This window comes from Thalassotalea crassostreae, from assembly GCF_001831495.1.
Lineage (GTDB): Bacteria > Pseudomonadota > Gammaproteobacteria > Enterobacterales > Alteromonadaceae > Thalassotalea_A > Thalassotalea_A crassostreae.
The window spans coordinates 2,018,504-2,076,174 of sequence record NZ_CP017689.1 but is presented as its reverse complement, the minus strand read 5'-3'; the positions used below and the strand labels follow the sequence as shown (position 1 = coordinate 2,076,174).

The 57,671-nt window shown below is 39.0% G+C and carries 46 protein-coding genes (2 of these 46 running past the window's edge); 25 read left to right on the top strand and 21 right to left on the bottom strand.

What is annotated here, in order from left to right:
* Nucleotides 1-132, bottom strand: the 5' portion of a protein-coding gene (locus tag LT090_RS08995; protein ID WP_068547654.1) for a sigma-54-dependent transcriptional regulator. The gene continues 1,242 nt to the left of window position 1, outside the view; 132 of the gene's 1,374 nt are visible here — the first part of the coding sequence; it begins with the start codon at nucleotides 130-132; the stop codon falls past the left edge of the window.
* Nucleotides 125-1,759 carry a sensor histidine kinase gene (locus LT090_RS08990; RefSeq protein WP_082897260.1) on the bottom strand — a complete coding sequence of 545 codons (1,635 nt, stop codon included), beginning with the start codon at nucleotides 1,757-1,759 and terminating at the stop codon, nucleotides 125-127. The genes LT090_RS08995 and LT090_RS08990 overlap by 8 nt, the downstream gene beginning before the upstream one ends.
* A 407-nt stretch (nucleotides 1,760-2,166) precedes the next feature.
* Here LT090_RS08990 and LT090_RS08985 point away from each other — a divergent pair, with 407 nt between their 5' ends.
* On the top strand, nucleotides 2,167-2,733 hold the full coding sequence (locus LT090_RS08985) for a hypothetical protein (RefSeq protein WP_068547656.1): 567 nt from the start codon (nucleotides 2,167-2,169) through the stop codon (nucleotides 2,731-2,733).
* Between the two features lie 170 nt (nucleotides 2,734-2,903).
* Here LT090_RS08985 and LT090_RS08980 read toward each other — a convergent pair whose 3' ends face one another.
* The 3 genes from LT090_RS08980 to queC form a co-directional block, all read right to left on the bottom strand.
* The gene (locus LT090_RS08980; RefSeq protein WP_068547657.1) at nucleotides 2,904-4,193 is read right to left on the bottom strand and encodes an ammonium transporter; all 1,290 of its coding nucleotides are present in this window, start codon (nucleotides 4,191-4,193) and stop codon (nucleotides 2,904-2,906) included.
* A 12-nt stretch (nucleotides 4,194-4,205) separates the two neighbouring features.
* The gene (locus LT090_RS08975; protein ID WP_068547658.1) at nucleotides 4,206-4,544 is read right to left on the bottom strand and encodes a P-II family nitrogen regulator; all 339 of its coding nucleotides are present in this window, start codon (nucleotides 4,542-4,544) and stop codon (nucleotides 4,206-4,208) included.
* A gap of 298 nt (nucleotides 4,545-4,842) precedes the next feature.
* Nucleotides 4,843-5,544 carry a 7-cyano-7-deazaguanine synthase QueC gene (gene queC / locus LT090_RS08970; protein ID WP_068547659.1) on the bottom strand — a complete coding sequence of 234 codons (702 nt, stop codon included), beginning with the start codon at nucleotides 5,542-5,544 and terminating at the stop codon, nucleotides 4,843-4,845.
* A 76-nt stretch (nucleotides 5,545-5,620) separates the two neighbouring features.
* On the opposite strand from queC, the gene queE reads away from it, so the two are divergent.
* A complete protein-coding gene (gene queE / locus LT090_RS08965; RefSeq protein WP_068547660.1) occupies nucleotides 5,621-6,292 on the top strand; it encodes a 7-carboxy-7-deazaguanine synthase QueE in 672 nt (223 codons plus the stop codon).
* Nucleotides 6,293-6,454: 162 nt separating this feature from the next.
* Here queE and dinG read toward each other — a convergent pair whose 3' ends face one another.
* Nucleotides 6,455-8,539, bottom strand: coding sequence for an ATP-dependent DNA helicase DinG (gene dinG, locus LT090_RS08960; RefSeq protein ID WP_068547661.1), 2,085 nt, complete (start codon nucleotides 8,537-8,539; stop codon nucleotides 6,455-6,457).
* An 80-nt stretch (nucleotides 8,540-8,619) separates the two neighbouring features.
* Between dinG and LT090_RS08955 the strand changes: the two genes are divergently transcribed.
* From LT090_RS08955 to nhaA, 3 genes are all read left to right on the top strand, one after another.
* Nucleotides 8,620-11,046, top strand: coding sequence for a DNA polymerase II (locus LT090_RS08955; protein WP_068547662.1), 2,427 nt, complete (start codon nucleotides 8,620-8,622; stop codon nucleotides 11,044-11,046).
* 154 nt (nucleotides 11,047-11,200) lie between these two features.
* On the top strand, nucleotides 11,201-12,379 hold the full coding sequence (locus LT090_RS08950) for a cystathionine beta-lyase (RefSeq protein ID WP_068547663.1): 1,179 nt from the start codon (nucleotides 11,201-11,203) through the stop codon (nucleotides 12,377-12,379).
* A 91-nt stretch (nucleotides 12,380-12,470) separates the two neighbouring features.
* The gene (gene nhaA / locus LT090_RS08945; RefSeq protein WP_068547664.1) at nucleotides 12,471-13,703 is read left to right on the top strand and encodes a Na+/H+ antiporter NhaA; all 1,233 of its coding nucleotides are present in this window, start codon (nucleotides 12,471-12,473) and stop codon (nucleotides 13,701-13,703) included.
* Nucleotides 13,704-13,835: 132 nt separating this feature from the next.
* On the opposite strand, the gene LT090_RS08940 is transcribed toward nhaA, so the two are convergent.
* The 6 genes from LT090_RS08940 to udk all read right to left on the bottom strand — a co-directional run bounded on the left by LT090_RS08940 (nucleotide 13,836) and on the right by udk (nucleotide 19,214).
* The gene (locus LT090_RS08940; RefSeq protein ID WP_068547665.1) at nucleotides 13,836-14,108 is read right to left on the bottom strand and encodes a CBU_0592 family membrane protein; all 273 of its coding nucleotides are present in this window, start codon (nucleotides 14,106-14,108) and stop codon (nucleotides 13,836-13,838) included.
* Nucleotides 14,109-14,319: 211 nt separating this feature from the next.
* Nucleotides 14,320-15,771 carry an alkaline phosphatase gene (locus tag LT090_RS08935; protein WP_193408700.1) on the bottom strand — a complete coding sequence of 484 codons (1,452 nt, stop codon included), beginning with the start codon at nucleotides 15,769-15,771 and terminating at the stop codon, nucleotides 14,320-14,322.
* An 84-nt stretch (nucleotides 15,772-15,855) separates the two neighbouring features.
* On the bottom strand, nucleotides 15,856-16,440 hold the full coding sequence (locus LT090_RS08930) for a thymidine kinase (RefSeq protein ID WP_068547666.1): 585 nt from the start codon (nucleotides 16,438-16,440) through the stop codon (nucleotides 15,856-15,858).
* A 14-nt stretch (nucleotides 16,441-16,454) separates the two neighbouring features.
* Complete coding sequence (deoC, locus tag LT090_RS08925; RefSeq protein ID WP_089153041.1) at nucleotides 16,455-17,216, bottom strand: deoxyribose-phosphate aldolase; 762 nt, start codon at nucleotides 17,214-17,216, stop codon at nucleotides 16,455-16,457.
* Between the two features lie 73 nt (nucleotides 17,217-17,289).
* The gene (locus LT090_RS08920) at nucleotides 17,290-18,540 is read right to left on the bottom strand and encodes a NupC/NupG family nucleoside CNT transporter (RefSeq protein WP_068547668.1); all 1,251 of its coding nucleotides are present in this window, start codon (nucleotides 18,538-18,540) and stop codon (nucleotides 17,290-17,292) included.
* Between the two features lie 41 nt (nucleotides 18,541-18,581).
* Entirely contained in the window at nucleotides 18,582-19,214 is a 633-nt protein-coding gene (gene udk, locus LT090_RS08915; RefSeq protein ID WP_068547695.1) for a uridine kinase, read from the bottom strand.
* A 184-nt stretch (nucleotides 19,215-19,398) separates the two neighbouring features.
* On the opposite strand from udk, the gene LT090_RS08910 reads away from it, so the two are divergent.
* Nucleotides 19,399-20,619 carry a phosphopentomutase gene (locus LT090_RS08910; RefSeq protein ID WP_068547669.1) on the top strand — a complete coding sequence of 407 codons (1,221 nt, stop codon included), beginning with the start codon at nucleotides 19,399-19,401 and terminating at the stop codon, nucleotides 20,617-20,619.
* 213 nt (nucleotides 20,620-20,832) lie between these two features.
* On the opposite strand, the gene deoD is transcribed toward LT090_RS08910, so the two are convergent.
* Together deoD and add are read right to left on the bottom strand one after the other, a co-directional pair.
* Nucleotides 20,833-21,537 carry a purine-nucleoside phosphorylase gene (deoD, locus tag LT090_RS08905; protein WP_068547670.1) on the bottom strand — a complete coding sequence of 235 codons (705 nt, stop codon included), beginning with the start codon at nucleotides 21,535-21,537 and terminating at the stop codon, nucleotides 20,833-20,835.
* Between the two features lie 54 nt (nucleotides 21,538-21,591).
* Entirely contained in the window at nucleotides 21,592-22,596 is a 1,005-nt protein-coding gene (add, locus tag LT090_RS08900) for an adenosine deaminase (protein WP_068547671.1), read from the bottom strand.
* A 215-nt stretch (nucleotides 22,597-22,811) separates the two neighbouring features.
* Between add and aroG the strand changes: the two genes are divergently transcribed.
* The 3 genes from aroG to LT090_RS08885 all read left to right on the top strand — a co-directional run bounded on the left by aroG (nucleotide 22,812) and on the right by LT090_RS08885 (nucleotide 25,233).
* Nucleotides 22,812-23,867 carry a 3-deoxy-7-phosphoheptulonate synthase AroG gene (gene aroG / locus LT090_RS08895; protein WP_068547672.1) on the top strand — a complete coding sequence of 352 codons (1,056 nt, stop codon included), beginning with the start codon at nucleotides 22,812-22,814 and terminating at the stop codon, nucleotides 23,865-23,867.
* A 9-nt stretch (nucleotides 23,868-23,876) separates the two neighbouring features.
* Nucleotides 23,877-24,263 (top strand): DUF2750 domain-containing protein, encoded by a 387-nt coding sequence (locus LT090_RS08890; protein ID WP_068547673.1) that lies wholly within the window; start codon nucleotides 23,877-23,879, stop codon nucleotides 24,261-24,263.
* A 169-nt stretch (nucleotides 24,264-24,432) separates the two neighbouring features.
* Nucleotides 24,433-25,233 carry an SDR family NAD(P)-dependent oxidoreductase gene (locus tag LT090_RS08885; RefSeq protein ID WP_157726658.1) on the top strand — a complete coding sequence of 267 codons (801 nt, stop codon included), beginning with the start codon at nucleotides 24,433-24,435 and terminating at the stop codon, nucleotides 25,231-25,233.
* Between the two features lie 18 nt (nucleotides 25,234-25,251).
* Here the strand turns inward: LT090_RS08885 and LT090_RS08880 are convergent, their stop codons facing one another.
* On the bottom strand, nucleotides 25,252-25,947 hold the full coding sequence (locus LT090_RS08880; protein ID WP_068547675.1) for an SOS response-associated peptidase family protein: 696 nt from the start codon (nucleotides 25,945-25,947) through the stop codon (nucleotides 25,252-25,254).
* A 148-nt stretch (nucleotides 25,948-26,095) separates the two neighbouring features.
* Between LT090_RS08880 and imuA the strand changes: the two genes are divergently transcribed.
* The 6 genes from imuA (at nucleotide 26,096) to LT090_RS08850 (ending at nucleotide 35,003) form a co-directional block, all read left to right on the top strand.
* On the top strand, nucleotides 26,096-26,785 hold the full coding sequence (gene imuA, locus LT090_RS08875; protein ID WP_068547676.1) for a translesion DNA synthesis-associated protein ImuA: 690 nt from the start codon (nucleotides 26,096-26,098) through the stop codon (nucleotides 26,783-26,785).
* Nucleotides 26,785-28,269, top strand: coding sequence for a Y-family DNA polymerase (locus LT090_RS08870; protein ID WP_068547677.1), 1,485 nt, complete (start codon nucleotides 26,785-26,787; stop codon nucleotides 28,267-28,269). The genes imuA and LT090_RS08870 overlap by 1 nt, the downstream gene beginning before the upstream one ends.
* Complete coding sequence (locus tag LT090_RS08865) at nucleotides 28,269-31,394, top strand: error-prone DNA polymerase (protein ID WP_068547678.1); 3,126 nt, start codon at nucleotides 28,269-28,271, stop codon at nucleotides 31,392-31,394. The genes LT090_RS08870 and LT090_RS08865 overlap by 1 nt, the downstream gene beginning before the upstream one ends.
* The gene (locus tag LT090_RS08860; RefSeq protein ID WP_068547679.1) at nucleotides 31,394-31,807 is read left to right on the top strand and encodes a hypothetical protein; all 414 of its coding nucleotides are present in this window, start codon (nucleotides 31,394-31,396) and stop codon (nucleotides 31,805-31,807) included. The genes LT090_RS08865 and LT090_RS08860 overlap by 1 nt, the downstream gene beginning before the upstream one ends.
* Nucleotides 31,808-31,877: 70 nt before the next feature.
* Nucleotides 31,878-32,702, top strand: coding sequence for a 23S rRNA (adenine(2030)-N(6))-methyltransferase RlmJ (locus tag LT090_RS08855; RefSeq protein WP_068547680.1), 825 nt, complete (start codon nucleotides 31,878-31,880; stop codon nucleotides 32,700-32,702).
* Between the two features lie 258 nt (nucleotides 32,703-32,960).
* A complete protein-coding gene (locus LT090_RS08850; protein ID WP_068547696.1) occupies nucleotides 32,961-35,003 on the top strand; it encodes an alpha/beta hydrolase family protein in 2,043 nt (680 codons plus the stop codon).
* A 138-nt stretch (nucleotides 35,004-35,141) separates the two neighbouring features.
* Here LT090_RS08850 and LT090_RS08845 read toward each other — a convergent pair whose 3' ends face one another.
* On the bottom strand, nucleotides 35,142-36,572 hold the full coding sequence (locus LT090_RS08845; RefSeq protein ID WP_068547681.1) for an aminotransferase-like domain-containing protein: 1,431 nt from the start codon (nucleotides 36,570-36,572) through the stop codon (nucleotides 35,142-35,144).
* 111 nt (nucleotides 36,573-36,683) lie between these two features.
* Between LT090_RS08845 and ccoG the strand changes: the two genes are divergently transcribed.
* Together ccoG and LT090_RS08835 are read left to right on the top strand one after the other, a co-directional pair.
* Entirely contained in the window at nucleotides 36,684-38,069 is a 1,386-nt protein-coding gene (gene ccoG, locus LT090_RS08840; RefSeq protein WP_082897261.1) for a cytochrome c oxidase accessory protein CcoG, read from the top strand.
* Nucleotides 38,070-38,241: 172 nt separating this feature from the next.
* Entirely contained in the window at nucleotides 38,242-38,472 is a 231-nt protein-coding gene (locus LT090_RS08835) for a hypothetical protein (RefSeq protein ID WP_068547682.1), read from the top strand.
* A 327-nt stretch (nucleotides 38,473-38,799) separates the two neighbouring features.
* Here the strand turns inward: LT090_RS08835 and LT090_RS08830 are convergent, their stop codons facing one another.
* From LT090_RS08830 to LT090_RS08820, 3 genes are all read right to left on the bottom strand, one after another.
* Nucleotides 38,800-39,825, bottom strand: coding sequence for a hypothetical protein (locus LT090_RS08830; protein ID WP_068547683.1), 1,026 nt, complete (start codon nucleotides 39,823-39,825; stop codon nucleotides 38,800-38,802).
* 11 nt (nucleotides 39,826-39,836) lie between these two features.
* Nucleotides 39,837-41,600: a coiled-coil domain-containing protein gene (locus tag LT090_RS08825; protein WP_068547684.1), complete on the bottom strand. Its 1,764-nt coding sequence runs from the start codon at nucleotides 41,598-41,600 to the stop codon at nucleotides 39,837-39,839.
* Nucleotides 41,601-41,871: 271 nt separating this feature from the next.
* A complete protein-coding gene (locus LT090_RS08820; RefSeq protein WP_157726659.1) occupies nucleotides 41,872-42,822 on the bottom strand; it encodes a hypothetical protein in 951 nt (316 codons plus the stop codon).
* A 268-nt stretch (nucleotides 42,823-43,090) separates the two neighbouring features.
* Between LT090_RS08820 and LT090_RS16840 the strand changes: the two genes are divergently transcribed.
* On the top strand, nucleotides 43,091-45,988 hold the full coding sequence (locus tag LT090_RS16840; RefSeq protein WP_082897262.1) for a bifunctional serine/threonine-protein kinase/formylglycine-generating enzyme family protein: 2,898 nt from the start codon (nucleotides 43,091-43,093) through the stop codon (nucleotides 45,986-45,988).
* A 375-nt stretch (nucleotides 45,989-46,363) separates the two neighbouring features.
* Here LT090_RS16840 and LT090_RS08810 read toward each other — a convergent pair whose 3' ends face one another.
* Together LT090_RS08810 and LT090_RS08805 are read right to left on the bottom strand one after the other, a co-directional pair.
* Nucleotides 46,364-46,714 (bottom strand): hypothetical protein, encoded by a 351-nt coding sequence (locus LT090_RS08810; protein WP_068547686.1) that lies wholly within the window; start codon nucleotides 46,712-46,714, stop codon nucleotides 46,364-46,366.
* A gap of 23 nt (nucleotides 46,715-46,737) precedes the next feature.
* Nucleotides 46,738-48,090: a hypothetical protein gene (locus tag LT090_RS08805; RefSeq protein WP_068547687.1), complete on the bottom strand. Its 1,353-nt coding sequence runs from the start codon at nucleotides 48,088-48,090 to the stop codon at nucleotides 46,738-46,740.
* A gap of 214 nt (nucleotides 48,091-48,304) precedes the next feature.
* Here LT090_RS08805 and LT090_RS08800 point away from each other — a divergent pair, with 214 nt between their 5' ends.
* The 7 genes from LT090_RS08800 to LT090_RS08770 all read left to right on the top strand — a co-directional run.
* The gene (locus LT090_RS08800) at nucleotides 48,305-49,153 is read left to right on the top strand and encodes a sigma-70 family RNA polymerase sigma factor (protein ID WP_068547688.1); all 849 of its coding nucleotides are present in this window, start codon (nucleotides 48,305-48,307) and stop codon (nucleotides 49,151-49,153) included.
* Nucleotides 49,154-49,173: 20 nt separating this feature from the next.
* Nucleotides 49,174-50,016, top strand: coding sequence for a hypothetical protein (locus LT090_RS08795; RefSeq protein ID WP_068547689.1), 843 nt, complete (start codon nucleotides 49,174-49,176; stop codon nucleotides 50,014-50,016).
* Between the two features lie 22 nt (nucleotides 50,017-50,038).
* Nucleotides 50,039-50,620 carry a hypothetical protein gene (locus LT090_RS08790; protein WP_068547690.1) on the top strand — a complete coding sequence of 194 codons (582 nt, stop codon included), beginning with the start codon at nucleotides 50,039-50,041 and terminating at the stop codon, nucleotides 50,618-50,620.
* Nucleotides 50,621-50,967: 347 nt separating this feature from the next.
* Nucleotides 50,968-52,821, top strand: a complete 1,854-nt coding sequence (locus LT090_RS08785) for a hypothetical protein (RefSeq protein ID WP_068547691.1) — start codon at nucleotides 50,968-50,970, stop codon at nucleotides 52,819-52,821.
* A 190-nt stretch (nucleotides 52,822-53,011) separates the two neighbouring features.
* Nucleotides 53,012-54,649 carry an ECF transporter S component gene (locus tag LT090_RS08780; RefSeq protein ID WP_068547692.1) on the top strand — a complete coding sequence of 546 codons (1,638 nt, stop codon included), beginning with the start codon at nucleotides 53,012-53,014 and terminating at the stop codon, nucleotides 54,647-54,649.
* A 45-nt stretch (nucleotides 54,650-54,694) separates the two neighbouring features.
* Nucleotides 54,695-55,732 (top strand): FHA domain-containing protein, encoded by a 1,038-nt coding sequence (locus tag LT090_RS08775; RefSeq protein WP_068547693.1) that lies wholly within the window; start codon nucleotides 54,695-54,697, stop codon nucleotides 55,730-55,732.
* A gap of 185 nt (nucleotides 55,733-55,917) precedes the next feature.
* A protein-coding gene (locus LT090_RS08770; protein WP_070795928.1) for a serine/threonine protein kinase crosses the window boundary here: on the top strand, nucleotides 55,918-57,671 show its 5' portion. It continues 1,060 nt past the right edge of the window; the window shows 1,754 of its 2,814 coding nt (coding positions 1-1,754); the start codon lies at nucleotides 55,918-55,920; the stop codon falls past the right edge of the window.

The window sequence follows — 57,671 nt, the reverse complement described above, 5'->3', positions numbered from 1 at the left end:
CAACAAAATTGCTTGTTCTACACAGTCAGCGGTTAATACTTTGAACTGTGATGCAGTTAATAAACTTTCGATTAAAACGCGTTGATCTTTATCGTCTTCAACAACAAGGACTAGAGTATCTTGGTTATTCATGTTCAGTGCTCTGCTGTTGTTTATTGCCTTGGTTACTGCTTAGGTTGTTGCTGCTTAATTGCGACTTAAACTGGGCAATAGCGATACAGCCATTAGCTTCATTGGATTTATTGTTGAGTTCGATGGTGCCGTTATAGTTTAGCGTGATCAACCTTTTTGCAATATAAAGCCCCATGCCAGCTCCTTCAGATTTATCGCTTACGTGAGGATTGAACAATTGTGTTGCGATTTCAGGGTTTAAACCATTACCGCTGTCTTCTACTAAAACCTTGAGGTTTGAATTATCAGGGTCAATGGTGATAATAATTTCATCGTTTGCGTTACTAGCTTCTACTGCATTGACTATCAATGTATGCAAAATAGAGCGTATTTCAGACTCATTACCAATGACTATCGCATCGCTAGGACCGTTGATAGCAAATTCTAACTGCTTGTCATTGCCAGCTTTACACTCTAAAACTACGTCCTGAACAACCGCCAAAATAGGCACTTTCTGGTCATGACTTAAACCGGTTTGAGTCAATTTCAATAGAGCGTCAATGGTTTTATTAATATGTGAAATTTTGGCACTAATGGTTTTAATAGCGGCACCTTTTTGTTGTCCAGTTAACGTTTGATCTTGCAGTTGTTCAACGTTTAGTCCAATCGTATGAATCGGATTTCTAAGAGCATGTGCCAAACCTTTTGATACCTCGCCAAGCTCAGCTAATTGTTGCAATTGTTGGTTTTTCTTTTCTGCAGCAGATAATTGCTCTAAGCGTTTAACCATTTGGTTAAACAAGCCGATGGTTGATTTAATTTCAGTGACGCCTTGTTCTTTAACTGGTTTAGAGTAATCGCCGGTCGCTAAGGTAGCGAAACCACCAGTTAGAGCATTTAACGGTTTACTAAACTTGTGAGATAACCAATAAGCGAGCACTAAAGCAATCAAAGAACAGATGACCAATAGCGCATAAATTTTGTCGATTAAAGCATTAATAGGGTGTTCAGTTGACAATATTCGAGTTACAGAGTTGCTATGTGCAGGTAAATGCTCGCCATTAACATTAGTGGTTTCGCGAACGAAACGAACATTTGAATCTTCAATCGCGTGATCATGCAGCTCACTAACAAGCTCACTAAACTCTTTGATAACTATCGCCTTAGTTTGATTTTGTTGCTCTACCCATTGCGCTTGTTGAGTCGAATCAGAAATACTGGTGTCAGAGTCCACTTGTTTGGAATTAATAACAATGGTATCAGAGTTTACTTCTTTGACGATCATTCGCTCCCTTGGATTAACAGGGATGACTTTTACTTGATGCTTGGCGTGACTACTGTTCGTATTGTTCTTATTTGTCGCGTCTAAATTCTCTATATTATCTATATTATCTAGTTGTGATGTCGTTATAATTTTCTGTTTGTGTCCAGTTCCGTCGTCAGTTTCGTATTCAATATGGATATTAATATCTTCGGACTCAAACTTTTCCGTTGCTAGCATTAAAACTTTTTCAGAGACTTGCAGTGCTTGTTGAGCAACTTCAGAACTAAAGTTAGTTTTCATCCAGTTTAATAACGTCAACTGAGAAATGGTCAACAGGACAATGAGGATCCCTATGAGAGAAAATAAATAGGATTTTAATGACATATAACCAGCCTAAGTATGCGTTATGTTGTAAATCTAATCGGAGTATTACTTGTTTCAATACACTATTAAAAATTGATTAAACTAACTATAACAACAATGATGCCAATCCTAAAATATTATAATATCCAATAAAAACAGCAAGATAGACAGCCGTTAAATTTTTAGAGATGGACGCTAACGTTTTATATTCCTGATATGGGGAAATTAGCTTCTTATATCAGAATTTAATTGTCAGAAATTTCTATATTTCGAGATTGTTATTTTAATGAATATAACGTGACCACCGTAATTTCATTGGCTTAATCGATGTGTTATAAACTTGGTACGATATTCGCAACATGATATTGCAACGGCGAGATTACTAATTAGTTGTAACCGTCATAACAAAAAATAAAACGGAGTAATTCATGAAATTTAAATTAAACACTTTAGCGAAATGCTTATTTGTATCAGCGGCAGTATTAACTAGTGCTTCAGCGTTGGCAGAAGACGTTAAGCAAGAAACTGAAATCATTATGATCAAACAAGAATCGGGTGATTCAATGGCTAATGTATCAATTGATACTAATGGTGAAGTGATCAAACTGGACGTTCCATTCGATGCGATTCATGACAAAGAAAAGCTTAAAGCAGCAATTGCTGATCTTCCACAAGAACAACAAGATTTAATTTTAATGGCAATGAATAAAACACCTCACGTTGAACACATGACAAGCGGTGGCCATAAAGTTATTCAAGTCGATATTGAATCTGATGGAGAGCATCATTGGGTTTCAGCAGATGGCGAAGTTGATCAAGATGTAAAAGTGATTAAAAAGGTGATCAGCCTTAATGGTGAAAGTGACGCTATGTTTATTCATGCAGACGGCGATGGTGACCATTTAGGTGATGCGGTTATTCACATGATTAAAAAGGGCAGCTTTACGCCGGAGCAATTAGACCAAATCCAAGCGGCTCTTGATTCTAAACGTTAGCCTTAGAATGAGTGTTTTAGAAAATGACAACTAAAACAGGAGTTTGATAAGCACTAAATCAGAGATAAAAATAAACCCTATCAATTGATAGGGTTTATTGTTTGCTAAAGACTTTTATTCTAAATCTAAACTATATCTAAAATTAAAATTAAGATTCAGTTTTTAAAGAATTAAAGATTATAACCTGACTCATCGTGTTCAATTAAGTCTAGACCTGTTGTCTCTTGTTCAAGAGATACACGTAAACCGCCAGTCATTAAACCTACAACTTTTAATATCAACCAAGTAACAGCAGCAGTGTAAACGATGCTTGCAACAATACCGATAAGTTGTACTTTTACTTGTCCAGCCATAGTTGCAATACCGTCAGCGAAGCCAAACCCACTGAATACGCCAAGTGACGTTGAAGCGAAAACACCAACGAGTAATGTACCTAAAATACCACCAACACCATGCACCGGGAATACATCTAACGAATCATCAATTTTTAATGTTTGTTTAATATAAACCGTCGCGTAGAAACATACGATACCAGCTAACAAACCGATTACTAATGCGCCACCAGGACCGACAAAACCAGAAGCTGGTGTAATGGTACCTAGACCGGCAACCATACCTGTAACTGCACCTAGTACACTAGCTTTACCGAATTTTTTCCATTCGATTGCAGCCCACGTTAGAGCGCCCATTGCTGCTGAAATGTGAGTAACAAGCATTGCCATAGAAGCGTCGCCATTTGCAGCTAATGCGCTACCACCATTAAAGCCGAACCAACCGACCCACAGTAAACCAGCACCAGTTACGGTCATTGTTAAGTTATGAGGCATCATTGGCGTTTTAGGGAAACCATGTCTAGGACCGATAACCAATGCGGCAACTAACGCTGCAACACCCGCTGTAATATGAACAACAATACCACCGGCAAAATCATAGATACCAAGCTTAGCTAACCAGCCGCCGCCCCATACCCAATGTGCGATTGGTGCATAAACAGCTAACAACCAAATACCACTGAACAATAATACCGCTTTAAATTTAATGCGCTCGGCGTAACCACCAATAATAAGAGCAGGGGTGATAATGGCAAAAGTCATTTGAAATAACATAAATAAACTTTCAGGAATATCGCCACTTAAGGTGTCTTTAGAAATTCCATTCATCATGACTTTACTAAAGTCACCAATCCAGTCATTACCTTCGCCAAATGCTAATGAATAACCAACCACTAGCCACAACACAGAAGAAATGCCGGCAATGGCAAAACACTGCATTAGTATTGATAAGATGTTTTTACGTCTAACTAAACCACCGTAGAATAATGCAAGTCCAGGTAGCGTCATTAATAGTACAAGCGCTGTCGATGTTAAGATCCACGCTGTATTAGAGCCGCTTAGCTCTGCTTCACTTGCCATTGCAGGAACGGATAAGAAACTTAAAACGATTAACAATAGTGCTTTCATAATTTCTCGCTCCTAAATTGCTGAGTTGTCAGTTTCGCCAGTACGAATACGGACGATTTGGTCAATGGAAGTAACGAAAATTTTACCGTCACCAATTTTGCCTGTGCGTGCACTTGTTGTGATCGCTTCAACAACTCGTTCAACGAACGACGTTTCTACTGCAATTTCTAGTTTCATTTTTGGTAGAAAGTCGACAGAGTATTCGGCGCCGCGATATAACTCTGTGTGGCCTTTTTGACGACCAAAACCTTTAACTTCAGTTAGTGTTAGACCGTCGACACCGATTTCACTTAGTGCTTCTCGAACATCATCTAGCTTAAATGGTTTTATTATTGCTGTTATCAACTTCATATTAGATCTCATCTTGCTTGTATTTAGTGCACACTTAATAGGTGCTGTTACATTGATTTATCGATTAATTAACTTCGCGCACTAACTATGCACAAATCGTGCACAGTTTTAGTTGTTGTTATTAATCAATGACTTGCAGATGTTGCGGTTGGCTTTTGGGGAATAACTGCACACAAACGGTGCGTTTTAGGGTGGGTATTTGCTTTTATTTGGTGCGAGTGCACTAAGTTTGAAATCGAGAGATTTTAAAAGTTAGTGCTTTGCTATAAAACAAATTTTCGCGTTTAAATAATAAAGACTATTCGTACGATAAAGGATCAGTAATACCATTTTCTTTAAATGCTTCTAGACGCTCTTGGCAGGCGCCACAAGCACCACACGCTTTTTCTCGGCCATTATAACAAGTCCAAGTTTTAGCGTAATCGAGCCCCATGCTAATGCCATCGGTTAGAATATCGATTTTGCTTTGTGTTAAATACGGGCTATAGATCTCGACTTCTTGATAGTTCGCTATTTTACAAACGTCATTCATTTTTTCGACAAATTCTGGTCTGCAATCTGGGTATATCGCATGATCGCCAGAATGAGCACCGTAATATACCTGGCTTGCCTCTACTGACACTGCGTAGCCCACAGCAAGCGATAAGAGGATCATATTACGATTAGGCACTACCGTAGACTTCATCGACTCTTCTTCATAATGGCCCTCTGGGATATCAATATCATCTGTTAGAGATGAGCCGGCTAGAAGCTGATTTATTGACGTAATATCAATAATTTTATGAGGAATGTTTAATTCCTTACATACATTAGCAGCGTATTCGAGCTCTTTGACATGCTTTTGTCCGTAATCAAAAGACAACGCATACAACTGCTTACCATCTTTAATCGCACGATTTAGTACCGTGAATGAATCCATTCCACCAGAATAGATCACCACAACCTTGTTATTTTTAGTCGCTGCAGGTGAAGTTGAATTTTCTACTAGATTTTCAGCCATTTATTCTTTCTCTTAGGGTATACTTAAACTTATCCGCAAAGTTTAATCGAAAAGATAGCAAGATACCTAATTTATTATGACGCACTATAAAATAAATGAATTATTTGAAACCATTCAAGGCGAAGGATCGTTTACCGGTCAACCGTCAGTTTTTCTTCGGCTACAAGGCTGTCCCGTTGCGTGCAGCTGGTGTGATACCAAGCACACTTGGGAAATAAATTTAGACAGTGAAGTTAGCAGTGATGTTGTTTTAAATAAATTAGCTGAAACTGATGAATGGGTAAACCTAGACGTTGAAGCAATCCTGCGAATCATTCAAGCAAAAGGTTTTAAAGCACGTCATATTGTTATTACTGGTGGTGAACCATGCATGGTTGATTTGACGCCATTATGTGAAATGTTTGAACAACATGGGTTTTCAACACAGATTGAAACCTCAGGTACTTTTGAAGTGTTAACGACAGATAAATGTTGGGTTACGGTATCACCGAAAGTAAATATGCGTGGCGGATATGAAATACTTTCCTCGGCGATGAAAAGAGCGGATGAGATAAAACATCCAGTTGCAACAGAGCAACATGTTGAAGATTTAAAAGCGCTTTTAGAGCAGCACAATATCACTGAAACACCGGTGTATTTGCAACCAATTAGTCAAAAAGAACGTGCGACTAAACTCGCGATTGATACCTGTATTGAAAATAATTGGCGATTGTCAATTCAAGTACATAAATACATCGGCATAGAGTAACGCGTAACTAATTAATTATGTTGAAAAAAGTGTTTGCTATCTTTGTTCTCATAATCAGCGTGAAGATGATATATTCGGTGCTATAAGCCGCTTTTAAAAAGCTAAGCATCCTTAACGTCTTGCTCTAAACGTATTTCTCTATACGTATTACTCAAAACCATGTTAGTACTGAATGTTTCTTTTGAATGGCGGCAATGAATCTATCAAATCTTTACCGTATCTTTTCGATACCAAGCGTCTATCTAATATAGTGATCATGCCAGTGTCCTTTTCATTTCGTAAAAGGCGGCCACAGGCTTGGATAAGCTTTTTTGACGCATCAGGAACCGACAACAACATAAATGGATTACCACCTTTTAACTTGATGTACTCAGCTTGTGCTTGATCGACCGGCGAGGTTGGTACTGAAAAAGGTAATTTAGTAATGATTAGGTTGGTTAGGTACTTGCCTGGTAAATCAAGTCCTTCAGAGAAACTTTGGCTACCAAACACAATACTGGTTTCATCGTTATTACAGCGTTTTTTATGGGTTTCGATAATTTGTTGACGAGACTTTTCACCTTGCACTAATATTGCTTTGTACTTATCTTGTTTTCTCAGAGCTTCTGCAACGGTTTCCATTTGCCAATAAGAAGAAAAGAGTACAAGGTTTGCTTGTTTCTCTCGCAACAGTGAAGGTAACTTTTTAATGAGCTCATCGGTAAACTTATCACTGACATTAGGCTCAAAGTCCATTTTAGGTATGTTTAATACCGCATTTTCTTGATAGTTAAATGGTGAATCAAGTTTTTGGTACTGAGTTCCGTCATTAGCGCCAAGTCCAGCTTGGTTCTTAAAGTGTTCAAAAGAGTTCAGGGCACAAAGGGTTGCTGAACATAGTACGGCTCCTTCACACTTGCTCCATAGATTATCTTCAAGAGTAAAACCAACTTCTATTGGTGAAGCGCAAACCATAAAGTCTTCTCGCTTACCTGAAGTTTTTTCGATCCAACGGGCAAGCGGGGCAGCTTTTTCTGAATCACTCTTAGCAAACATTGCATAAGTTTTTTCTAGGTTTTCTAAGCGCTGTAGTTCAAAGCCTGCCTCGGCTAGCAAAGGCTCTGCTTTTGCTATTTGGACGTCGCCATCTTTAACCGCTTCCATCAACAGATTATAAAGCTTATTGAGTTCACTCGATGCTTTTTTACTGGCACTAGCGATATCTTCCGCAAGATTTTTTAATTCTTTAGGTACGATACCGTTAGTAAATCGGTGTTGTTTCTCGTCAACGAAATAAACCTGCTGATTAGCACTAATATACTGAAAAACTTTTTGCATATCGGCAGTGATTTCTTGAGTGGTATCAGCAAGTTTTAATGCAGGTGAAATGGTTCTATCAGATGTGCAAATCTTACTGATTTTATCACTTGTGCCGGCGATTTTAGTTAACCAATCGCTTGCCCCTTTAACTGTTGCCATTGCTGATGAATGATCACGAGTTATTTGTGGTAAATGATGAGCTTCATCGATTATGTAGATACTATCTTCTGGATCAGACAGTATTTTACCGCCACCTAATTCAAGATCAGCAAGTAACAATGAGTGGTTAATCACTAGAACATCGGCGTTATCCATCGCTTCTCGTGAAAGATGAAATGGACAATTAGTATGTTCTGATAAATGTTTTAAACAACTATGTTTATCGCTTTGAATGTGTTGCCAAATATGATCAGGGATCGGTGTTGGCCATGAATCTCGGTCACCATGCCACTTTCCTGATTTCAAGTCTTCCTTTAACGAGTTAAGCAAGCGTATATCTTCAACGTTAGGTTTTTCGGTAAATAACGGTACTTGATTTGGATCTTCATCGGTACTGCATGCTAGATCTAAACGAATTTTACAGACATAGCGTTGTCTGCCTTTAACTAGACAATAATCAAAGTCTAAACCGGAATTTTTTAATAAGAAGGGTAAGTCTTTATCAAATAATTGTTCTTGTAAAGCAACGGTAGCTGTTGAGATCAGAACTTTCTTCTGACGAGATTTAGCAAGTGGTATTGCACCTAAACAGTAGGCCAGTGATTTGCCTGTACCTGTGCCAGCTTCGATAACGATATGTTTCTTTTCTTTTGAATATTCACCCGATAAGGTTTTAGCAATTTCTGCTATTAAAAACGCTTGTTGCTTGCGCGGAGTGAAATTTTCAAGGTTTTCACCTATCTGTTTATAAGCCTTACGAATAAGTTCCTTGGTTTTTTCACCTAACATGATTTTTCGGGTTCCATTAACGCGCTAGTTTACATATACTGCTGTATATATTAACAGGTTTTTCAGCGATTACGACTAAAATGTCTCAAACAGTGGCAAATCAATTACAACAAGGCTTTATATTAACCAGACAGGTCAGAGATACTGCGAAAGGTATCCAACTTTGCTATTGGTTAAAAAGTCCAGAAGGTCCTGTTAAGTTACTGATTGATAATGAATTAGCTGTGTTCTTCGTTGAAGAATATTTTGTCGAAAAAGCAAAAGCTTTGTTGATCGACAATCAATTATTTTTACAAAGTAAAAGTCTAACACTGACTAGCTTTATGGGTAAACCGGTCAGTGGATTTTATTTCAATAGCCTTACTAAGTTTTATCAAGCAAGAGATCTTTTAAAATCTAATTCAATTAAGTGTTATGAAGATGATATTCGACCCGATGATCGTTTTATTATGGAACGTTTTATCACTGGCTCGATGGAGTTCTTAGGCCACAGCAATCAAAAACAGGGTTATCGACAAGTTTATACAAACAAGGTCAGAAAAGTAAATTACACGCCAAAGTTAACCATGCTTTCCATCGATATTGAATGTTCGTTTGATGGTGAATTGTATTCCATAGGAGCTTATAGCGACGACGTGTCAAAGGTTTTTATGATTGGCGAGCCAGAAGCTCATTGTAAAGACTACATACAATGGGTTGAAGACGAATACGATTTGCTGCTTAATTTTATTAGTTGGTTAAACAAGAATGACCCCGATATCATTATTGGCTGGAATGTTATTAACTTTGATTTTAAATTGCTGCAAAAACGCTGTGATTTAAACAATATAAAATTTGCCATTGGTCGAGATGGAAGTGCGCCATATTGGCGCAAAAACAACCGCTCAGAGCAAAACTTTATTCATATCGCCGGCCGTGTCGTGCTGGACGGCATCGATTTATTAAGATCTGCAACGTATAGCTTTCCTAGTTTCTCTCTTGAATATGTTGCTCAAGCAATACTTGGGATCGGTAAAGACATTGAGGACGTTGATAATCGAGTCGCTGAGATCACCCGTAAGTTTTTATATGAGAAGCAAGCCTTAGCCGGTTATAACCTTGAAGATTGTCGATTGGTTTGGTTAGTGTTTGAAAAAACACTGTTGTTAGACTTTGCAATTTTGCGCTCACAATTAACTGGATTAGAGTTGGACCGAATAGGCGGTAGTGTCGCCGCATTTACCAATCTTTATTTGCCTAAATTGCATAGAGCAGGCTACGTAGCACCTAATATGGGCGATGGTGAGAGTGATTTAGTGTCTCCAGGTGGATACGTGATGGACTCTATACCTGGATTGTATAAAAATGTATTGGTACTGGATTTCAAAAGCCTGTATCCCAGTATTATTCGAAGTTTTAATATCGACCCAATGGGCTTGATAGAAGGGCTATTACAAGCAAATGAGCAAGGATTAGAACTTAACGAAAATGTCGTTACCTATAGCGCAACAAGCGATCAACCTATCCCTGGGTTTGATGGCGCGTGGTTCTCTCGTAGCAAACATTTCTTACCAGATATTATCGAGCAGCTTTGGCAAGAACGTGATAAAGCTAAAAAGCAGAAAAATAGCGCGTTGTCACAAGCAATTAAGATCATTATGAATTCTTTCTATGGCGTACTAGGTTCAACCGGTTGTCGATTTTTCGACCCTCGACTGTCAGGGTCGATTACTAAACGTTCTCATCAATTATTAAATCAAACCAAAGACTGGATTGAAGGCTTAGGTTATCGCGTTATCTATGGTGATACCGACTCGATATTTGTCAGTATTGGTGAAGATAAGTCTGACAGAGAAAGCCAAGAGATTGGTGTCGAGTTAATGAACTTTATCAACAACAAAATGGATAAAGAGTTAAATGAAAATTATGCCATCGACTCCGCTCTAGAGATCGAATTTGAAACTCACTTTCATCAATTTCTGATGCCAACAGTACGTGGACAGGATATTGGTACTAAGAAGCGCTATGCAGGTATTGTAGGTAGAGATAAACAAGAAAAACTTATTTTCAAAGGCTTAGAAAGTGTTCGAACAGATTGGACAATACTGGCCAAAGAGTTCCAACAAACGCTGTATTTGAAAGTGTTTAAAGGAGAGCCTGTTGATGATTATATACTTGATATTGTTAAAAAAACACTAAATGGCGAAATGGATGACAAGCTAGTTTATCGCAAACGTATACGACGTAAATTGAGTGATTATGAAAAGAATGTACCACCACATGTTAAAGCTGCAAGAGATGCAGACGCTATAAATGCACAACTTAATAAACCACTTCGATATCAAAATAGAGGTTGGATAGAATACATATTGACAGTAAATGGCCCACAAACAGTAGAGCATGTGCGAGATCATATTGATTATCCGATATATATTGAAAGACAACTGGGCGCTGTTGCAGATGGGATCTTGCCGTTTATTGGTAAGAGTTTTAGCGATATTACAGATGAACAAATGCAATTGTTCTAACAAACCTGTGCCTGATCACATGTAATATAAAACCAAAGGTTTAAATGTTACTCGTATTTGATATTAAAAAATGCTGTCTTTTCAAGGATTTCACGGTATAACTATTATTCTTAACGTAAATTAAACATGATTAAAATAACCATTAGAGCAAACCATGACTAAAGACACTAAATTTGTTAACGCAGGTAGAGACAAAAAATTTACTCAAGGAACTGTTAATCCTGTCTTACAACGAGCATCCACTGTGCTTTTTGATAATGTTGCAGAAATGAAAGATGCAACTCGAAAGCGCGGAGAAAAGCACTTATTTTATGGTCGCCGAGGCACAACAACTACGTTCGCATTTCAACAAGCGATGAATGAAATAGAAGGCGGTGCAGGGTGTTATGTCTATCCATGCGGCACAGCAGCAATTACTGCTTCGTTGTTAGCATTTTTAAAAACTGGCGATCACTTGTTGATGGTTGATTCTGTTTATGGCCCAACGCGAGACTTTTGTGACAAAGTCTTAGCTTCCTTTGGTGTCGAAGTAACTTACTACGACCCAATGATAGGCAAGGGTATTGCTAACTTGATTCAAGATAATACCAAAGTGATTTTTACCGAGTCACCTGGCTCTATTACGATGGAAGTGCAAGATATACCTGGAATTTGTGAGGTAGCGAAGGCTAGCAATTCAGATATTACTGTGATTTTAGATAATACCTGGGGTGCTGGAGTGTTGTTGCAACCGTTTGAACTTGGCGTTGATGTTTCGGTGCAAGCTGCTACAAAATATATTGGTGGCCATTCAGATGTAATGCTAGGTACAGCAACGGCCAATGAGAAGAGTTGGCCGATATTGCGAGAAAAATCTTATCTTTTGGGGCAATGCGCGTCAGCTGATGATATTAGTTTGGCGTTAAGAGGTATTCGAACCTTAGGAGTTAGATTAAAGCAACATCAAGAAAGTGCGATGACGGTTGCTAATTGGTTGAGTAATCGCAAAGAAGTGAAACAAATATTACATCCCGCGTTTGAATCTTGTGCAGGACACGAATATTTTGAACGTGATTTTAACGGCTCAAATGGACTGTTTTCATTTGTATTAAACAATAGTAACCCGTCAGCGTTAACGGCATTTTTAGATGGTATGCACCATTTTAAGATGGGTTTTTCTTGGGGCGGGTTTGAGTCATTAGTATTATCCTATGAAAATTTACACCGAGAGCGAAATTACGGGAACTGGCAGGCGGGCGATGTCGTCATACGCTTGCATATTGGCCTAGAAGACGTAAATGATTTGATAGAAGATCTTGAACAAGGTTTCGAACGTCTAAATTCAAAGTTATAATAGCAAAGATTTATTGTTAAAGTTTTATCGTCAAAGTATTGCAGAAATACTTTAATGGTAATGCTTTATTTTTTCCTAATTAGAGAGTGACATGCAAACACAGACACAAATAGAACAAGAAAGCTTTATTAGTAGTTTTTTTAAATTAGAAAGCGCTGGCGGAATTATTTTGATGCTAGCAGCAGTATTAGCATTAGTATTTGCCAATACCGGATTAAAACCAATTTACGACTTGATCCTCGATACTCCAGTAGAAGTTCGAGTGGGACCATTAGAAGTAGCAAAGCCACTATTATTGTGGATAAACGATGGCTTGATGGCGGTATTTTTCTTCCTAGTCGGCCTTGAATTAAAGCGTGAATTGGTTGAAGGTGAACTTGCCGATAAGCGTAATATCATTCTTCCTGGAGTTGGCGCAATTGGCGGCATGTTAGTACCTGCGTTAGTTTATGTTTATTTCAACTATGACAATCCAGATGCGATAAATGGTTGGGCTATCCCTGCGGCGACTGATATTGCATTTGCACTTGGTGTGTTGACACTGCTAGGTAGTCGAGTACCAACCTCATTGAAGATATTCTTAACGTCTCTAGCGATTTTTGATGATATCGGCGCAATATTGATCATAGCTGCGTTTTATACGGCAGAGATTTCAACGGTAGGGCTTTTTGTAGTAGCTGCCTGTGTACCAATTTTATTTTTGATGAACAAGTACAACGTCGAAGCCCGCAGTATGTATATGTTAGTTGGCATGATAATGTGGACTGCAATGCTAAAATCCGGTGTGCATGCGACATTGTCGGGCGTATTAGTGGCTCTGTTTATACCGTTAAAATCGGTGGTAAAACCAGGTTATTCTCCTTTAAAATCGTTAGAGCATGATCTCCATTCAGTGGTGGCGTTTTTTGTTCTTCCTGTATTCGCCTTTGCTAATGCTGGTATTAGCTTTGTTGGCATCGGTATCGAAGAGGTGTTACATCCTGTTCCGATTGGTATCGCAATGGGGTTATTAATCGGTAAGCAAATAGGGGTCTTTGGTTTTTGTTGGCTGGCGATTAAACTAAAATATACTGAGTTACCTAAAGGCATGAACTTCAAAATATTATATGGCGTTGCAGCGCTTTGTGGTATCGGTTTTACCATGAGTTTATTTATTGGTTCACTCACCTTTGAAGCATCAAGCGTTAATAAAATATTTGACGAACGTCTTGGTATTATCGTCGGTTCATTGTTATCCGGTATTATCGGTTATTTAGTATTGAATATGTACTTACCGAAAAAGCAGGCAGCGGATAAACAAGATGTAGAAGTAGCAAAAAGCTAGTTCCACGTAGCGTTGGAGTATAATCACTAAGGCCAGAATTAACTGGCCTTTTTTATACTTTAAATTTGAGTAACTAGTATTAGTAACGCGGTTCAATAGCAAAAGTAGTCATCAGAAATTTTGATTGAATTACTACAGCTTTGCTTGAGCTTGGGTCGGTTCTTTGTTTCTACTTTTTGAAAAATAGTTCCATAGCCCGACAATAGATGCCGCTATCCAGAATATCTCAATAACAAAACTTGCTAGGTTGAAATTGATACACAAGCTTATTAATAGCAAGATTGCACCAATCAAATTAATGATATTGTATTGCAAACCTTTAGGATCGAGCTTGTCCATTTGTATCATAAAAAAAGCGGCTACGACCATGATCGTGCCAAGCATACCGATAATATCAGCAATCATTATAACTCCTATTATTCTGCATCTGCAGACTTCTGTTGGTGCTCAGTTCCTTGGAGATATGTAATCCGTTATTTGGTTGTTTATAAATTAGTTGTTGTTAACAACTAGTAAACAAAAACGGTATTGTATACTTGCTCAATAAATAGGCAAGATAACAATTGTGTTGAATTGTAATTGCTATCTTTTACTGGTGCCGATATTAGTATCTGTACTAATCTTTGCCAAGCAAATGGAATACTTTATAGGCAATTTCAGTATTATCTGAAAAACCATAAAATGCTTCTTTACCTAAGCCAAAAGCGTAGACTGGAACATCGACGCCAGTATGACCCTTTGTTGTCCAACCTGAATGACTCTTGCTGTTGATAATATCTAGAATATGCTTATAAACCGCTTTGGTTAGCTCTTTTGTTTCCTGCTTAGCTGTATAGCTTTTAGATTTAGCGTTTTGTTTTTCCATCATCTTAATGGTATTAAAATGCTGTAATTCTGATTTTGACAGGATAAAACCAAGTTGCTGTTCGATTTGCGCTGCTGTGGTTTTACCGTTGGCATACAGAGATGCTAATTTTTCAGGTGATGTTTTTATATTGCGAATAAAATTTGGACGCCACTCGTATTTCCCCTCACTGCCAATACTAAAGCCTCCAGTGTTATGATCGGCGGTTAAGATCACTAACGTATCTGGGTTGGCATCGACGTAACTCTTAAGCATTGTCATGGTAGCGGCTAAGTCGTCCATTTCGCCCATCGCATAAGCAATATCGTTACTGTGAGCTCCCCAGTCCACTTGACTAGCCTCTAACAGAAGAAAGAATCCTTTGTCATTTTCAAGTTGCTTAATAGCCGCTGTAGTTAGTGTTTTAAGTCGGTTCGGCTGTTTACTATCTATTTGTGGAGTAAGCGCTACGTCAGCAAACAGGCCTAATACTGGTTTATCTTTATCAAGCGTTTCTAATTGTTCATAACGATCAATATATTGAAAACCAGACTGTTGAAATTCAGCCACTAAGTCTCTATCGTCACGTTTAAAGTACTTGTTACCGCCACCTAGCATGACATCAGCCTTAAATTGACCGTCAACTCGTAAATCGAAAAAGTCATCAGCAATAGCATTATAGTTACGACGGCTTTCATTCTTAGCTAAATAAGAAGCAGGGGTTGCATGTACAATTTGCGACGTAACCGCTAAACCGGTTTTCTTGCCTTTAATCTTTGCCCACTCAAGCACCGTCAAGTGAGCTTGTTGGTTACTATCAACGCCAATAGCGCCGTTATAAGTCTTGATGCCTGATGCTAATGCAGTTGCGCTAGCAGCTGAGTCGGTAACGAACAAAAGCGGTGTCTTGTCACCACCAGCAAGTGCGGCACCTGATGTTAATGAGTCTGAAATGTAACCTTTAGAGCTGGGATAAGTACTAGACGACCCAACGTAAATATCGTCAAAGATGGTATGTTCAACTGCAGGCGTCATTGGATCGTCGTGATAATATCGATAGGCGGTGGGAAATGCAGGTCCCATACCATCTGCAACTACCATGATGATATTTTTGGGTAATTCTGTTGATTTGTTTGCAGACGATAAATTGGTATTAGTAGAACAAGACGTTGTGATAACAGCTAATGTTAATACGGCCAAAATAGGTGAGATCAGTTTATTCATTTAATGGTGATATTGTCATTGATTAAAAATGCAGTGATACTACCACGGTGTTTTTATTTGGCAATAATGTTTAACTGAAAAAAACTATTTAGCGTCCCAAACTAGGGCTTTAAAATGCTTGCGGCAAACGGACTCATACATATCATTGCCGCCTATTTGAACTTGCGAGCCAGAATTTACTGCTTTACCGTTTTCATCAAAGCGGATAATAAAATTAGCTTTACGGCCGCAGTGACAAACGGTTTTAAGCTCTACCAGTTTATCAGCCCAAGCGAGAAGGGCCGCGCTGCCACTGAAAGTCTCGCCGAGAAAATCAGTACGAATGCCAAACGCCAATACCGGAATAGAGAGTTTATCGACTATATCGGTAAGTTGTAATACTTGTTGCTTACTTAGAAATTGAGATTCGTCAATTAACACGCAGTGTATTGGCGTCTTAACAATTTGTTCATTGACGATAGTGAATAGGTTAGTGTTTTCATCAAAAAGCTGAGCATCACTATCGATACCTATTCGAGAAGTAACTTTCCCTGTTTCAAATCGGTCATCGAGTTTTGCAGTAAAAATCAAGGTATTCATGCCTCGTTCTATATAGTTATAAGAAGACTGCAATAGTGATGTTGATTTACCCGCGTTCATCGATGAGTAATAGAAATAAAGTTGTGCCACGGTGTTCCTTAGCGTTAGTAGCCCGAGCTTTGTTTAATTTCGCCGTGACCTAATGTAGCGAGTAAATTGTTCAGTAAACCACTTGCGCCAAACCTAAATCGTTCAGGTGTTAGCCAATCATTACCAAGAATATCCCTAGCCATATCAAGATATATTTTAGCATCTTCTGTTGTTCGAACACCACCTGCTGGTTTAAAGCCAACATTGGTATTTAGATCGCGAATCGTTTCCAACATAATTTTAGCTGCGTCAGTAGTCGCATTTACTGCCACTTTACCGGTAGAAGTTTTAATAAAATCTGCGCCTGCGTTAATGCAAATTTCACTGGCTTTGCGGATCAGCGTAGCATCGTTTAACTCGCCGGTTTCAATAATCACCTTTAGCTGTACGTTGCTTGGGCAGGCCTGTTTGCAGGCTTTCACTAGCTCATAACCAACATCATTATTACCAGCGATAAACGCACGGTAAGGGAAAACGACATCCACTTCATCAGCGCCGTAGGCTACTGCCGCTTTAGTTTCAGCAAATGCAATATCTATATCATCATTGCCATGGGGGAAGTTTGTTACTGTGGCTATTTTAATTCCGCTACCTTGCAACAGTTTTTTGGCAGCGGGGATAAAACGAGGATAAATACAAATTGCAGCGGTATTTCCGCCAGGTGAAGTCGCTTTGGCACATAAACTGGCAACGATTTCATCGGTGTCATTATCATTTAGTGTGGTTAAATCCATACAACTTATCGCTTCTTTAGCAACGGATTGTAATTGCTGCACTGTTGCATTATTTGTCATATAAACCTCTATATAGCAAAAAGCCCGACAGGATCGGGCTTTTAATTACGTTTAATTATCCTGCTAGTGAAATAAATACACCAGCAATTGCGGCACTCATTAAGTTGGCAAGCGTAGCGGCAAAGACGGCTTTCATACCCATTTGCGCAATATCGGAGCGACGACTTGGTGCTAATGTTCCTAAACCGCCTAATAAAATTGCTATCGATGCTAAGTTAGCGAAACCACACAAGGCAAACGTAATGATCGCTTGCGTACCAGCACTTAAGCTATCTTTAAAGGTAATAAAATCAGCGTAAGCTACGAATTCGTTAACGATAACTTTTTGACCTAATAAGCTACCCGCTTGGAATGCTTCACCCCACGGAACACCTAACATATAGGCAATAGGTTGGAATAAATAGCCAAGAATAGTTTGTAGGGTTAAACCTTCATAGCCAAACCAGCCACCAATACCGCCAATCATGCCATTTAATAATGCAATTAGTGCAACAAATGCCATCAACATTGCGCCAACATTTAACGCAAGCATCATTCCTTTTGACGCGCCTTCGGCGGCAGCATCAATCACATTGGCAGGCTTTGCGTCATGCTCTTCTTCTGGAATATCATCAATATCATTTTTCGGTGTGTCAGTTTCAGGCATGATGAATTTTGCCATTAGTAAACCGCCAGGTGCTGCCATAAAGCTAGCCGCGATAAGATATTTAAGTTCAACACCCATACCGGCATAACCAACGAGCACGGCACCAGCAACTGAAGCTAGGCCACCAACCATTACCGCAAATAATTCTGAACGAGTCATTGAAGGTAAGAAAGGACGAACTACAAGGGGCGCTTCTGTCTGGCCAACAAAGATGTTTGCTGTTGCGGAAAGAGACTCAGGATCTGAAGTTTTTAATAGTTTAGCTAATCCGCCACCTAAGAATTTTACTATTTTATCCATGATCCCTAGGTAATATAGAACGGCTATCAGTGAGGAAAAGAATACGATCACTGGTAATACACGAATGGCAAAAACAAAACCTACGCCATTGGCAAACATGGCATCAGTGCCTAAACCGCCGAATAAAAAGCTAATACCTGCTGCAGAATAATCAATAACATTGCCAACTGCACTAGACATGCCTTCAAGCACCATACGTCCGGTATCACTATAGAGTACCAATGCTGCCAATAAAACTTGTATCGCAAATGCACCACCAACGGTACGCCAATTAATGCTCTTTTTATTCGAGCATGCTAAATATGCAACACCTAAGATAAGAAATATTCCAATAATGCCGCGTAATGTATTGAAGTCCATTAAGTCACCTATGGTTTTTGTTTTAGTCTGTTTAGTTTAGTTTATTGGTTCGCAAGTTCGCGAACTTTTGCTTTAATTAATTCTAGTGCCATTCGATTACGACCACCTTTTGTGATCACAATGTCAGCATGATTTCTTGACGGTTCGATGTACTGGTAGTACATAGGTCGTACCGTTTTTTGATATTGTTGCGTCACCGATTCGAGATCGCGACCACGCTCTTCTAAATCTCGTTTGATACGACGTATTAAGCAGATATCTAAAGGTGTATCCATAAATATATTGATATCAAATCGATTTCTAAGTTGTTTATCAGTAAGTAATAAAATGCCCTCAACAAGAACCACTTTCGACGGTCTTACAACTTCAACCTCACTTGAACGAGTGTGAGTAACATAATCGTATATAGGGACTTCGATGTCGTTACCTTCCGATAACTGGAATAAATGATGGGCTAATAATTCGTGTTCGAATGCTTTAGGGTGGTCGTAATTGGTTTTAACACGTTCTTCTAACGGTAAATGATCTTGGCAGCGGTAATAAGAATCTTCAGTAATAATAGTCATACTGTCAGCGCCTAATTCGTCTTTAAGTTCATTGTAAATGGTTTGAGCAAACAATGACTTACCAGAGGCGGACGCACCAACAATAGCAATGATAGTTAATTTATTTATCGACAAAATGGATCCCAAAAAAACGACTCTTGTAAATTAGTATTGCCTATTTTTCACTAAAAACTAGTTAATGTTAATAATTTCCTAAATTCAGTACAAATTAGTAAAAGAAACTATAATAAAGTTACATTTTTTTAAACTACAGTTATTACAACAACAATCAACATTATGGGAACGAGTAATCATGGCAAGAGCATTAATAATGGTCATCGATGGTTTTGGTTTAGGAGCAGCTCCTGATGCGGACAAATTTGGCGATATCGGTGCCAATACATTCGGTAATTTAGCTGAATCGTTTTATAAAGAAACCGGTCGCAAATTAGATCTGCCAAACTTTTCCAAACTTGGGCTTATTCAAGCAGCGAGTGCGGCTGGTAAAATGGTGCCAGCAGTGAATACTTGTGCACCAGAAAGTGGGGCATTTGGTTATGCCGCCGAAATAAGTAGTGGTAAAGACACGCCAAGTGGCCATTGGGAAATGATGAGCGTACCAGTGTTGTTCGAATGGGGTTACTTCCATGATAAAGAGAATTCTTTTTCAAAAGAGCTTTTACAACGAATTGAACAAGTTTCTGGGATAAAGGGCACATTAGGTAATTGTCATGGTTCAGGTACTACGATTTTAGCCGAACTCGGTGAAGAACATATGAAGACAGGAATCCCCATTTGTTATACATCTGCCGATAGTGTTTTTCAAATTGCCGCACATGAAGAAACCTTTGGTTTAGACAACCTATACAAGTATTGTCAGCAAGTGAGAGATCTTTTAACCGAGATGGATTTAAACATAGGTCGAGTCATTGCTAGACCGTTTGTCGGTGATAGTCCTGAGAACTTTACTCGAACCGGTAATCGAAAAGATTTATCAATTTTACCACCGGCACCTACGTTACTTGATAAGCTTTGTGACGCTGGTGGTAAAGTTGTGAGTATTGGCAAGATAGCCGATATTTTTGCCCATCAAGGTATCTCTGAAAAATACAAAGCAACAGGGCTTGAAGCGCTAATTGATACCAGTGTTGAGCAATTATTAAATCATCAACCAAATAGTTTGATATTTACCAACCTAGTTAATTTTGACCAGGATTATGGTCATCGACGTGATCCTGTTGGTTTTGGTAAAGCACTGGAGTATTTAGATTCTCGCTTACCTGATTTAGGCGCAAAATTGCAACCGGATGATATCGTCATATTTACCGCAGATCATGGCTGTGATCCGACCTGGCATGGTAGTGATCATACTCGAGAGTATGTGCCGGTGCTTGTTTACCAACAAGACATGAAGCCAATTGATTTAGGTGAGCTGTCTACGTTTGCTGATATTGGTCAAACGCTAGCAGATATCTTTGGATTAGAGCCAATGGATTACGGCACATCGTTTAAAGATAAATTGCAGCTAAAATAAAACGGCTAAATAAGTAGGGTCAGATCAAACTTTTACTCTAGGTTTTAGCTAGTTACTGACAAAAAAATATTCGGGCCGGTATAGACTGGTCCGAATATCAATTTATAAATAGTTAAGTTCTAAATAAACTAAGATCATATAAGCTACGTTCAATTAAGCCATGATCAAAAAACTATGATCTGACCCTAGTTATTTAGGTTCGAGATTCGAGGTTTAAACTACTGATTCCAAAGTTATTTCCATCATGTCTCTAAATGATGTTTGACGATCTGCTGCCGATAGACTTTCACCGCGGCGAATATGATCACTGACAGTTAATACACAACAGGCTTTCTTGCCCATTTCTGCAGCAACGCCATATAAGCCTGCAGCTTCCATTTCGACGCCTAAGACTCCAAGTTTTTCCATCAAATCAAATACATCAGGTTGTGGAGTGTAGAATAAATCGGCAGTAAAAATATTACCGACTTTAACCGTTTTGCCTAATCTATCGGCGGCATCGACAACATTTTTCAATAATCCAAAATCAGCAATTGCAGCAAAGTCATGGTTATTAAAGCGCATTCTATTACAGTTTGAATCGGTACTTGCACCCATACCCACGATAACATCCATTAGATTTACATCTTCACTGATAGCACCACAGCTACCAATTCTAATGATGTTTTCAACACCGTAATCTTTATATAGCTCTGTTGCATAGATAGAAATAGATGGAACGCCCATGCCAGAACCCATTACCGTAACGCGTTTGCCTTTATATGTGCCGGTAAAGCCAAACATGTTACGCACGGTATTAAAACACGTGGCATTCTCTAAAAAGGTTTCTGCGATGAATTTCGCACGCAACGGATCACCTGGCATTAGGACTGTTTCTGCGATGTCGCCAAGTTTTGCTTCGATATGAGGAGTTGCCATAACTATTTCCTGTATTTTATGTTTTCATTAATGTGTTAAAAATCACTGTACTAATTAAATGTTAGTCGATTTTTCAATGAGTAAAGCGCGCTTTTCTGATTCTGATAGAAAAGCTGCATCTAAACCGTTACGTTGAATTTGTCCTAGTTGTTCATTACTAAGACCAAGAACAGTTCGTGCAATATCGTATTCATGTCGCAGCTCAATGCCTTCAACTGCCGGGTCGTCAGTATTCAAGCAAACGCGTACGCCATGTTCTAAAAAGGTGTGAATTGGGTGTTCTTGAATGTCTGCAATCGTACCCGTTTGATAATTAGAGGTTAGGCAGCTTTCTATAGTGATGTTATTTTGCGCTAAGTACTCCATCAGTTTTGGGTCTTGATGACTAGCAACTCCATGGCCAATGCGTTGAGCATTAAGCAGTTGAATTGCTTTCCAAACACTTTCTGGGCCAGCTGCTTCACCTGCATGTATGGTGCTTTGTAAATCTGCTTGTTTAACTAAAGAGAAGTGATGTTCAAATAGTTCCGCACCTTGATTTAATTCATCACCGGCTAAATCGATGGCACAAAGATGGGTTTTATGATCAAGCAGGGCATTGAGCTCTTTTAGACATTGCTCAGGGCCAAAAGTACGAGACATAATGCCAATCAGATTAGTTTTAATTGAATAATCATGACTGCCTTGTCTGACGCCATCAATTACAGCGGCAACCACTTCGCTGGTATTTAGGTTATGTTTCATTGCCATGTAATAAGGAGAGAATCGCAGCTCTGCGTAATCAATGCCTGCGAGATGCAAATCTTCCACGTTTTCATAAGCTACGCGATATACATCATCAAGGGACTTAAGGACATTAACGCCCCAATCAAGTTTTGCTAAAAACTCCAATAAATCACTTGCTCTATCTTGAATTTGTACATGAGGAATAAACTCATCAAAGGTATCAACAGGTAAAGCAATATCATTTTGTTGAGCAAGCTGCCAAATAGTATCTGGGCGAATATTACCATCTAAGTGTCGATGTAAATCGACTAAAGGGATGTTGTCATGGACCATAAAGTTGGTGTTAACCTCTGCTTTAATTCAGGTTTTTAAACAAACGTTTAAGTTTCTGCCTTTAAATATAGGTCAATTTTGTCAAATAATGATGCGATTTTAAGTTATTTTTTAAATTTATTTGTTAATTAGTGCTTTTACTCATATTTGCTGTTGGCATCGACACAAAACACTGTTAAATTGATGTTAAAAGCCCACCAGTAAAAGAGATTTAGATGTTATACCAAACCGACGACGTTAGAATTAATCAATTAAAAGAATTATTACCACCAATTGCGTTATTAGAGCGCTATCGAAATACTGAAAAAATTTCTCGTACTGTGTTTGAGGGACGTCAGGCAATAAGTGATATTTTAAACGACAAAGACGATCGTCTTTTAGTTGTTATTGGTCCTTGTTCTATCCACGATCCAACAGCAGCCTTAGAATATGGTTCACGTTTAAATAAAATGCGTGAAAAGTATAAGGACAGCTTAGAAATTGTTATGCGTGTTTATTTTGAAAAACCACGTACAACGGTTGGTTGGAAAGGTCTGATTAACGATCCTCATTTAGATGGCAGTTTCCAAATTAATGAAGGCTTGCGTATTGGTCGTAAACTGTTATTAAACTTAAATGATATGGGATTACCAACCGCTGGTGAGTATTTAGATATGATCACTCCGCAGTATATGGCTGATTTAATGTGTTGGGGCGCAATTGGCGCGCGTACTACTGAGTCACAGGTTCACCGCGAATTAGCGTCTGGTTTATCTTGTCCAGTTGGTTTTAAAAATGGTACAGATGGCACCATTAAAGTAGCGGTAGATGCCATTGGCGCAGCCAGTGCACCACATCATTTCCTATCAGTTACAAAATTAGGCCACTCAGCCATTGTAGAGACTAAAGGTAACCCAGATTGCCACATTATTTTGCGTGGCGGTAAAGAACCAAACTATTCAAAAGAACATGTTGAACGTATTACTCAGCAGTTAAAAGATTCAAACCTTAACCAAAAAATTATGATTGATTTCTCTCATGCTAACTCAAACAAGAAGTTTGAAAACCAAATGTTAGTGTGTGACGATGTTTGCCAACAAATGGATAATGGTAATAAGTCAGTATTTGGTGTGATGGTAGAAAGCCATTTAGTGGAAGGAAACCAATCTTTAGTCGATAATAAAGCTCAAACATACGGACAAAGCATTACCGATGCCTGTATTGGTTGGCAAGATACTGAAGTTTTATTAGAAAAGCTTGCCACTGCTTCTAAGAAACGCATGAAAGGGTAACAAGCAGCTATGGTTAACATTGACAAAAATAGTATAAATTTATCAGACGAACAGCGCTATGAGCTGTTTATGCAAAACCTGATGAGCGAACGCAGTGCTTGGATCTTAACCGATGAACACGGCGCGGTAATGTTGACCGAAGATGAAGAAGATTTTGTACCGTTTTGGCCTACAGAGGAAACTGCTTCGTTGTGGGCAACGCAAGAGTGGGATCACTGTAAGCCTCTGCAAATTAGTTTTGATGACATTAAAACTAAATGGTTACCGGGTATGGAAGAAGATGAATTATGTTTGATCATTTTTCCTACTACAGAGCTGACAGGACAAGTTTTCTACCCGTGGGAGTTTAACCAAGTACTTGATAAGAAGTTGGCCAAACTTGCTCGTAAAAACTAGAGTAGCGCGAAAAAACTAGTAGCTCGTAAAAACTAGAGTTAATTAGAGTTGAATTAGTAAACAAAGACACAATACCTTGGTATTGTGTCTTTTATTTTGTAAAGCTATCGATAAACAATCATTGTAGAAAAATAATTAAAATTCATAACAATAAAAACAAGGAACAATATTGAGTAATTTCTTTAAAGACAAAACCGCATTAATCACAGGGGCTTCAATGGGATTAGGTGCAGATATTGCACGTTTGCTTGCTGCGAGTGGTTGTCACTTAATCTTAGTCGCAAGAAGCGAAGACAAGCTTATACAATTACAGCAGCAATTGTCTGAACAACACCAAGTATCAATTAATATTCTCGTGGTGGATTTAGCAGTAAAAGAAGCCGCAGAGGATGTTTTTCAGTTTGTGCAAGACAACGTATTAACTAAAGGAAAAGCATTAGATTTGTTAGTGAATAACGCAGGTCTTGGAAAAACAGGACCATTTGCTGATATGGATTGGCAGCAAGACGAGCAAATGTTGAACCTAAATATTCGTAGCTTAGTGCATCTTACTCGTTTGTTTTTACCGTCAATGCTTGAGCATAAGCAAGGTCGTATTTTAAATGTTGCTTCTATGGTTGGTTTTCAGCCAACGCCGAATTTTACAACCTATGCAGCGACAAAAGCATTTGTGTTAAATTTTAGCGAAGCATTAAATGTTGAACTTTCAGGCTCCGGGGTCAAAGTTTCAGCCTTGTGTCCTGGTACGATAGATACACCGTTTTGGCAAGTTGCATCTAAGAAAGATAATTGGTTTAGAAATCTATCGAAGATGGACAGTATGATCGTCGCAAAAGCAGCAGTGAAAGTACTTGAACAAGGCTCTTCTTCGAGAGTGGTTGGCCTTGCTAATAAAGTACTGGTACTAAGCTCTCGCATATTACCAAGAAAGCTTTATGCCATTGTGAGCGGTTTTTTATTAAAAGAATAGCGCTTTTTGATTAAGCGATTAATCTGCATTTATCACAATCGGTTGACTGATCGCATGATAAGTCGACGGTTTATCTATTTGGGTTGCGATAAGTGATTGCGGTAAATGCGGTTTAAGTAAATCATCAAAGACTTGGGTATTGGTAAGTGAGCTATCAAGCCACATATCTATGGTATTGTCATGTTGCGGCAAGATAAGTGGCATTGCTTTTGAGTGAATGTGCTTTAGTTTTTCATGTGGTGGCAAGGTGATCACCGAACAGCTCGATATACTTTGCTGTGTTTGTGGATGAAACCACTGGCGTACTAGACCTCCGAGCACCATTGCTTGGCCATCTTCTGTTGTAAAATCATAATAATGTAATGGTTTCTTATTGATAAATTCAGTTTCACCAAAACCTTTTACTGGGATCACGCAACGTGATTCCCGATAGGCTTTATAGCCGGCACTACGTGGTGTATTTAGCTTATCGTAGCGAGTATTAAATGAGGTGTATTTTGAAGGTTTAAAGCCATTCTCGGTTCTTTCTTGTAATAACCACCAATTTGCTTGTTCAAGCTGGCGTTTACCATCAAATTCTCTGACGACCGATAGGGTATCGGTTGCTCGTTTAAATCGTCCCCAATGAACGTTTTCTAAAGGACTTTCAACACCAAGCTCAATGAGCAGTGATCGAACAAATGGATCATCGATTATATTTAAACGGCCACACATAAATTCTTTCCTTTTAGTATCACTATTGCTCAGTTTTTACGACAATTTTGGCTGCAGTTCTCATAACTATTATTACAATAATTATCGCAACTGTTCTTGCAAGAATAGTTAATTATAATTATACTGTATAAATATACAGGTGTTTATTATGAGCAATTTAATTGAAATACTCAAGCATAAACAATGGCTTTGGCATGGTGTTGATGAAAAATCTAACATTCATGCACAAATTAAGTCTAGTTTTTTAGAGCTTGATCGACAACTCGATGGTGGTTTTCCTGAAAAAGGGGTGATAGAACTTCGCTCGCCAATTGGTATTGGCGAGTTACGTTTACTTATGCCAGTACTTGCTGCCGATCATCAGCAGGGGCAGCAATTGTGCGTGTTTATTAATCCACCAGGAAATATTAATGCGCAAATGTTGCAAAGCAGTGGTGTTGAAAGTGAAAAAGTGCTGGTGATTTATCCTAAGACCATTCATGACGGCTTATGGACTGCTGAGCAATGCTTAAAAAGCGGAAGCTGTAGCAGTGTTTTATTGTGGCAAGACTCTGCATTAGCAATTCATCAAGTAAAACGTTTACAACTTGCTTGCGATACAGGGCAAAGCCGTCAGTTTATTATGCGCCAAGAAAAATCTGAATCAATGTCTTTACCATTTGATTTGAGTATTACTCTTAACGCCCAAGAAACCGGACTTGTGGCAAAAATAAATAAACGTAAACAAGGTTGGCCAAGCGATGAATTTATTATCAATATGGCAAAATCTTGGCCGTTGCTTACCTGTTATGCGAGTAATCGTAATCTAATTCCTTTTCCGCAGAAAAAGGTGGGGTAATGAGCACGCTATGGCTCTATTTACACTTCCCAACACTGCAATTAAATGCTGGCTTTGTCCAGCAGCAGAAGCAGGAAGGTGATACTGTGCTGGATATGCCGGCATTGATTATTGTTGATAAGCGCAGTAATCGCGTTTGTCAGCTTGATCAGCAAGCAAAGCTTCAGGGCATTAAAGTCGGTATGGGGCTTGGTAGTGCTGCAGCGCTTTGTCAGCAACTACAAGTGAATGCCTATGATATCGAGATAGAAAAGAAAAAGCTGACTGAAATAGCTCAATGGCTGTACTTAGTGAGTGCCGATATATGCCCAATTGAGCCGAATGGTTTATTACTACGAGTCAGTAATATGCTTACCTTATATGGTGGTTTGGAAAATTACTGGCAAACCATTGAGCAGCATTTAAAGTCGATGACAGTCGATTATCAGTACGCCTGTGCTTATTCACCTTATGCTGCGACCTTACTGGCAAAAGATGGTCTAAATCAGGTCAGCGATGACGCCAACTGGCTCTTACTGCAAATCAATAAACGGCCATTAACGGTAAGTGAACTGCCTAATAAAACCATTGATAACTTAAAACGTATTGGGGTTAATCAGTTTCAGCAGCTGTTAAAGCTTCCTCTTACTGAAATCGCCAAGCGTTTTGATATCGATTTAGTTAACTACGTCGGCCGCTTGAGTGGGCAATTACAGCATACGGTTAATTTTTATCATCCTCCAGAGCAGTTTAATCAGCATTTAGATTTATTGTATGAGATCTCGAATTTAGATTGGCTGCAATCACCTTTAACTAAATTATTGATACGACTTGAACGCTTTCTTTATTTGCGTGACAAACGCGCAGGACAAATCGAGATACAACTACATTTTCGCGAACAGCCAATACAAACCTTAGCGATTGTATCGGCACAAATGGAGTACAGAGCACCAATATGGCTTGAACTATCGCAACTGACATTAGCATCATTAACATTAGCTGAACCTATTATTGCAATCAGCCTTGCGGCGAGCAAGGTGGTTGATAATGACTATGATAAAGCTGATTTATTTAGCGGAAAACGTGGTGCGGTATCGGCGAAACAACTTGTTTCAAGGCTACAAGCCAAGCTGGGTAGTGAGCAAGTTCGAGGCATAAATGTGGTTAATGATCACCGTCCTGAATATGCCAGTCATAATTGCCAACCATTTTCAATAAGCAAAGAGATAAGCGTTAACGCCAACACCAACAGCGTCAATAACAAGGTTGTTCAGCCAAATAGAGAAAACAATAATTTGCTACGACCTTCGTTAATGCTGCCAGAGCCGGAGCCTTTAGTAGAGTCTGTCAGTATTGAACACGGCCCAGAGCGTATTGTTAGTGGTTGGTGGGATAACAATTATATCTGTCGTGATTATTTTGTTGCCCGTAGTCAAAATGGCCGTTGGCTATGGATCTTCAAAACCCCTGAGCGCGAGTGGTTTCTGCATGGGGTATTTAGTTAATGTATTACGCTGAACTATTTTGTCAGAGCAATTTTTCATTTTTAGAAGGTGCTTCACAACCAGAAGAGTTGGTGCATCAAGCTAGGTTCTATGGCTATCACGCTATTGCCATTACCGATGAGTGCTCGGTTGCAGGAGTGGTAAGGGCCTATAGTGCAATCAAAAGTGCCAAACTTGATATTAAACTGATCATCGGCAGCATGTTTCATTTTAATGATGAGCTTCAGTTACTGCTAATCTCGCCGACACGGCAAGCTTATGCCGAGTTATGTCGAGTGATCACCAATGCTAGACGCCGTAGCAGTAAAGGCCAATATCAGCTATCTGAATGGGACTTAATGTCGATAAAGCATTGTTTCGTGCTTTGGCTACCAAAAGGAAATTCGACAGATTTACACTGGGGACAATGGTTAGCCAAACATCATTCGTCACGTTTGTATTTGGCACTACAAAGGCAATTAGTCGCCACGGATCATGATTATCAACATCATTGTCAGCGTCTTGCTGAGCAATTAGAACTTGATATTGTCGCCTGTGGTGGGGTTGTGATGCACTGTCCATCAAGGCTAAAGTTGCAACATACATTAACGGCAATTAAGCATAACACTCAAGTAAGTAAACTAGGGCGGGTATTGCTCTCTAATGCCGAGCGCTCATTAAGACCACTGGCTAAGTTAGATAAACTGTTTCACCCAACAGCAATACAAACAACGATGGCGATAGCCTCGAAATGTCAGTTTAAGTTGTCTGAATTACGCTATGAGTATCCACAAGAGTTGGTGCCCAATGGCTTGTCGGCAATAGAGCATTTAAAGCTGCTGGTTGATAAAGGCTGTAAATTCCGCTTCCCTGATGGTGTCCCAGATCACATTCAAGCAATTATTGATAAAGAGCTTTGTTTAATTGAAGAGCTGGATTATGCCTATTACTTCTTAACCATACATGATGTGGTTATGTTTGCTAAAACTGAGCAGATTTTATACCAAGGTCGAGGCTCTGCGGCTAATTCAGTGGTATGTTATTGCCTAGAGATCACTTCCGTTGATCCAAGGCAGATATCGGTACTATTTGAACGCTTTATCTCTAAAGAACGTAATGAGCCGCCAGACATTGATGTAGACTTTGAACACGAGCGTCGTGAAGAGGTGATTCAATACATTTATCAAAAATACGGGCGAGAGCGCACAGCAATTGCGGCAACCGTCATAAGTTATCGCTTAAAAAGCGCCATCCGTGATGTTGGTAAAGCGTTGGGTATTAACGTTACTCAGCTTGAATACTTCATTAAAAATATTAACCGTCGAGACCGTGGGCTAAACTGGCAAGCTCAGATTGTCGAACTAGGCTTATCGGCAGAATCATTGCAGGGACAAAACTTCATTACTTTGGTGAATGAAATTCTTGGATTTCCTCGTCATCTTTCTCAGCACGTAGGCGGTTTTATAATCTCTTCCGGGCCGTTATATGAGTTAGTGCCGGTAGAGAATGCGGCAATGGATAATCGAACAGTGATCCAGTGGGATAAGGACGACATCGAAACCCTTGGTTTATTGAAGGTCGATGTGCTCGCTTTAGGCATGTTAACCGCTATACGCAAGTGTTTTTCTTTACTCGATAAGCACTATCAAAAAAGACTAACCATTGCCGATATTACTCGTAAAAAGGACGATGTTCAGGTTTATCAAATGCTACAAAATGCCGATACGGTAGGGGTCTTTCAAATAGAGTCGAGAGCGCAAATGAGTATGCTACCGCGCTTAAGACCGACAACGTATTATGATTTAGTTATTCAAATTGCCATTGTTCGACCTGGTCCTATTCAAGGCGATATGGTGCACCCATTCTTAAAACGAAGAAACGGTGAAGAAGCGATAACCTATCCATCGGCGGAAGTAAAAGAAGTGCTTGAGCGGACGATGGGAGTGCCTATTTTTCAAGAGCAGGTGATTAAGTTAGCTATGGTAGCCGCTGGCTTTAGTGGTGGTGAGGCAGATCAATTACGCCGCGCTATGGCAAGCTGGAAAAAGAATGGTAAGTTACTGCAATTTAAAGAAAAGTTAATTAATGGCATGCTCAGTCGAGGTTATGAACAGAGTTTCGCTGAGCGTATCTTTGAGCAAATATGTGGTTTTGGTGAATACGGATTTCCAGAAAGTCATTCTGCATCGTTTGCGGTACTGGCCTATGTATCAGCTTGGTTGAAACATTATTATCCAGCGGCGTTTTATGCTTCGATACTAAATGCCCAACCGATGGGGTTTTATTCTTCTTCACAATTAGTGCAAGATGCGAAGCGTCATGGCATCACAGTGCTGCCAGTTTGTGTCAATCATTCTATGTCCGATCATATTTTAGTGTCCGATCACAACAATTATGGTAACGCGTTACAAAATAGTGAAGGATTTGCTATTCGTTTGGGCTTTCGCCTGGTAAAAGGAATGTCTAAAACGGCAATAGAAATGCTGATTAATAACCGCCCAGAGCAAGGTTATAGGGAAATAACTCAACTTAAGCGCCTCAACATTAATAATCGGGATTTGCAGTTGCTTGCCAGTAGTGATGCGTTAAAAGACTTACTTGGTAATCGCTATAACAGTCGCTGGGCTATAATGAATAGTAGCGATGATTTGCCACTTTTTGCCGCAGCGGTGTCTGACGATGTTTTAAGCAATGCTAGCAGTAACAAGACAAAACATATTTTTGAGCCTAGTGAAGTGGAAACCTTAAACGAAGATTACGCCGCCTTAGGATTAACCTTAAACAAGCATCCTATAACGTTGTTGGAACAAACAAAACAGTTAGGCCGTTTTACTAGAATGACAGAGCTTGCATCTAAAGAGCACAAGTCTGTGGTGAGCGTTGTGGGTGTTGTCACCGGTAAACAGTCACCTGGTACCGCTTCAGGAGTAACCTTTGTTACCTTAGAAGACGATACTGGCAATATCAACGTGATTGTTTGGTCTGCAACCGCAAGAGCTCAAAAACAAGCCTATTTAACTGGCAAAATCTTAAAGGTTACAGGAATTTTGGAACGTGAAGGGCAAGTCACTCATATTATTGCAGGAAAACTTACTGATTTAAGTGAGTTGTCGTCATTTAAACACAAGTCGAGAGATTTTCATTAATGAATTCACAACGTCAATCACAACATAGGTCTCGCCATAAAAACAGATCATATAAAATCTCTAAACGCAGTATTAAAGATGACTATATTGATAAACAAGTTTGGGTAATACATGCCGCAATCGTTGAAAAGTTGCTGTCTAATCCTGAGTTAATTGAACAAGTAAAGGAAACCCTAGAAAACAGGCGCGAAACAGCAAAGATAGGTTATGGTGAATACATTACTTGGTTATCAATTATTGAAGTGAGCGATCAGCCTGATTTATTTAAACGGGCGATATTGGAAAATAGTGGCAAGATGAAGCGCTATCGTCGTAAAACGCCTTTGGTAAATATCTTGACCGAAGAAGAGCGCGAAAAGGCTATAACAAACGGTGCACTTGGCACAATTGACGATATATCCGTGCTATTTTAACCACGACAATCAGTGTATTATTGACGTTTCTCAGGTAAACTTTACCGATAATATTCAAAGACCATAATCTATGCTTAGTTACCAACATCATTATCACGCAGGCAATCATGCCGACGTACTTAAACATTGGCTTTTAACCGAATGTGTTCACTATTATCAACGTAAAGACAAGCCATTCGATTATATTGATACTCATGCCGGCGCAGGGTATTACCAGCTTGATTCAATGGAAGCTAGAAAAACAGCAGAAAGCGATTCTGGCGTTATGAAGCTAGATTGGGCAAATTTACCGGGCTTAGAAAATTACCATCAATTAATCAAAGATGATTTGGCTAAGCGCGCCTATCCAGGCTCACCAATGTTTGTTAATCGCTTGCTGAGACGTGGCGATCACGCTTGGTTATTTGAAATGCACCCACAAACCGTGGTTGAACTTGAAAAATACTGTGCAATAAAGCGCATGACCTATGTGCAAAAAGAAGATGGATTTGCCGGTGTACAACGTTTATTACCCAATCAAAGCCGCAGAGCTATCGTGTTGATTGATCCGTCCTATGAAATAAAATCGGACTATCAAACCGTGGTAAAGGTGATGGCTAAGATATACAAAAAAATGCCACAAACAACAATATTATTATGGTATCCAGTCGTTGAACGCAGTCAAATTGATTTACTTGAGCAATCGATACAAAAAACAGCCATGCGCAACGTGCAGTTATTTGAAATTGGTGTCAATGATGACACAGTAAAGGGCATGCAATCATCGGGTATGATTGCAGTAAATCCGCCTTGGACATTAAAACAACAGTTTGCAGAGACAATGCCACAAGTAAGTAAGGCAATGTCTGTTGATAATCTTGACCGAAGCCGCTTTAGTCAAATTGTTGACGAATAATTAACATTTCCTAAATTTGGCATTAGCCAATTCACCTGACGTATAAATGGAAAATTGGATGAATTATGTACGGCTATTAACAAAAAAAATAGCCGTTATTAGCGTTTAAAAACTATTTAACATCTATTCCATGTCGTTTATCGCATTTTTTTAATTTTCATCTACTTAAGCCGTTGGTTTTTGCCTAAAAAAACTTTAAGCTTGCACGCCTCATGTAAGTTCGAAAATAGGAAACCTAAATACGTGAATAAAATTAAAATGATATTAACATTTGTTGTCACTTTTTGGAGTGCTACCAGTGTTGCTGCAAACGTTATTACCGCCGACGATTTAACCAACCTAGAACAAGTATCTCAAGTACAAGTAAGCCATGATGGCGATAAATTTGCTTTCACTCGTTCAGTACCAAGAGAAGTTTATGTCGAAAAAGACGGGTTAAATTGGACACAACTATTTTTACTTGATGATAAAGGTGTCGAGCGTCCTTACATTACCGGTCAAGTAAACATCAAAAACATTCAATGGTCTCACAATGATGAATATATCTATTTTCTAGCGAAAATGGCTGAAGAAAAATATAGCTCATTGTATCGAATCGCGTTTTTAGGTGGTTCAGAGCAAAAAGTTATCTCACTAAAAGATAGATCAATAAGCAGTTACAGCTTATCAAATGATGGCAAAACCGTTGCTATATTAGCAAAACCTGCCTCTGACAAGTCAGTTAAAAAACTGAAAGAACTTGGTTTCAAAGCCGAAGTTTTTGAAGAAGACCTAGTGAACCAAGAGCTTTACTTAGTTGATCTAAAAATCACTAAAAAAGCCATTAATCCAGAAGCCGCGCCAATTAACGATTACGTTTCAGCGGTTCATTTTTCACCAAACAATGATACTTTGTTAGTAAAAACCCAACCAAGTGCACTTATTGATGATAAATATACGCTTTCACAGTGGCATACCTTCAACATAGCGTCGAAAAAAATTACTAACTCATTTTCTACTGAAGGTAAGTTAGGCGACGCTAGCTTTTCTCATGATGGTCAATATGTGGCTATGATCGGCGCAGAAGATAAACATGATCCGTCTGCGGGTCGTTTATTTATCGCCAATACTAATGACTCAAAAGTAAACTATTGGCTAGAAAACTATCCTGGTCATATTGCTGATTTTGCATGGTCAAAGTCAGACAATGAATTGTACTTTATTGGCAACCAAGGCACACAAAGCATGCTTGGTAAACTAGAGTTGTCGAATCCAGAAATTGAAACTGTTATTTCATTAGGGCAGTTTATTCCATCCAATATCAGCATTTCGAACTCAGGCAAAACTATCGCCTTAAAAGCCAATACTGAAAAGCATGTCAATGAAGTATTCATGGTTCGCAACAATAAAGCGACTCGTTTAACTAACTCAAATGAGTGGTTAGCAGATAGACGTTTTGGTAAGCAACAAACTTTGTCTTTAAAAGCGAGAGACGGCGTGATCATTGATGGTATCTTGATTTACCCTGTTGATTATAAAGAAGGTCAAACGTACCCGTTAATTATGACGGTTCATGGCGGTCCAGAAAGTCATGATAAGGACGGTTGGGTTACCAATTACTCTCGTCCAGGTCAATTAGCCGCAGGACAAGGTTACGCAGTTTTCTATCCTAACTACCGTGGTAGCACAGGTAAGGGCGTTGATTACTCAAAATTAGGCCAAAACGATTATGCTGGTAAAGAGTTTGATGATTTAATCGATTTCAAAAATCACTTAGTTGACATGGGCTTAGTTGATGAGTCAAAAGTAGGGATTACAGGTGGTTCATACGGTGGTTATGCATCAGCATGGGGCGCAACTAAACTAACTGAGCATTTTGCTGCAAGTGTGATGTTTGTTGGTATATCAAATCAACTTTCAAAATTTGGTACTACAGATATTTCTTCAGAGATGCATAATGTTCATGCGCGCTCATATCCTTGGGATAAGTGGTCATGGTATTTAGAACGCAGTCCAATTTATTGGGCAGGGCAATCTAAAACCCCATTATTAATCATGCACGGTAAAGATGACCCGCGAGTTCATCCTGCTCAATCTATGGAGCTATATCGTTACTTTAAAGTGCAAAACAAGCCAGTTCGTTTAGTGTATTACCCAGGTGAAGGTCACGGTAATAAGCGAATGGCCGCAAAGTATGATTACAATCTACGTTTAATGCGCTGGATGGATAACTACTTAAAGCAAGGTAATAAAACCATGCCAAGCCACGAATTAGACCATAAAGATAAGCTAGAATTAAAAGACAAAGATACAGCCGAATAAGTTAATTTAGCATATTTTATAAGCTTTTATAAATCCTTAAAAAGCCCTATGTAACAGCATAGGGTTTTGTTTTTATGGGTATTTAAACGAAGTATTTAAACTTAGCTTTTCAACCTCATCATTAAACCGCAAAACTCTCTAGTTAAACTTTTTAATAAGCATTGCTAACTGTTTTAAAGCCGTTAGACGTTCATTAGTGATCGGGTGGTTATAACTTAAACGTAAGTGATGGTTATAAAACCCCTGACTACTAAACAAAAGCCCTGGAGTAAGATGAATATTTAACTTTCTAGCCTGTTGATACAATACGTCGGTATTAACATTATTGTTTAGCTCTAACCATAAACACAATCCACCTTTAGGAATACTATAGGCACAATCTTTAGGGAAGTACTGTTCAATGGCGTCGATTAGCTGAGCTTGTTGTTGTGCTAATTTTACCCTAAATTGATCTAAATGACGTCTATAATGACCATGCATCATAAACTGCGCGACTCCTTCTTGGTCGCTTTGGCTGTTCGCTAATTGACTAGCGAGTTTAAATCGAACCGCTTCTTTATGCCAACGACCAGCACTAATCCAACCTAGTCGTAAATCTCGTGATAAAGACTTTGAAAACGATCCACACAAAATAACCCTATCTTCTGTATCGAATGCTTTTATTGGTTTTATCGCGGATTGGTCAAAGCCGATATCGCCATAAATATCATCTTCAATAATGGCAAAATCATATTCGTTAGCGAGTAACACCATAGATTGTTTTTGCGTGTCGGTCATACAAGAGCCTGCAGGTGTGGCAAAACACGGGGTGACAATACACGCACTGATGTTCCACTTAGATAACGCATTGGTTAGTTCTTTGGTGTTAATGCCTGTTTCTATCGAAGAGGGGATTTCGATGATATTCAAATTAAGCTGTTCTAATAAACGAAGGACACCATAAAACGTTGGGGTTTCTACTGCAATATTGTCTCCAGGTTTACAACAACTTAATAGCGCAATAAACAGGGCATGTTGGCAGCCTGATGTTATACACAGCTGTTCTCGATTGAAATTACACTCTCGTTGTTGATAGCGAAGTGCGATCTGCTCTCTTAAATAGTCGTTCCCTAAAGGTTTATCATAGTAATTCGCATGAGCAGCAGATTTTTGTCTTAATGACTTGCCTATATAGCGATTGAGTTCACTGAGTTTATTATGGTCATGGAAGTTAGTAGGCGTCGCTAGAATGTCAAACGCAGCGCCTTTTTCCATAACATCATAAAATACATCGGGCATATTTACCGCTTGCACTGTTAAGGGTGAAATTAAAAGTTTTGGAATGCGTTTTGTTGTTGATTGATATGAAACAAAATAGCCTTTTTTAGGGGCTGCAACGACCAATTTTTTAGACTCTAATTGCTGTAGGGCACTGATCACAGTGTTTTTTGCAACACTATATTTTATCGCTAATTCTCTTATTGATGGCAATTTTGCGCCATGCAGTAATGTTTTCGATAAAATTTGGCTTTCTATCTGTCGAGCAATTTCGAAGTATTTAACTGGTTTCGCCATGGAACTAGTAGTCATATTGTAAATCTGTACCCATTATAATTAAGATATCTGTATCTGTAACCTTTTAAGGCTTTAAAATAAAATTTATTCATTAAGTATTACCATTAATTTCTATCGGTGAGCGCAATGAATAAAGAATCGAATACGTTAATTAACAAGCAACAAGTCATATTTCAAACTAACCAGATTGGCAACAGTTCAACAACTGATCAAAAAATATATGTTCGTGAACAAAAAGGCTTTTATCAACGAATAAGACGCAGCATATCTTTCGTTCTTATGTCGCTATTTATATTGATCCCATTTATTTCTCACCAAAATGAACAAGCGGTAATTTTTGATCTCGAAGCGCAAACATTAAAAGTGTTCGAATTCATATTTTTCCCTCATGATTTACTCTTGTTTGTGTTTATTTTTATCATTGCAGCATTCGCCTTATTTGTCGTTTCAACAAAATATGGTCGTGTCTGGTGTGGATTTACCTGTCCGCAAACAATATGGACGTTAATGTTTGTTTGGGTAGAGCACAGAGTTGAGGGTGCTCGCAGTAAGCGAATCGCGTTAGATAAAGCAAAGTGGTCAATCAATAAGCTAGTGAAAAAATCCCTAAAACACACAATCTGGTTAGTGTTTTCTATCCTTACTTCGCTTGTTTTTATGTCGTATTTTGTTCCAGCAAATGAACTTTATCTATCGTTTATTAACGGGCAGCTTTCTAACGTCGTTTTCTGGTGGGTAATATTTTTTGCAGTATGCACTTATACCAATGCGGGTTTTATTAGAGAAAAGATGTGTGAACATATGTGCCCGTATTCTCGCTTTCAATCGGTGATGTTTAACCCTAGCACTAGTGTCGTAATGTATGATGCTAATCGCGGCGAAAATAGAGGGCCTAGAAAGCTCAATAAAGAAAAGCCTGAACAACTTGGCGATTGTGTTGATTGTAATCTTTGCGTTCAAGTATGCCCAGTCGGTATCGATATTAGAAACGGGTTGCAATATCAGTGCATTAGCTGCGGTTTATGTATCGATGCTTGTGATCAGGTTATGGAAAAATTTGGCTACAAATCTAAATTAATCAAATTTGGCTATGAAATGACACATGCAAAATCTAAGCTTTCGATTTTTGCTTATACAATGATCATTATTTCTATGCTGGTATCACTTGGCTTATGGCTTGGTGCTCGGGACAGTTTCGAAGTGTCGGTTATTAAAGACAGAAATGTGCTCTATCGAACATTATATTCTGGCGAAACAGAGAATTCATTTACCTTAAAGTTACTCAATAAAACCAACCAAAAGGCTATATTTAACATTGCGACTAACTTAGGAGAACAGTTTACTATCATAGGTGCTACCGACGTATCATTAAAACCAAAAGAACATAAAGAAGTAACGATCACCATTAGAGCGCCTAGCTCGTATCATCAAGTATTTAGATCGTTCAAGTTCAATATAAGTAACGATTCAGAAGCAGTAAGTTATGAGTCGACTTTTCATGGACAGTCTTAAAGAGGCACTATTTAAATTTATACTAAAAAAAGTGCTCGACAAGAACCAAATTGATAAACGAACAGCTAGTAATATCTAAAGATTCAGCTTAGTTGGTTATTCAAATTTCGCTAGAGTCATGAGCACAAGCTAACGCACGCAAACAGGAGCAGCAAGTGGCACCGCCTATTATATGGCGCCCGAACAATTAAGAGGACGGTCCAATATTGATGGCAGAGCTGATCAATATGCGTTGGCTGTTCTTAGCTATGAATTGCTTAGTGGTGAAGTGCCTGCAGGTGCAATTGAACCGCTAAATACCTTGGTAAAAGGTATAAACAAAAAAGTCAGTAATGGTATTCAAAAAGCTTTATCTCCTAAACCAGAAAATCGATTTTTAAATCTATCGGAATTTTTAGACTAGCTTACCGGTAATAAACAGATGTCAATGACAATATCAAATATACCGTATAAAGGGCTTGGTATTGCTGCTACTAATGGTAGGTATGAAGACAGTTACTATTATAAGCATAATAAGGCCCAATATGACAAAGCAGTAAGAAATATCAGAAATGCAAGAAATTGTTATTAGTGTATTTAGTTGGTATTGACTGTTGGGTAATACGAAAAACTGAAAGGCAATTGGTTAAGAGCGTTGTGGTGACATTAACCTCTTGCTCATTTAGATGAAATACAAAGTAAATCAATAAGCCACTTTAACTGCAACAATTATAGTCTTTACTAATAGCTCTTAACGTATGGTTAATCTTAATCCTAACGCATTGTTTCTTTCGAAAAATTCTGACCATCCTTGATATAACCAAGGTGAGTTAGGTCTTGCCAACGGTGACTGGCTAATCACTAAAAGATAATCATCTATGCTGGTCTCTAAGTCAGCTTCAAGTTCTGCCGTAAATATACCTTGTTGCGGAGTGAGTAGTTTTTTAGTGTTGCGGTGAAATTCATTGGCGCGAATCTCTACAATTTTACCTCGTGTGTCAATGTAATAAATACTTAGATAAAAGCTTTTGGGTAAATTTCCAGAAACAGCAAAACGAAACTCCTGCTCATGAAATAGTGCGTGTTGTAACTCATTCCCGAATTCATTTTCAATATAAAATTGTAAATTATCATGTTGATTATTTGGTAATGAATACAGCAAACGCCATTCCTCATCACGCAACTTAAAACGATGTGCGCCAATCGCTAATACCCAGCCTTTGCTGTTTCGATTTACTTGAACGTTTAATTGCTGTGGATTGCTTCCAGGAGAGCTAAGTATGGTTTGTAAGCCAATTGAATTTAATAAATGTGTTTTACCCGATAGTTGCCAACCATGTTGACCATAATATTTTTTTAACTTTGACTGTATACGGGCAGGGAGTGAACGATCATCAAAGTGAATTAACACCTCTCCACTGACATAATCTTCGCAAACTACTTCGTAGTCATCAAACACAAATTCGCTCACAGCACTTATTCTTCGACTATAACTTTGCTGCGATAAACCGTCGCTTTTTTGTTGGCTTACCGTTGCTGAAGACCGAATGGCAACTTGTCGTTGGTTGGCAATATTGGCAAGCGCAAGTTTTAGCGACTCTTGTCTGTCGCCAGTTTGTACGATCGAAGTGTAGACACCTTCTTCAGATCCTTGTTGGGCAATTAATTGACATTGAGTAGGCGAGGTTTCAGTGTCAACTTTAGATATGTCAACAGGCTTACTGCTGCAAGCAGTTAAGCATATAAAACTGGTTGAATATAGTAATGTTCTTAACATACGCTTGCTTATTAAACGTTATAAGCTCTATCGGCTGCTCGCTCCGCTCTATCTGCACTATTTTCGGCGCTTCTAGCTGAACTATCTGCTGAACTCTCTGAGCTTTGTGTTTTTGCAAGGGCACTGCTGGCGTCACTATGAAAATTCATGATTTGTCCTAGGCCATTTTGTGCTTCACCATGGAAAGTGATCACTTCATCCTTTAAAGCAGAAATTTCGTCATGCATAACCGCTGATGAATTTCGATTAATAACAATTTCATCAACCATAGAAAGAGCAACATTGAGCTGTGTTCGCATATCATTCAACGTGGTTTCCATTTCAGCTGCGGCTTTCTGGCAAGCACTTTCAAGCTGTGAAAGACGCAACTCAGCTTGTTCTCTTGCCTTTTCGGCATCGTTTCTAGCTTGCTCTGCCGCCCTAAGTGCATCTACAGTTGCACTAGCACTGTCTTTTGCTTTGCCGGCGGAGCTTTGTGCATCAGATGAAGCCGTACTGGCGGAGTTAGCTGCATTTTCTGCGACACTTGCGGCGTTAACTGACTGGCTCGAAGCTGAACTTGCCTGTTGTGCTTCACTGGCGGCAGTACTCGCCGAGGAGCTAGCCTGTTGTGCCTCAGTACTTGCTTGTTGTGCGGAACTACCTGCTCGCTGCGACTCTGAGCTCGCTGATTCTGCTGATTGTGCGGCAGCAGCTTTTTGTTGTTCAGCTTCAGCCTGTGCCTGCTCTGCGTCTGCTTTAGCTTGTTCAGCTTCAGTTTTCGCTTGCTCACTTTGTTGCTGAGCTTGTTCTGCAGATTGCTTAGCTTTTTCTGATTCTTGTTGAGCATTAACCGTTTCTGTCTCTGCTTGCTTGGCAGCATCGCGAGATTGTTGCGATTCTTCTTGAGCCTGCTCCGCGGCTTGTTGTGCTTTTTCAGCTTCAGCAGCTGATTGAGTAGCTTCTTGTTCTTGTTGGCTAGCATTGGCAGCCGCTTCAGCAGCTGCATTTGCTTTTTCATTTGCACTTTGCGCAGAACTATTTGCATTATTTGCTTGCGCATCGGCATCTACAGCTGATGTTGTAGCTTGACTTGCTTGTTGATTGGCGTCTGATGCTGAGCCAGCGGCTTGTTCTGCTTGGGTATTCGCATCACTTGCTGAACTTGATGCGTTAGCCGCTTGGCTATTGGCTTCCGTTGCAGAACTTCCTGCTTGATTCGCTTGTTGGCTGGCTTCACCAGCGGAATTTGATGCGCTTGCCGCTTGTTGGGCCGATTCTTCTGCTGAAACACCTGCATTATTTGCTTTCATATCAGCGCTGCTTGCCGATGCATCAGCACGAGCTGAGCTTGCTGTTGCTGCAGTCGACGCAAAAAGAGCATCATCCATGGCGTTAGTAGCTTGGTCTGATGAACGAGTGGCATCTTGCATTTCATTTTCTGCGCGACTCGCTGCTCGTGCAGCGTCAGCTGCAGCTTGATTAGCTGCATTTGCTTGTTGTTGGCTGTCTTGTGAATACGATGAGGCAGTAGTTGATGATTGTCGAGATTCATCAGCTGCTGCGTTTGATTGTTGCATCGACGCTGTAGCAGTTTGTGCTTGTTGTTGTGCTAAATCTAATGCGTCTTGGCTATTTTGAGCTTGTTGCTGAGCAGTTTGCGCTTCTTGTTGCGCTTTATTTTTCTCTAGATCTGCATCTATGGCCGCCTGACGAGCTTTTTCGGCTTCAGCTCTGGCATTCGCTAACTGTTCTTGTAACTGACTGCGAGTGTTGTCATGTTCTTTGATAGCCATGGGGTCATCCTTTTTAATTTTTATAGCAATACTTAGTTATTTACTAAGACGGCCACGATCCTAAATTGCATCATAGCTTTAATAATTTTTTTTTACTTTACCGTATTTTTTAGCGATTATTAACCGCATTTATCAGCAAATTCTACTATTAGTATACAAAACATAGGCTTTTAATCGGCTTGTTTCAAGTTAAGTGTTTGTATAGCAAACCTTTCTTAAGTTTATAGAAATAGATATAAACCCAATATTTATACTAATTTTAATCAAGTAGCTACTGCCTTGCCCCACATTGATACTCACCTGAACCTTGGCAATGCCAAAATGTAACGCCCATGCGATTTATACTTTTGCATGAATGAGTCGAGAAAAATAGCAACTCATTAATTTTGTAATTTGATCCAAAAACCGAGCTGTACTTATAACCATCATCTTTGCATTGCTTCGATGCTTTGTTTATTAAAAACGTTTTAACGTCATTTTCAGCACGCTCTTTATCACCGGTTTCGATCATAAAAGCGCCACCTCGTTTTTTTATATCTTCTTTACTCCAGGTAACGGTTTTAACGCCACTAAAGTGATAGTTTTTATAACGTTCAGGTATAATGTTTTTTGAATTTTGGTTATTACCATTAGATGGGGAAGAATAACCTTTATTCGAATGGTTAGTATTTTGAGTAACTTGTGTAGAGCTTATCCCACTGCCTTTTTCAGATTCTTTAGTTTGTTTATCTCTAGATGGTAAATTAAGTTTTTTGGTTACAACAGGGACTTTTTCAGGATCCAATTCATAGTCTTTAGGTTTGCTATTTTTATAGCTATACGGCAAATCATGGGCTGTGTTTGATTGAATTGTTTGCATGTTGTCTGATTTAGGCGAATTATAAACAGGGGCATTTACTCTTTCACTTTTATCATACCCTGGTAAAAGCCCTTTAGAAGGTAAAACACAAATTCCTGAGTCTTTATGTAACTGACCGCCAGTTGTAATACAACTTTGTTCTAACTTTTCTAAGTTGTTTGTTTTGGTGCAAGTCTTAGTTTTGGTATTCCATAAATGCCCCAAACGCAAACAACCAGCTTCGGTAGTTGTATTTTTATATCGTTCAAAATCTTCATTGCTCATTCGTTGAAACTGTTCAAACTCTTTATTTAAATTTTCAGCCAAACTTACTGAACTATATAACGCACTGAAAAAAATAATGTAATAAATTAATTTGCTCATAAGTTTTGCACTCACGTTATTTGTTTTAGTATCTCGCTCGAATGTTAGTCGGACAAATTCGATAATTGAATACAGTGGCATTGTTTCTTATATTGCTAGAAACGTTAATAAAGCACAAGTAAGTACAAAACATCTATTAACTCGTCAATTAATTGCTCTGGAATTAAAGGTAAAAGCATTGCATAATCGACTGTATAGAATGTTATGACGCATACAGGTAAGTAGGCCGTCTAACATCATATAAAAATAAACATTAAAGGGTGATTTTATGCAGCAAGAAGCGGCATTAACAGCATTAGGATTGCAAGCTGAGGCTAACCAGCAAGATATTGAACAAGCATATCAACAAAAAAAAGCAGAGCTAGAAAATAAAATAGCCAATGCACAAACACCAGCACTTGCAGAAAAATTTGAAGTAGCATTGCAAAAACTAACGCTAGTTTACCAGTCGCTGCAAGAACAACCCCAAAAGTCGACCAATACGGCCAATTCTCCTCAAGATAATTCACCGTTGTCTCAAAACCCTTTATCACAAACAAAAATTGCCGACTTACCGGGTATGGCAGGGGTTGATACCACGCAAATTGAATTACAACCTGGGCATATCATTGCCAATCGTTATGAAATAAAAGAGCTTATAGGTCAAGGCGGAATGGGTGTGGTGTATCGCGCTTTTGATAAAAACCGCGACGCCGATATTGCCATCAAAATGTTATTACCTCAGCTGACGAAAAACGAATCGGCTAAACAGCGCTTTCTAGAAGAAGCACGATTATCAAGCCAGTTAAGTCACCCAAACATTGTAAATGTTTTTGATGTACAAATAGATAATGACCTGTGTTTCTTAACTATGGAGTTACTTGAAGGGCAAGAGCTTAGAGCGTATTTAACTAACTTAAACACCCTTAAACAAGACATGCCGATAGATGAAGCAAAACGCATTATAAGTGAATTGCTTACCGCCCTTGAACACGCCCATCAAACTACAGTTCACCGTGATATTAAACCTGAAAACATTTGGTTAATGCCAAATGGTCAAATCAAACTGATGGACTTTGGTATTGCACGATTAATGTCCACCACTCAGCGCACACAAACCGGCGCTGCCACGGGAACCGCGTATTATATGGCGCCAGAGCAATTACAAGGAAAAGACGTAGATGCAAGGGCCGATTTATATGCCGTTGGTGTGCTTTTGTATGAAATGCTTACCGGCCAAATCCCTATGGGACGCTTTGCTAGTGCTATAGAGCACCGTAAAGAAATCGGTAAAGGCTTAAGCAGTGTTATAGACCAAGTGCTTGAAGTAAACCCTGAACAACGTTTTGCCAGTGCAAGCTTGTTAAACCAAGCGATTGCACAGGGCAAGCAAGGTAAAGCAAAAAAGCGCCAAAAAGCTAATCATCAGCTAACACAGCAAGGTCCGAACAAAGGCGTAATAGCCGCAGTCATTCTATTGTTTGTAATCGGTCTTGGCTTTGCAGGTGTTAATGGCCATTTAGACTTTTTAAAGCCAATTGATAAAGAGTTAATCGCCCAACAAAAAGGTGAGATAGCGAAACTTCAAGGTGAGATAAAAACCTATAAAAAGCGTTTAGATAACGCTGAGCGCAATCTTAAATCTGAAGTGAAAGATGCGCAGCGCTCAGGCGCCTCAAACCTTAAACACTTAGAGCACTGGTACCGTATCACACAAGACTACTTATTTTTAAGCTCGCTCACCACTGAGCTTGAAGGAGAGCTAAGCCAAGCGGAGTTATTACTTCGAGAGGGTGCTGCTAATAGCTTAGCGCTAGCAAAAGACAGCTTTGTGAAGGTTAATGATGGTTATAAAAAAATGTGGAAAGAATTTTCTGCGGCAGAAGATACCTTATCAAGCAATGAAAAAAGTGAGCAAATAAAAAGTAACTGGTTAGCGACCAAAAAACGCCTACAAATTGCAAAGGCTAACGAAGCAACACAAGCAGAAAAACTGCTTAGTGATGCTAAATCATTAGAGCGTCAAGGTGAATTTGCTGATGCGTTAACGACTCATTCAGAAGGGCAGGCACTTTATTTAAAGGCGATAGACTTAGCAAGCAACTACGATGAGGCTAAAAACAACTCTACTAAGGCTAAATCTGCATGGCTGAAACACCAAAAAACCTACAAGTTAACTGCACCACAAGAAATAGCCGAGGCTAATGCGAGTGAGAAGAACGCACTAAATGAGGCGCAGGCTGGCAAGCTGTTAATAGCAAAACAAGAATGGATTAAAGCGCATGATTTATTTATAAAAGCGAAAGGGTGCTGTCAAGATCAAATAGCCTCGGTTAAAGCAAAATGGCAAAAAGCTGCAGATGAAAAGTCCGCTAGAGATAAAACAGCTCGAGAAAAAGCTACCAAAGAAAAGATAGCTCGAGAAAAAGCTACCAAAGAAAAGATAGCTCGAGAAAAAGCCGCTAGGGAAAAAGCCAGTATAGCTAAATTAAAGGCAAGCATTAAGGATCAATTAATCGCGATACCCGTAGGCAACTTTCAAATGGGCTCAAACAGTGGCAATAGATCTGAAAAGCCAGTCCATCGCGTATCGATTAATGCCTTCTATATGCAAGCGCACGAAGTTACCTGGAATCAATACCAACCGTGTATTGATGCAGGTGTGTGCGCTAATGTGAGTGACGCTGGCTGGGGTAAAGGCAACCGTCCAATGATTCATGTTAGCTGGAACGATATTCAAAATTACATAAACTGGTTAAATAAACAGGGCGTCGGCACTTTCCGTTTGCCAAGTGAAGCTGAATGGGAGTATGCGGCGCGCGCAGGAACAAGCACAAAATACAGTTGGGGTGATAGTGTAGGTAATAACCGCGCTAATTGTGGTGGCTGTGGTAGTCAATGGGATGATATTAAAACCGCCCCTGTAAAAAGCTTTAGTGCCAATGGTTTTGGCTTATACGACATGCATGGTAACGTTTGGGAGTGGGTGCAAGATTGTTATAACGATGGCTACCACGGCGCGCCGAGTAATGGCAGTGCCTGGCAAAGTGGCAGCTGTGACAGGCGTGTGGTGCGCGGCGGCTCTTGGCTCGACTTTCCACTCCACTTGCGTTCGGCCACTCGTCACAGGTTTACCGCAGACGGCCGCGGCAACATTCTCGGCTTTCGATTGGTTCAGGATTTGTAAATGGATTTACTTATGCAGCGTAGCACAGGATGTGTGAAAGCTGTCGCACATCCTGTGCCATTCGTTAGCATTAGCTAACGTTCCTTTGCACTATGGTGTTTAGCCCTTTGTGGCAAGCTCTGCTTGCTCTCTCCTCCTTTGGAGGGGCTGAGGGAGGGCTTTTGCTGTTGTAACCACCGCAGGTGGTTTGATTTTTTGCGGGTTATAAAGGTTTATTTGTTATGGCAGTAAAAATTCCACAAGCAGTGCAAGACTGTCATGACTGCATAAAGTGGATGATACTTCAGTTAGATAAATTTTTGCGTAACCGGCGCTTTACTTTAGAAAAAATAACGCGCTATTTGTTTAATTAGAATAGCGATTACTTTTTCCTTTCTATTTACTATTTTTAGCTTTGTAATTAGCTGCTTTTTCTGCTTTTTCTGCTTTTTCTGCTTTTTCTGCTTTTTCTGCTTTTTCTGCTTTTTCTGCTTTTTCTGCTTTTATGCGTACAGGGTCTTTAATATGACGATTTTTTACCTGCGCCTTACATTGCTTAAATTGTGATTCTGAGCGTTGCCAGCATTGAGCTTGCTCATTGCTCGAAGGTGATGTATCAGCTAAACACATCTCTAATAGCGCGACCGCAAGTTTATTGCATTTTATGTATTCGTTATTTGTGGGCGAGGCACTCGCGCTGTTTATCACTAACGCAAGTGCTAGCGTATGAAGTGTTTTGGCTTTCATTTTACTCTCTTACTTAAACGTGTTTAAAAGAAAAACTCTGGTTCATGGTTTTTATACGCCGGTTGGCGCATGCCAATGCTTGCCCCTTGGTAGGTTGGATCGGCTTCGAGCCATTGGTCATTTATTTTTATCGCTGCACTTAAATGCCCTGGATAATAAAGCGCGGCTAACTCTAAACCTAGCCACTGCTTATTTATCGCCGCCATCGCATAGACGCGGTCTTCACAGTCGTTATATGGAAAGTATAAAAGCTCGGTTAAAGTCAACGGTTTTTCATAGCCAAATTGAGTATCGTCAATTTGATAAGGTAATGTTTGTAATTCGCTTAATAGAGTCGTAAACCTATCCATGTTATTAGCTGCCATGTTTGTTATCCAAGGAGTTATTTGTTTCTTTATATAACCTGGAATGTTGTCATTTAAATAATCACTTATGTGCAATTGCGGCAGCTGATATAAAAAGGCAAGATGGTCACTGTCTATGGTTAATTGTTGTTTAAAGCGCATAACCTTAATAGTATTTTTAAGCGCAGGATTTAGCTCACTACTTAGTGCAATAGTTACGTCTTTTGTGGCATCACCATGTCCTTGAGTTTGAAGCTGCGTGGGCCCGACACTGCGTTGGTAATCATTGTGATTGACCACATAAAATCGCTGGTTTTGCACGTTAAAGAACGGGCGCTCGTACCATTGTTGGCTACTTGCTGCTAACAATAAAAGTTGTTTATCGCGCATCCCAAGCCGTACATCTGATCCTCTACTTTGGTTTAAAACCCAAGCGCAAGCAATGGCAGCATTACCCGCATAATACTGCTTACATATTTGCTTACTTAATAAGACCGTCGCGTATGTTTTCGCTTCAGTTCGCTGTTGCATAAAGGCTAAAAAGCTTAATAGTTCGTTAAAGTTGCTGTTATGCAATGCTTGTTGTCGAAAGGTTCGCAAGGCTCGTGTTGTGATATTACTAAGTTTTGGTAGTGATGTTAGTGGCAATTGAACTAATGTATGGCCATAAAACCCTTGATAGCTTAAATGTACCTTTTGTTGCTGAACGTGTGTCGATTTAGAAGTCTTGCTGGATGTTTCGGTTTTTTGAGATGATGAAACAAAAGGCTGCGTTTTAGGTTTAGGCATATTGGGAACAGGTTCAACTATGGCCTGATTAAATTCTTGCCAGGCACTGATGAATGCTTCGTTGTAAGACTTTTCATTGGCGGCACTGAATGCAGAAAACGTTTGTTTTGTCTGTTGATTGAAAAGATTGAATGACTGTTTATGATCAAATTCTTCATTGCTCTTTTTATTGTCAGCAAAAGCATTTAAGGAAAGCGGTACTATTGCACTAAGCAAAAACAAACGGATAGCTGAGAGTGTCATTATTAGCCTTAATCGATTTTTATTTTATGATAAGTTAGACGGACCAGTATTGTTTATGCCTCACGTTATCGCTCCTATTTAAACTATGTTAACAACTTTTAAATAAAAAATAACTAGGATATAGGATTAATGATGAAACTACTAAATACTTGGTATATAGTTAAAAAATATAAGAATAATAATTATTGGTATACAAGCTAAGGAACACGATAGATTGTCAGGGACAACGATTGATTGGACAGCTGTGATTTTAACAGAACGTTTTTTTAGACAGTTAAATGCGATGACGTCAAAACGTTTTGTACAACCAGCGCTCGCCGAAGAAGCTGTTACCGAGATTATTGAGATGTTATCGGCAGATAACTGGCAACGACTACTAAGCTTTTCTGGCAACAGCAAACCCGAAACATTTGCCTACTCTGTGGCAAGTCGGTTAATCGAAGATTTTTCTCGTCGCAAATTTGGCCGCCCACGCCCACCAGTTTGGTTACAAGATTTAGGTACGTCTTGGGTAAAGCTATGGCGCATGTTGTGTCTTGAGCGCCAATGGCCAGAGCTTATCGAACAAAAGCTTAAAGATGATTTTCAACCTGGTTATATTGCTAATGCCATTAAAACCATAAAACAACGTATACCTCGTTGTGGTGAACCAGGTTTTAGTGAGTGCTGCACCACAGAACTTGGCTTAGAGCAACTGCCAGATGATAGTTCAGAGCAATTAGAGCAAGCTATTGCCAACAACCAACGTCAAAATGCACTAGCGTTACTTAGCGAATTAATCAACTCTGCTGAGCAAAAAGCTAGCAGCAACCAGCAAACTTGTCCGTCTAATGCTAACGATGCCTTAGCTAAACTGGCTGAGCAGATAAATATTAATAACGACGACCGTTTATTATTAGCATTAAGTTATGAAGACGGCTTGTCGAGCAGAAAAGTTGCTGACTTGCTAAACATTAGTGCGGCATCAGTACAGAGAAAATTAACCTCTGTTAGGCAGCAATTACATACTGCGTTAATCGAATTAGGGCTAATTGTAGAATCTGTAAATGGTCATAGTGAATAGGATAAAGGTATAAGCAGCTAATGAAACAGCAAAGTAATGACTCTATAGATATGATTGCTAATGTGTTGGCTAAGCAAAAACGTAGTTCAGTGTTAACCGATACAAAGCTGTTTGCAGATTTTAATGATATGGACAGTGTGTTAGCCGCTTATGTTGATAAGCAACTTAGCGCTGAACAACATTTAGTCTTTAAAACCGCACTAGCTAGCCAAAGTGCTCTTAGGCAGCAATGGTTACATTGTTTAGAAGCAAAAAAGGCACAAGAGCAGACCTTAAATGATAAGAGCAAGGGTGCAGGTAAAGATATAGGTAAAGACATTAATGTTCGCAATAAGTGGCGCAATATTATTGCCAGTGCCGCGTCATTTGCTTGTGTTACGGTATTGGTTTTCTGGTTTAATAATCAAACTCCGCAAGGTGAATTGCTTGCCGAAAAAAATAATTCTACAGAGCAAGTAAATGCCGATTCATTAAGTACTGAGCCATTAACCGCGCCAACTTCATTACTAAAAGGCCAGCAACAATCTGCGCCCGTATTAGCCAGTAATGCTGTACCTGTGTTTGCTTGGGAAATGTATTTAGCTGTCTATTTAGGTTGGACACAAGAGATTGGCACCCCTGCTAAACCCGCAGAAGAGTTTGCCTTTTTGGCGGTGGCAGCATTAGCGTTAAATAAAAAAAACTGTAATAGCGAAAATAGCGCTCAACAGCTTGCTACACTAAAGCAAAGATTTAATGATCTTGTAAAGAAATATCCAGCGGAAATGATTGTATTTAACCCCTCAACTAAGTCACAGTGGTGTGAGTTAGGAAATACTTTGAAGCAACATGCAAAAATGACCGTCTATAACAATAAGCAATAAATTAAAACTAGGGAAGAAGACCATGAAATTAACATCATTAAACAAACTTGCGATCAGTACATTATTAATCAGTACTATTGCTGCATGTTCAAATACCAACTCAGGAAATGATTCCGGTGCACTTAAAAACTTACCTAGTTGGGTAACAACGCCGACTTCTGAAAAGGGGCTTGCAGATAGTGCATGTGTTCAGTACTCCGGAACCATCAATGTAGATAAAAGTGAAGCGGTAGTACTAGCAAGTGAGCAACTAGCTGGCCAACTTGAACGTAAAGTATCGTTTTTGGCAAAAAGCTTTCAAAGTAAAACTAAAACCACTGACGGTTTAAACGTAGGTACGAATTTTACTCAAAGTGGGCAACAGCTCGTTCAACAAACGTTAGTAGGTACTAAAGCAATTAAAATGGGCGTATATGAAGTGTCAGATAAAGAACAACTGTGTGTGTTAGTTGAACTGAACGGAGATGAAACTAAAGAGTTCTACGCAAAAATGAAACAAAACAGTAAAGCGACATTAGATGCTCAAGACGACTCTGTGATCTATGAAGAATTTCGAGCATACAAAGCTGATCAAGAATTACAAAAAGCGATAAGTAATAATTAATGTTAATCGACGTTGAGGCAAAAAAAGCCAACAGAGCTTTTTGCACTTAAATTAGCCGGATAATAATCCGGCGTTAACAAATAAATTTAAAGCAATGTAACAAAATTAGCATCAGAAATCCGAGTAACATTAAAAACATTAGTCATTCAACTTAGAACAATAGTATACAGGGACAAGATTGATAGTTAAAAAGACAAATATTAGATTTATTTTGAACTGTATTTTATTTTGTAATTATGTAATATAAAGGTGTGTTTTTATGTATACAAACAACATTTAATTCACGCAATAACTCTTGTTTATAGCAAGGACAGCTTTAATAAAAATAATAAATGAATAATTAAATTATGGTAAATCAAAAACTTTCGGTTATTGCGCAAAGCGCGCTGTCAATTTGTGAGCAACTTGAGCGCGGACAAGCAGAAACACCGCTAACTGACAATATTGCTAAGTTGCTTAGTGAAATGCAAAACCCTGTGTTTACCGTAGCGTTACTTGGTCTAACACCGGATTGTTTAGAACAAACACTAAACTGGCTTTATGGTGATGCATTTAAAGGTTTTAATGTTGATAGTAAACAATGGCCTGGTTTTGTCGAATTGACGGTATCCGATGGCGATTTTTCATTTGGATTATTGAAAAAGCAACAGCAAACGTTTGAACAGCAACAAGCGTTTGTACAAGCATTACAAATAGAAATGGGGGCGACCAAAGCCAGTGTCACCAATCCATTTACTCTACAAGCACCAAGTAGCCGTAAGTTAATTGCTTTAAAGCTACTGATTCCAGATAACGCTGCAGCACTGCTCGACTCTCCTAGTTTATTAAACGCTATGGTTTCGCAAACTAATGTTGCAATGGTGGCAGCACCATTGCGTTATACCTTGTCGCGCGAAGATCATGATGCAGTAGAAGCATTGACCAGTAACATGCAAGGGTTTATGCCATTGCTCACTGTGGATGAGTTAGAGGAAGATGTTAATTTACCTGCAGTCGGCTGGTGGGAACAACACAATAAAGCGCCAGTTACTTTAGCTCCTACATTGATCACCAAGCATATTGCCGCAGCATTACCGAGTTCTTTAACTAAGTTAACCGATAAATATCGCCAGCAGTTTATTGAACACTTTTATGCCAATAAACTTAGTAACAAGCTTAATGCAGTATTTGAACGTTATCAGCAAGAAGCGGGCGTTTTAGAGCAAAGAAAATCACGCTTAAAACCAGCTGGCGTTAATACACTAGGTATTGATCGTAGAGAAACCGATAAAATTCGCCAATATTTAGATGATGAATTGATCACAGCACGTAAAGATATTGACGCCAACATACAGCAATTATCATTACAGTACTCATCACTTAGCAAAATGGTAACGGCGGCCATTGATGATATTAGTTTTGAAAATTTAACGTCAGAACTTTCACATTCAGTTATTAAACTAGCGATAGATGAAAATACTTTATCAGACCTTCGTTACTTAATTATTAAAGAGTCTAAAGGCGCGATTAAACAGTATTACCAGCAAACGCAAAGCCAACTTCAAAGTGTGCTAGTGGATCTAAACCAACGTCTACAAACATTAGCCATGCCAAAACTTAAGCAATTGCAAATAAGAGACTGTCACGATATTTATGATGCACTGGAGCAACGCGTTGAAGTAACTCTAAATTACCGAGGAGAAATGCCTAAACGTACAACTATGACTCGTTTAGGCGAAAGCAGAAAACTAATAATGGGCTTATCAATGGCCACTGTGGTGTTAGGTGGGGTTGCAAAAGCTGGTTGGGATATGGACTTGCGTCAAAGCTTGATGATTTTTGCGCCAATAATATTAATTGGTGGATTTTTATATACCTACATACAGTGGCCTAAAGAAGATGCTGAGCGTTTAGATAAAGAGTTAGTCAAAGTAAGCGATGGGCTAAAGAGTGAGGCACGCCGAGTGGTCGGTGATGTGCAAAGGTTTATCCAACAGCAAATTTTCGATGTGTTGGACGTGCAAAAGCGCAGAATGCAAAAAAACTTACAAGACACGATCCAAGACTTTCAAGAGAGTACTCAAGAAAAAGCAAAACTAGAGCAACAGCAACAGCAGCAACAACAATTGCAAATAGAGCAAGAGTTGCGCCAATGGCAGAGTATTGAACGACAACTTGAACGGCTGAAAAGCGATGCACAAAGTTTATTGCGTTCTATTTAAACCGAAATGCCTGATTAAAATAATTAAGTAAGAGCGTTTTGTTTAAATCGTTCGCATTGAGAGCGATAAAACGTTGCAAAAATAAAAATCAGATTTTGTTAATTGGATAAACGTCGCTAGTCGATATTGGAATCGTTAGACGTAATAAATGAGTTAAGAAAGACAAGAAATATAATTAAGGAATATGAATATGTCGAAAAAGATCGTCATTATACTTGGGATCTTGGGTATTGCACCGCTGGTATGGGAAGAAGTTTCTTTTTTTCTTTACCTACAAGCTGAAGGTATTGGGTTGGCTGAGCATTTTGAATACCTAGAGTGGTATGCCTGGATATTACATGCGAGCTTGCCAATTGCTTGTTTTGCGTTAATTGCCACCATAGTAGGTACGAGTATGAATGTTGCTCGTAATATATGGGTCGGAGCTGGTGTATTAGGACTTGTATTTTGGTCTAAGGCAATAATCGATGACGGGTTTTATCCGTTTTATAGCATTTTCATATTCGCGAATATTCTGTTTGTTGTTACTGCATATTGCGCCCATAAAGTTCATGTTGCGAGTATAAATAATTCTCAAAAACTATATCATAGTGAAGACAGCCAATCAGCCACTAATAAAAAACTTGAATACATCTCTATAGCCATCGCGGTATTGGCGATTTGTTACCCGACTTGGTATTCATGGGGAATTTTGGATGATTCTAATTTCGACATCATAGAGTTAATCGAAGGTCTAAAAGCAGCATTCTGGCTACCAATATTAATTAGTGTTATTAGCTTGTATTCTTTGGTTCAAGTCAAATTAAAAAATAGCGTTTCGCAAGCAAGAATACTGTGGAATATAAATGGCGCGCTTGCTCTTACCTTTGTTGGCTGGGCTCTTTCAATGTATTCAATACGTGAAAAGACCTTCTTCATGTTTGCTAGTGTAGGTGTATTGTTTTTTATTGCAGCATTTATTGCTAAAAAAGCTGAAGGTAATAGCTTTCTCTCAGGTGAGCAAGATAAAATTTCTAGTCAAAACTCAATTAATTCGAATAGCATGAACTCCCGAGTAGAGCCTCAGCATTTAGAATCGAATCTTATTCAAGGCACTAAAAGTAATACTAAAAAACTTCAATTTGACAATTTGCCTGATAAAGATGTTTTACAAACATTTTTAAGTTCAAACATTGAAGCTAGGGTGCAAGATGGTTGGGGTGTGCACAAGTCTTTGCTTGTAGTTCGTCAAAATGGCAAGGCAGTTCGCATTCGTTTTACCAATAAAAATGAACTGACGTTTCACCCTGAAATGTCATCACAAGGGAAAATGGCCATAGCAGTTATCATTCCTATTATAGGATGGATTATGTTAATAAGTACCATTTTTAGTCGTGAGAACAAAGTATATGCTTCAGGGCTGTTAAGCTTAGTTGAAAACTCATTCGATAAACAGGGAAACTTGGTTAAAGGTACCACTCAGGACACTGTTCAGTCACCCGATGTGAAAAGCACTCAACGAGTTTCTATAACCGTTCTCACAGAGGATGAGCAGGTAAAAGTTGAAGGTTATCAAGGGCAAGCTTTTAATACATCTATTGGCTGCTCAGACAAGGCTGATATTTTTATTGCGGATCCAATGTTGGAAGAGCACCAAGCTGATCTTCATTTTGATGGTAATGACTGGTACGTGGTGAATAAAACTCAAGAAGACAATATTAAGTTTAGAGCTGCTAGTTCAAATAGCGAGTGGAGAGAAATTGAAGCGCACCAATTATTAAAGGTGAAAGATAACATTGAATTGTCGTTATCTGGGTGTGAAATTGGCTTAAAGTTAGGAACCGTTTAACGGAAACGGTTGTAGAAAAAATTTAAAAAATTTAAGGAACATAAAATGCAATTCTTATTAGGTTTAGGGTTACTGTACCTCGTAGGCTTAGGAGTGTGGGAAGGTGGTAAAGGTTTATATGAAAACTTTCAATTTTCTCAGATAGAGCCAATTCATGTTGACCAGGTAAACGTTAAAGATAAAGAACTGTCATTTATAGCCGTTAAAAATGCAAAATTCACGGGTGGATACACCTATGAATATGAGTTTGAAGGTAAAAATCGTCTAGCGGGTGACTATGGGGTTGCTGATAACAAAAAAGATATCACGGTTATAGTGGCACCAGTGCTGAATGAAAGCGAATACCAAAAGTGGCAAAATGGAGAAGAAGTTAAAACATCTATGTTGATAAGGCTGTCTCCAACTATCACTGTTGATAAGTTGGAGTCTTATATGGATAAATATATGTCTTCTGGCAATGTGATAGATGGGGAGGCTAAGAGCATCACTATCGATAACCTGTATCAAAAAGAAATCGACCAGGTAAATCAATTCGAAGGAATCACCTTAGCGGATAATATATTAGTTATTTATGAACATAAACACGGTGGTGAGCTTTGGTTTTATCTTTTAATTATGGCACCTGGTGTATTGATAGTATTGAGTGTTGTTTATGGTTTGATTTTTGGCGAACCTGACGATGATAAGGACGAAAAAGAAGATAATGTAACTGATGAACAAGAGGAAATACCTCAAAACAATGAGTCGCCTCAACCTCTGAGTAATAAGCTGATAATTGAGGTTGACGGTGAGCAATTTGAATTCTCAAAAAATAGTCGTATTACCATAGGTTGCTCTGACGAATGTGATATTTTCATTCCAGATCCTGCTTTAGATGAATTACAAGGCGAGGTTGTATATGAAGATGGTGCTTGGATTTATTACGACAAATCAGATAACCACGAAGTAAGGCATGTAAACGGCTCTGGTCCAATGCAAATAGTTAATGACCCCTCTTTATCAAAGCGTAAACAAGGCTGGGTTGTAATAGGTGAGGCATCATTGTTTAAGTTTTCAGACTCAATTTTGAGAGCGTTTTGCTAACAAGGTCGTTAATAATGGCGTTATATACGTTAGAGATCCTAGTTCCGAATAATTATAATCGAAAAGAATACTTCGATTCGATTATCAAAGGAATTACAAGCAATTTAGCAAATCAATTTCCTGATAAAGAATTTGAAAGTTAAGCATCATAAACCAAATTGCTATAATTATAATAGAGAAACCAAATGGACAAACATAGCGCATTTAAAGTACTCAGTTTAACTGAAAATGCAAATAAACAAGAGATTGAATTAGCATATCAACAAAAGAGTAATGATCTAAAAGCGAAGATTGAGTCGGCTGCGACGCCAGCGCTTGCAAAAAAGTTTCAAACGGTACTTACCAAAATAGAACAAGCTCACAATTTGATTACTGAAGGCGCTATTACCAATACCAAGAAAGCAACTAATGCTGCAAGTGAACATAATATACTAGATAAAAAGAATGCTACAGATCAACAGGCCTATCAAACAGCATTAAAAGTAATTGGCGCAAACGAAGATGATTCTGCAGATGCAATTACTAAAGCTTTCCAAATAAAGAAATCAGCATTATTGGATAAAATGGAAGCGGCTGCCACACCAGCGTTACAGAAAAAATTCGCTAAAGTGCTAGATAAAATTGAACAAGCTTACCAAGTACTTAACCAGCAAAGTTCCGACAACAGCAAAACACTAGCTCAACAAATGGATAATTTGGATGATTTGTTTGGTAAAGGGAAAAGCTCGCAGCCTGAAAAGTCTCAGCCAGAACCAACTAAGGCGAGTGTAAGCAAGTCATCTTCGGTTCTTTCGCAAACTAAACTTGCAGATTTACCTGGCTTATCACCTAGTGATGTACCTCAGGTTGAATTACAACCAGGGCAAGTTATTGCAAATCGCTATGAGGTGAAAGAGTTAATTGGTCAGGGCGGAATGGGCGTAGTCTATCGTGCCTTTGACAAAAATCGTGGCGAAGATATAGCGATTAAACTATTACTTCCGAGTTTAACCAAAAATGAGCGAGCGTTAGAACGTTTTTTAAATGAAGCCCGGGTGAGCTCGATGTTGAGCCATCCAAATATTGTAAATGTGTTTGACGTACAAACCCATCAACATGACGATGGTGATACCTTATATTTTCTAACAATGGAGCTGTTAGAAGGGCAAGACTTACGTCAGGTTATGGACAATCAAAGCACAGTAGGTCGACCATTTGATATTGACGATGTAAAAGAATACATCGATGCTATTTGCATTGGCCTAAAGAACGCCCATGAAACAACGGTGCACAGAGACATAAAGCCAGAAAATATCTGGATTGGTAGCGATGGCAAAATTAAGTTGATGGACTTTGGTATCGCTCAGTTACAATCGAGCAGCCAACGCACTCAAACCGGTGCGGCAATGGGTACCGCATACTATATGGCGCCAGAGCAACTAAAAGGCCTAGATAATATTGACGGCCGAGCTGACCAGTACGCTGTTGCGGTACTTGCTTACGAGCTATTAACGGGAGAAGTACCTGCTGGTGCAATTGAACCGATTAGTGAGGTAAGAGCCGATATTCCAGCTGCTATGGCTGATGCCATCATGCAAGCATTGTCGCCACGGGCAGAAAAACGATTTCCAGACATATCAGCGTTTAATCAAGCGATTCAAAATGGAAAGGGCACTTCACCAAAAAGCAAAAAACGAGTTCAGAATAAAGCGAGTTCAAGCAGTAGCCATCTACAAACAAAAGGTCCCAACAAATTTGCCATTGTTATGTTTGTTTTAATGTTCATAGGTGGCTTAGGATATGCCGGTGTAAATGGTCATTTAGACTTTTTGAAGCCAGTAGATAAAGAGCTGATTGCCTCACAAAAAGCAGAAGCAGGAAAGTTACTGGGTAAAATTAAGGTGCTAAGAAAACGTTTTGATACATCAATGCGAGATATAAAAGCGAGTTATAAGCAGGC

Coding starts and splice junctions, on each gene's coding strand:
- LT090_RS08990 (WP_082897260.1), bottom strand. CDS start 1,759: ATGTCATTAAAATCCTATTTATTTTCTCTCATAGGGATCCTCATTGTC.
- LT090_RS08985 (WP_068547656.1), top strand. CDS start 2,167: ATGAAATTTAAATTAAACACTTTAGCGAAATGCTTATTTGTATCAGCG.
- LT090_RS08980 (WP_068547657.1), bottom strand. CDS start 4,193: ATGAAAGCACTATTGTTAATCGTTTTAAGTTTCTTATCCGTTCCTGCA.
- LT090_RS08975 (WP_068547658.1), bottom strand. CDS start 4,544: ATGAAGTTGATAACAGCAATAATAAAACCATTTAAGCTAGATGATGTT.
- queC (WP_068547659.1), bottom strand. CDS start 5,544: ATGGCTGAAAATCTAGTAGAAAATTCAACTTCACCTGCAGCGACTAAA.
- queE (WP_068547660.1), top strand. CDS start 5,621: ATGACGCACTATAAAATAAATGAATTATTTGAAACCATTCAAGGCGAA.
- dinG (WP_068547661.1), bottom strand. CDS start 8,539: ATGTTAGGTGAAAAAACCAAGGAACTTATTCGTAAGGCTTATAAACAG.
- LT090_RS08955 (WP_068547662.1), top strand. CDS start 8,620: ATGTCTCAAACAGTGGCAAATCAATTACAACAAGGCTTTATATTAACC.
- LT090_RS08950 (WP_068547663.1), top strand. CDS start 11,201: ATGACTAAAGACACTAAATTTGTTAACGCAGGTAGAGACAAAAAATTT.
- nhaA (WP_068547664.1), top strand. CDS start 12,471: ATGCAAACACAGACACAAATAGAACAAGAAAGCTTTATTAGTAGTTTT.
- LT090_RS08940 (WP_068547665.1), bottom strand. CDS start 14,108: ATGATTGCTGATATTATCGGTATGCTTGGCACGATCATGGTCGTAGCC.
- LT090_RS08935 (WP_193408700.1), bottom strand. CDS start 15,771: ATGAATAAACTGATCTCACCTATTTTGGCCGTATTAACATTAGCTGTT.
- LT090_RS08920 (WP_068547668.1), bottom strand. CDS start 18,540: ATGGACTTCAATACATTACGCGGCATTATTGGAATATTTCTTATCTTA.
- LT090_RS08910 (WP_068547669.1), top strand. CDS start 19,399: ATGGCAAGAGCATTAATAATGGTCATCGATGGTTTTGGTTTAGGAGCA.
- deoD (WP_068547670.1), bottom strand. CDS start 21,537: ATGGCAACTCCTCATATCGAAGCAAAACTTGGCGACATCGCAGAAACA.
- add (WP_068547671.1), bottom strand. CDS start 22,596: ATGGTCCATGACAACATCCCTTTAGTCGATTTACATCGACACTTAGAT.
- aroG (WP_068547672.1), top strand. CDS start 22,812: ATGTTATACCAAACCGACGACGTTAGAATTAATCAATTAAAAGAATTA.
- LT090_RS08890 (WP_068547673.1), top strand. CDS start 23,877: ATGGTTAACATTGACAAAAATAGTATAAATTTATCAGACGAACAGCGC.
- LT090_RS08880 (WP_068547675.1), bottom strand. CDS start 25,947: ATGTGTGGCCGTTTAAATATAATCGATGATCCATTTGTTCGATCACTG.
- imuA (WP_068547676.1), top strand. CDS start 26,096: ATGAGCAATTTAATTGAAATACTCAAGCATAAACAATGGCTTTGGCAT.
- LT090_RS08870 (WP_068547677.1), top strand. CDS start 26,785: ATGAGCACGCTATGGCTCTATTTACACTTCCCAACACTGCAATTAAAT.
- LT090_RS08865 (WP_068547678.1), top strand. CDS start 28,269: ATGTATTACGCTGAACTATTTTGTCAGAGCAATTTTTCATTTTTAGAA.
- LT090_RS08860 (WP_068547679.1), top strand. CDS start 31,394: ATGAATTCACAACGTCAATCACAACATAGGTCTCGCCATAAAAACAGA.
- LT090_RS08855 (WP_068547680.1), top strand. CDS start 31,878: ATGCTTAGTTACCAACATCATTATCACGCAGGCAATCATGCCGACGTA.
- LT090_RS08850 (WP_068547696.1), top strand. CDS start 32,961: ATGATATTAACATTTGTTGTCACTTTTTGGAGTGCTACCAGTGTTGCT.
- LT090_RS08845 (WP_068547681.1), bottom strand. CDS start 36,572: ATGACTACTAGTTCCATGGCGAAACCAGTTAAATACTTCGAAATTGCT.
- ccoG (WP_082897261.1), top strand. CDS start 36,684: ATGAATAAAGAATCGAATACGTTAATTAACAAGCAACAAGTCATATTT.
- LT090_RS08835 (WP_068547682.1), top strand. CDS start 38,242: ATGGCGCCCGAACAATTAAGAGGACGGTCCAATATTGATGGCAGAGCT.
- LT090_RS08830 (WP_068547683.1), bottom strand. CDS start 39,825: ATGTTAAGAACATTACTATATTCAACCAGTTTTATATGCTTAACTGCT.
- LT090_RS08825 (WP_068547684.1), bottom strand. CDS start 41,600: ATGGCTATCAAAGAACATGACAACACTCGCAGTCAGTTACAAGAACAG.
- LT090_RS08820 (WP_157726659.1), bottom strand. CDS start 42,822: ATGAGCAAATTAATTTATTACATTATTTTTTTCAGTGCGTTATATAGT.
- LT090_RS16840 (WP_082897262.1), top strand. CDS start 43,091: ATGCAGCAAGAAGCGGCATTAACAGCATTAGGATTGCAAGCTGAGGCT.
- LT090_RS08810 (WP_068547686.1), bottom strand. CDS start 46,714: ATGAAAGCCAAAACACTTCATACGCTAGCACTTGCGTTAGTGATAAAC.
- LT090_RS08805 (WP_068547687.1), bottom strand. CDS start 48,090: ATGACACTCTCAGCTATCCGTTTGTTTTTGCTTAGTGCAATAGTACCG.
- LT090_RS08795 (WP_068547689.1), top strand. CDS start 49,174: ATGAAACAGCAAAGTAATGACTCTATAGATATGATTGCTAATGTGTTG.
- LT090_RS08790 (WP_068547690.1), top strand. CDS start 50,039: ATGAAATTAACATCATTAAACAAACTTGCGATCAGTACATTATTAATC.
- LT090_RS08785 (WP_068547691.1), top strand. CDS start 50,968: ATGGTAAATCAAAAACTTTCGGTTATTGCGCAAAGCGCGCTGTCAATT.
- LT090_RS08780 (WP_068547692.1), top strand. CDS start 53,012: ATGTCGAAAAAGATCGTCATTATACTTGGGATCTTGGGTATTGCACCG.
- LT090_RS08775 (WP_068547693.1), top strand. CDS start 54,695: ATGCAATTCTTATTAGGTTTAGGGTTACTGTACCTCGTAGGCTTAGGA.